The following is a 52,184-nucleotide window of genomic DNA, read 5'->3' as shown; positions in this document are numbered from 1 at the left end:
GTCAGCCTGCCACCCGCGCAGCGCCCCGTGGTGCCGGGCATGGCATCGCCCTGTCCTGGCGTGACCACCGACATCACAGAAGGTGAGCCAGGCCCTGTTCTGGTGAACAGGGCCGACGGGGCGCCCCGGTTCCCGCGCTGGAGTCGCGGTGGCGCGGGTCCGGATCCCTTCCGGGGCGGCTCGGTCGGCCCGGAAGGCTTCCTAGAGCTTCTTGGCGAAGCAGCGGCTCTCCTCGTGGAAACGGTAGTAGCCGAACCGTTCGCACGGCTCGTAGCCGCTGGAGGTGTACAGGGCGATGGCCTCCGGCTGCTTCGTGCCGGTCTCCAGGACCATGCGGAGGCGGCCGGCCGCGCGGGCGTCCTCCTCCAGGGCGGCCAGGATGCGGCGGGCCAGGCCGCGGCCGCGCATCTGCTCGATCACGTACATCCGCTTGAGCTCGGCGTCGCCGTCGAGGTTGCCCTCGCCGTTGGCGTCCTGGGAGCGCCAGCCACCGGAGGCCACGGGGACGTCGTTCTCGTCGTAGGCGATCAGGTAGATGCCGTTCGGGGGCGTGAAGTCCGCCGGGTCCATGGGGGTGGCGTCGCCGCCGTCGCCGTAGCGGACGTGGTACTCGGCCTGGACCTCGGCGTCCAGTTTCACGGCATCGGGGTGGTCGTAGGGGACCCGGCGGATGTTCATGCTGAGCACGGTAAATCAAACCCGGGTGTGATCGGGAGCGTGATCCCGGTCCGGAATTGGACCATGTCCAGTGTGCCGGTATCGTGCCCTGGTGCTCACTGTGACCTCCGTCAACGTCAATGGACTGCGTGCCGCCGCCAAGAAGGGTTTCGTGGAGTGGCTGGCGCAGACCTCCGCCGATGTGCTGTGCCTGCAGGAGGTGCGGGCGGAGCCGCAGCAGTTGCCGGAGCACGTCCGGGAGCCCGAGGGGTGGCACGTGGTGCACGCGCCCGCCGCCGCGAAGGGGCGCGCGGGGGTCTCGCTCTACACCCGGCGCGAACCCGACCGCGTCCGGGTCGGTTTCGGCTCGGCCGAGTTCGACGGCAGCGGACGGTACGTGGAGGCGGACCTGCCCGGCGTCACCGTCGCCTCCCTGTACCTGCCCTCCGGGGAGGTCGGCACGGAGCGGCAGGACGAGAAGGTCCGCTTCATGGGCGAGTTCCTGGCCCACCTCAAGGGGCTGCGCGAGCGGGCCGCCGCCGACGGGCGCGAGGTCGTCGTCTGCGGGGACTGGAACATCGCCCACGACAGGGCCGACCTGAAGAACTGGCGCGGCAACACCAAGAACTCGGGCTTCCTGCCGGAGGAGCGGGAGTGGCTCTCCCGCGTCCTGGACCCGGCCGACGGCGGGTACGTCGACGTGGTGCGGAAGCTGCATCCGGACGTCGACGGACCGTACTCGTGGTGGTCGTACCGGGGGCGGGCCTTCGACAACGACACCGGCTGGCGCATCGACTACCAGATGGCGACCCCGGGCCTCGCGGCCCGCGCGGTCAGGGCACACGTGGAGCGGGCGGCCACGCACGCCGAGCGCTGGTCGGACCACGCGCCGGTGACGGTGGTCTTCGCGTAGACGGCCCGGGACGGGGGAGTCGATGCGGACGTTCAGAGTCCTTCAGTCCTTCTTGCCGTCCTTCTTGTGCAGCCGCCGGTCCAGTGCCAGGGAGAGTTCCGCGTCGACCACGCTGCGGGCCAGGGGGCGCAGGCGGTGGAGGGATTCCTCGGAGGCGTGGCGGAGGATCAGGCCGGCGAAGAGGTCGGCCAGGGCGTCGGCGTGGGCGCGGGCCTCCTTGCCGGCGTGCAGCACCTCCGCGAGCGGGATGCCCTCGCGGACCAGGGCGGACGACACGTCCAGCAGGCGGCGGCTGATGTGGACGATCTCCTCGCCGTCGGTGCCGAGGTAGCCGAGTTCCAGCGCGGCGGCCAGGTTCTCCGGGGTGACCTCGCCGGCGAAGCGGTCGGCGAGTTCCTCGGGGGTGAGGCGGACGGGGACCTCGTCGGTCGGGGTGTCCATGCCGAGGAGTTCGCCGACGTCGCGGCCGTGGTCGAAGGCCTCGGCGAGCTCCGCTATGCCGTTCAGGGTGTGGCCGCGCTCCAGCAGGGCCGTGATCGTGCGCAGGCGGGCCAGGTGGTGGTCGTCGTACCAGGCGATGCGGCCCTCGCGGCGGGGTGGCGGGAGCAGCTTGCGTTCACGGTAGAAGCGCAGGGTGCGCACCGTGATGCCGGCCAGCCGGGCCAGCTCCTCCATGCGGTACTCGCGCCGCTCACCCTCGCGTTCAGCTTCCTCTGCCACGTCAGCAGCCTAGGTCGTACCGGCGGTAACTTTCGCTGCACGCCCCCTACCCATCAGTACGGGGCTGCTCTACCCTCCCCATTGCGCCAGTGTTCACTGGCAGAGTTCTGAGCGATGCGTGGAGGCTTCGGGATGGCCGAGCACGAGCACGAACATGTACGGGTGGCGGTGGTCGGGTCCGGGTTCGGCGGGCTCGGGGCCGCCGTGCGGCTGCGGCGGGAGGGGATCACCGACTTCGTCGTCCTGGAGCGGGCGGGCAGCGTCGGCGGCACCTGGCGGGACAACAGCTACCCCGGGTGCGCGTGCGACGTGCCGTCCCACCTGTACTCGTTCTCCTTCGCGCCCAACCCCGACTGGCCGCGCTCCTTCTCCGGCCAGGAGCACATCCGCGCCTACCTCGAGCACGTCACCGACGCCTTCGGGCTGCGTCCGCACCTCCGCTTCGACTCGGAGGTGAAGCGGATGGTGTGGGACGCCGAGCGGCTGCGCTGGGACATCGAGACCAGCAGCGGCAGCCTCAGCGCGGACGTGGTCGTGTCCGCCACCGGGCCGCTGTCCGACCCGAAGGTCCCCGACATCCCGGGGCTCGACACCTTCCCCGGCAAGGTCTTCCACTCCGCCCGCTGGGACCACGACTACGACCTGCGCGGCAAGCGGGTCGCCATGGTCGGCACGGGCGCCTCGGCGATCCAGATCGTGCCGGCCGTCCAGCCGCTCGTCTCCAGGCTCACCCTCCTCCAGCGCACCCCGGCCTGGGTCCTGCCCCGGGTCGACCGCGCCATCAGCGGCGCCGAGCGCGCCCTGCACCGGGCGCTGCCCTTCACCGCGCAGCTGCGCCGCGGACTGCTGTGGGGCGTGCGGGAGCTGCAGGTCCAGGCGTTCACCAAGCACCCCAAGGAGCTCGGCTTCGTCGAGCAGCTGGCCAAGCGCCACATGGCCCGTGCCGTCAAGGACCCGGCCCTGCGCGCCAAGCTCACCCCGGACTACCGCATCGGCTGCAAGCGGATCCTGCTGTCCAACGCGTACTACCCGGCGCTGGTGCAGCCCAACGTCGACGTCGTCGCCGGCGGGCTGAGCGAGGTGCGCGGGTCGACCGTCGTCGCCGCCGACGGCACCGAGGCCGAGGTCGACGCGATCGTGTTCGGGACCGGGTTCCACGTGACCGACATGCCCATCGCCGAGCGGGTCGTCGGCGCGGAGGGGAAGACCCTCGCCGAGACCTGGACCGGCGGGATGCAGGCGCTGCGCGGCGCCTCGGCCGCCGGCTTCCCCAACTGGATGACGATCATCGGGCCCAACACCGGCCTCGGGAACTCCTCCATGATCCTCATGATCGAGTCCCAGCTGAACTACATGGCCGACTACCTCCGCCAGCTCGACGTCCTCGGCGGCCGGGTCGCCCTCGACGCCCGGCCCAGCGCGGTGCGCGCCTGGAACCACCGGGTGCAGCAGCGGATGAAGCGCACGGTGTGGAACACCGGCGGCTGCACCAGCTGGTACCTGGACGCGAACGGGCGCAACACCACCGTCTGGCCGGGCACGACGACCGAGTTCCGGCGGGCCACCCGGCACGTGGACCTGGCCGAGTACGCCGTCCTGCGGGCACCCGCGGGGAAGACCGCCGTCACCCGGGGCGACGCCGCCGTCCAGGACGACGCCGAGGTGACCGCGTGAGCCGGCCGGCCCATGTGACCTCCGGGCCCTACGCTCCGCCCGCCCCCGCCCACGAGCTGACCGCCGTCTCCGCCGACGGCTCCCGGCTGCACGTCGAGGTGCACGGGCCCGAGCGGGCGCCCGCGGTCGTCCTCGCCCACGGCTGGACCTGCTCGACCGCCTTCTGGGCGGCGCAGATCCGGGACCTGGCCGCCGACCACCGGGTCATCGCCTACGACCAGCGCGGCCACGGACGCACCCCCGCGAGCCCCGCGTGCAGCACCGACGCGCTCGCCGACGACCTTCAGGCCGTGCTGGCCGCCACCCTCGCGCCGGGCGAACGGGCGGTGATCGCGGGGCACTCCATGGGCGGGATGACGGTGATGGCCGCCTCCTCCCGGCCCGTGTTCCGCGAGCACGCGGCGGCCGTCCTGCTGTGCAGCACGGGCAGCGCGCGGCTGGTCGCCGAGTCGACGGTGCTGCCGCTGCGCGCGGGCCGGGTGCGGACCTGGCTGACCCGGCGCGTCCTCGGCTCCCGGGCCCCGCTCGGACCGGTCACGCCGCTCACCCGCCGGATCCTCGCGTACGGGACGATGGGCCCCGCTTCGACCCCGGAGATGGTCGAGGCGTGCGCCCGCATCGTGCACGCCTGCCCGCGCACGGTGCGGCACGCCTGGTCGCACGTGCTCGACCTGCTGGATCTCGACCACGCGGTGCGGGAGTTGAGGGTGCCGACCGAGATCGTCGCCGGTGCCGCGGACCGGCTCACCCCGCCGGTGCACGCCCGGTCGCTGGCCGCCGCGCTGCCGAACTGCCTCGGTGTCACCGAACTGCCCGGCATCGGGCACATGACGCCCGTCGAGGCACCCGGACCGGTCACCGGGAAGATCCGGGCACTGGTCGCCGCCCACGTGGCGGCCCCCCACCACGCCGTACCCGCCGAGGAGAGCGCATGAGCAGGGTCAGTCTCGAAGGACAGGTCGCCGTCGTCACCGGAGCGGCGCGCGGTGTGGGGGAGTTGCTGGCCCGCAAGCTCTCCGCGCGCGGGGTGAGGGTGGCGCTGGTCGGGCTGGAGCCGGACGCGCTGAAGCAGGTCTCCGCGCGGCTGCACAGCGACAGCGACCACTGGTACGCCGACGTCACCGACCACGAGGCGATGGCCCGGGTCGCGCGGGAGGTCGAGGAGCGGTTCGGCAGGGTCGACATCGTGGTCGCCAACGCCGGTGTGGCGACGGGCGGTCCGTTCATCGACTCCGACCCGGAGTCCTGGCGGCGGGTGATCGAGGTGAACCTCATCGGGTCGGCGGTCACCGCCCGGGCGTTCCTGCCGCTGCTCGCCGGGAGCCGCGGCTACCTGCTCCAGATAGCCTCGCTCGCCGCCATCACCCCGGCGCCGATGATGACCGCGTACTGCGCGTCCAAGTCCGGTGTGGAGGCGTACGCGCACAGTCTGCGGGCCGAGGTGGGGTACCGGGGCGTGAAGGTCGGCGTCGGGTACCTGTCGTGGACCGACACCGACATGGTGCGCGGGGCCGATCGGGACGACGTGATGCGGGAGTTGAGGCAGCGGCTGCCGTGGCCGGCCAACAAGACCTATCCGCTGGGTCCCGCGGTGGACCGGATCGTGGACGGGATCGAGCGGCGCGCGAGCCATGTGTACGGGCAGTGGTGGCTGCGCGGGATGCAGGGCGTGCGCGGTTACCTGCCGGGCGTGATCGGGAGCGTGGGGCAGCGGGAGATGCGGCGGTTCGCGGACCGGCTCTCCGGCATCCGCACGGGGCTGGTCGGGGCCGGCGGCAACGCCGACGAGCAGCACAGGACTACGCTGCGTGAGTGATCGACGTGCGCAGGGTGACGGACCGTGTGAATCTGATCGGGCAAGTTCCCCCACCCCACACGGGAGTGAACCCACATGGGTATGAAGGACCAGTTCCAGGAGAAGTCCGAGCAGTTCCAGCAGCAGGCCAAGCAGCGCGCCCAGCAGGGCAAGGAGCAGCTGCAGAACCGCGGCCGCCGTCGGGACGAGGACATGGACAACCCGCAGCGCCGGCGGGAGTCCGAGGAGCGCTTCGACCAGGACCATGACGCCTGACGTCCTGCGCTGACGCCGAAGGGGTGCCCTGACGAAGGGCGCCCCTTCCGGTGTTCCTCCGGCCTTTCCCCGGTCCTTCTCCGACCCTCCTGCGGCCTTCCCTCATCCGCGCGGCGGCAGCTTCGGGCGGGAGCGGTCGGGGACGTCGCGGTAAGTCGGGGGAGCGGCCGGGGGGTTGGTCTCCAGCAGGTCGACGGCCAGCCGCACCGCGTCGTCGAGCTGGGCGTAGCGGCCCTCGGCCCAGTCCAGCGGGGTGCGCAGCGCCTCCAGGTCGGGTTCGACGCCCTTGTTCTCCACCGACCAGCCGTACGCGTCGAACCAGGCCGCGTTCATCGGCACCGTGATCACCGTGCCGTCGCCCAGCTGGTGCCGGCCGGTCATGCCGACCACGCCGCCCCAGGTGCGCTGACCGACCACCGGGCCCAGTTCCAGCAGCTTGAAGGCCGCGGTGATCATGTCGCCGTCGGAGCTGGTCGCCTCGTCCGCGAGCGCCACCACCGGGCCGCGCGGGGCGTCGGAGGCGTACGACACCGGCTGGGCGTCGCGCGTGAGGTCCCAGCCGAGGATGGTGCGGGTCAGCTTCTCGACGACCAGTTCGCTGATGTGACCGCCGGCGTTGCCGCGCACGTCCACGATCAGCGCCGGGCGGGACACCTCCATGCGCACGTCGCGGTTGAACTGGGCCCAGCCCGAGCCGCCCATGTCGGGGATGTGCAGATAGCCGCACCGGCCGTCGCTCAACTCCCGTACCACCGCACGGCGCTTGGTCACCCAGTCCTGGTAGCGCAGCGGCGTCTCGTCGACCAGGGGGACGACGGCGACCCGGCGGGGCGGTCCCTCCCCCTCGGAACCGGAGGGGCCCGAAGGGCCTTCCGCAGAAGGGTGGTGGTGGGCGACGGGCGGGCGGAACGTCAGCTCCACCGTCGTACCGCCCGCACCCGCGAGCAGCGGATAGGGGCCGGTGACCGGGTCCACCGGGCGGCCGTCGACATGGGTGAGGACCGCGCCCTCGCGGATGCCGGTGCCGGCCAGCGGGGAGCGGGCCCGGGAGTCGGAGGAGTCACCGGCCAGGATGCGCTTGACCGTCCAGCCCTCCTCGCGGGGGACGAGGTTGGCGCCGAGCAGGCCCTGGCGGCGCCGGTAGTGCGGCGGGCCCTCGTTGCGGCGGGCGGCGGTGACATAGGCGTGGGAGGTGCCGAGCTCGCCGAGCACCTCGCGCAGCAGGTCCGCGAACTCGTCGGGGGAGGCGACCCGTTCGACCAGCGGGCGGTACTGCTCCAGCACCGCGTCCCAGTCGATGCCGCACATGCCGGGCTCCCAGAAGTAGGCGCGGATCAGCCGCCCGGCCTCCGCGTACGCCTGGCGCCACTCCGCCGCCGGGTCGGCCTCGTGCAGGATGCGGCGGGCGTCGATCCACACCGTGGAGTCGCTGTCGCCGGGTTCGGTGGCGGGGACCGCGCGCAGCTCGCCCTCGTCGACCACGACCAGCCGGGTGCCGTCGCCGCTGACCGCGAAGAAGTCGAGGTGGCCGACGAGTTCGGACTTCTTGGCCTTGGTGACGCTGAAGTGCTCCAGGGTCGGCCGGCCGCTGGTGTCGTCCGGGTTGGCGAAGGTCTCGCCGAGCGCGCCGGAGATCGGCCAGCGCAGCCACACCAGCCCGCCGCCCGCGACCGGACGCAGCGCCGAGTACTTGGAGGCGGCGACCGGGAAGGGGGTGACCCTGCTCTCCAGCCCCTCCGCCTCGACGGTCACCGCACCGCTCTCGCCGCCCTCCCCGGGGTCCTCGTGCTCCACCGGGTCCAGGCCCCCGGCGGCCGGGCGGCCCTCGGGGTTCAGGGCGAACGGGGAGGGGGTCGCCGAGGACAGCGGCACCAGGTAGGGGCGGCAGCCCAGCGGGAAGGACAGGTCGCCGGTGTGCACGTCGTACACCGGGTCGAAGCCGCGCCAGGACAGGAAGGCGAGATAGCGGCCGTCCCGGGTGAAGACCGGGTTCTCGTCCTCGAAGCGGCCGTCGGTGACGTCGATGACCGTCCGGTCCCCCTGTGCCGTTGCGGTGATCCGGGCGAGTTTGATCTGCCGCAGCGACCGCCCGATCCAGGGGTGCGACCACGTCAGCCACGCGCCGTCGGGGGAGAAGGCGAGGTCGCGCACCGGCCCGTTGACGGAGCGGACCAGCTCGGTGACCCCGCCTTCGGAGGGTCCGTTCCCGGAGCCGTCGCCGCCGGAGCCGTTCTCCGCGGGGTCCGTGTCGACCAGCAGCAGCCGCCCGTCGTGCGCGGCGACGGCCAGCCGCTCCCCGTCCGGGTCCGCCACCATCTCCAGCACCCGGCCCAGCTTCCCGGAGGCCAGCCGCCGGGGCGGGCGCTGGCCGCTGGCCCGGGGCAGGGAGGCGATCTCGACGGCGTCCTCGCCCTCCGCGTCCGTCACGTACGCCACCTGTCCGCTCGCGCCGAGCATCTCCGGCAGCCGCACCCGCACGCCCGGGGTGTCGGTGAGGGTGCGCGCGGGGCCGTCGCGGTGGGTGAGCCAGTACAGGCTGCCGCGTACGACGGCGGCGCTCGCCCGGCCGGTCTCGTCGACCGAGATCCCGTCGAGGTGGTGGGCGGCGGGGACCTGGTACCGGCGCCGCCCGGCCCGCGGCCCGCTCAGCCGCACGTCGAGCCGGCGCGGGACGGAGCCGGGGGACAGGTCCTCCACGATCCACAGGTCACCGGCGCACTGGTAGACGACCCGGGTGCCGTCGCCGGCGGCGTGCCGGGCGTAGAAGGCGTCGTGGTCGGTGTGCCGGCGCAGGTCGGAGCCGTCGTACGCGCACGAGTACAGGTTGCCGACGCCCTCGTGGTCGGAGAGGAAGGCGATCCGGCCGCCGACGAACATCGGCGAGTGCAGGTGGCCGCCGAGCCCCTCGAGCAGCCGCTGCCCGTGCAGCCACAGCCTGCCCGTCGCCCCGCCCCGGTAGCGCTTCCAGGAGGCCGGTTCGTGCGGCGGGGTACCGGTGAGCAGCAGCGACTTGCGCTCCCCGTCGAGGTCGGCGACCTGGATGTCGGTCACCGGGCCCCAGGGCAGCTTGCGGCCCGGACTGCCGTCGCAGGCGAGCTTGTAGGCCCAGGTGAAGTACGAGAAGGGCTCGCCGTGCGAGGCGACGGCGAGGATCTCGGCGTTGCCGTCCCCGTCGGGGGGCGCCCAGCCGCAGACCCGGGTGTCGGAGCTGCCCCAGTAGGTCAGCCGGGTGTCCGGCCCGCCGTCCACCGGGACGAGGTGGACCTCGGGATCGAGGCTGCGCCAGCTCGTGTACGCGATGTGGCGGCCGTCGGGCGAGAAGCGGGGGTGGCCGAGCTTGGTGCGGTCGACGGTGAGCCGCCAGGCCCGGCCCGGACCGTCGAGCGGGGCGAGCCAGAGGTCGTCCTCGGCCACGAAGCACAGCAGGTCGCCGTTGAGGTGCGGCAGGCGCAGATAGCTCACCCTTCCCATGCTTTTCCCGGGGGCGGACCGCAGCAACTCGGGCGGACGGGAACCGCGGAGGCGTGATCCAGAGCACGTACGAAACGGTTTCGTTTCTCTAGGAGGTGGGGTACATTCGTGGTGTACGAAACGGTGTCGTTCGGCACGATGGGCCGGACCGCACCGAACCGAGGGAACGGGAAGGTGAGTGGGATGAGCGAAGCCGCGACGGTGCGTCGCAGCCGGATCACCCCCGAGCGCGAGGCCGAGCTGTACCGGGCCGTGCTCGACCTGCTCCGCGAGGTCGGCTACGACGCCCTCACCATGGACGCCGTCGCCGCCCGCACCCGGTCCAGCAAGGCGACCCTCTACCGCCAGTGGGGCGGCAAGGCCGAGCTGGTGGTGAGGGCGATGCGGAGCCAGACACCGGGCAGCATCGCCGGTATCGACACCGGTTCCCTGCGCGGCGACCTGCGCGCCATCGTCGGGCGTGAGGACGACTGCGTCATGGCGCAGAACGCCGCCCTGATGCGGGCGATGGCCATGGCCGTGCACACGAACGACGATCTGCGCCAGGCGTTCAAGGAACTCCTGGTCGAACCGGAGGTCGAGGAGTTCCGGCTGATCGTCCGGCGGGCGGTCGACCGGGGCGAGGTCCGCTCCGACAACCCGGCGCTGGACTACATGGTGCACATGCTCGTCGGCGCGTTCGCCACGCGGACGCTGATCGACGACCTGCCGCCCACCCGGGAGTTCCTCACCTCGTACATCGACGCCGTGGTCCTCCCCGCCCTCGGCGTTCCCACCCCCTGACCGTCCCCAGTCAGCCGCACCTGACGCCACCGCTCACGTCGTCGGGCTGATCCACCCTGCCCCGAAGTACCCACGACCTGACCGGGAGTACGCCCTCGTGGCCACTTTCCTCTACCGACTCGGCCGGTTCGCCTTCCGGCGACGGCACCTCGTAGCCCTGTTCTGGGTGGCGCTGCTGGCGCTCGCGGGCGCCGGCGCGGCCGGTGCCCCGGCGGCCGGCACCACCTCCTTCTCCATCCCCGGCACCGAGGCCCAGAAGGCCTTCGACCTGCTGGAGGAACGCTTCCCCGGCTCCAGTGCCGACGGAGCGACCGCGCGCGTCGTCTTCAAGGCACCCGCCGGCGAGAAGATGACCGACGCCGAGCACAAGGCGACCGTCCAGGAGACCGTCCAGGAGCTGTCCGGCGGCTTTGAGGTCGCCCGCGTCACCGACCCCTACCAGGGCGGCGGCGTCAGCCGGGACGGCACCGTCGCCTACGCCTCGGTGAGCTACAAGGTCTCCGGCATGGAGCTGGAGGACACCTCCCGCGACGCCCTGGAGGGCGCCGCCGAGGACGCCCGCGACGCCGGGCTGACCGTGGAGATCGGCGGTGACGCGCTGCAGACCGTCCCGCACACCGGCACCGCCGAGATCATCGGCATAGGCATCGCCGCGGTCGTCCTCGTCATCACCTTCGGCTCGCTGCTCGCCGCCGGTCTGCCGCTGCTCACCGCGATCATCGGCGTCGGCATCGGCGTCTCGACCATCACCGCGCTGGCCAGCACCCTCGACCTCGGCTCCACCACCTCCATCCTGGCCTCGATGATCGGCCTCGCGGTCGGCATCGACTACGCGCTGTTCGTCGTCTCCCGCTACCGCGCCGAGCTGGCCGAGGGCCGCGAACGGGAGGACGCGGCCGGCCGCGCCGTCGGCACGGCGGGCTCCGCGGTGGTCTTCGCCGGCCTCACGGTCGTGATCGCCCTGGTCGGCCTCTCGGTGGTCAACATCCCGATGCTGACCAAGATGGGCGTCGCCGCCGCCGGCACGGTCGCCATCGCGGTCCTCATCGCCCTCACCATGGTCCCGGCGCTGCTCGGCTACGCGGGCCGCAGGGTCCGCCCGGCCGGTGAGAAGAGCAAGCTGCTCGGCGGCGGCCGCGCCCCGAAGAAGCCGCAGCGCCCCAACATGGGCACCCGCTGGGCGAGCTTCGTCGTGCGCCGTCCCGTGGCGGTCCTGCTCCTCGGTGTCGTCGGCCTGGGCGCCGCGGCCGTCCCGGCGGCCTCCCTGGAACTGGGCCTGCCCGACGACGGCTCGCAGCCGACGTCCACCACCCAGCGCCGCGCCTACGACCTGCTCTCCGAGGGCTTCGGCCCCGGCTTCAACGGCCCGCTGGTGGTCGTGGTCGACGCGAAGGGCAGCGACGACCCGCAGGCCGTCTTCCAGCGGACCGGCGACGGCATCAAGGCCCTCGACAACGTGGTGAACGTGTCCCCGGCGGCCCCCAACAAGGTCGGCGACACGGCGACGATCACCGTCGTCCCGGACTCCAAGCCCTCGTCGGTGACGACCGAGGACCTGGTGCACGACATCCGTGACGCGGGCGCGGACATCAAGGCGGGCACCGGCGCCGACGTCCTGGTGACGGGCTCCACGGCGATGAACATCGACGTGTCCCAGAAGCTCAACGACGCGCTGGTCCCGTACCTGATCCTGGTCGTCGGACTGGCCTTCCTCCTCCTGATCGTGGTCTTCCGCTCGATCCTGGTCCCGCTGAAGGCGGCCCTCGGCTTCCTCCTGTCGGTCCTGGCGGCCCTCGGCGCGGTGGTCGCGGTCTTCCAGTGGGGCTGGCTGTCCGGCCCGATGAACGTGGAGCAGACCGGTCCGGTCATGTCGATGATGCCGATCTTCATGGTCGGCGTGGTCTTCGGACTGGCCATGGACTACGAGGTGTTCCTCGTGACCCGGATGCGGGAGGCCTACGTCCACGGCGAGAAGCCGAGCCAGGCCGTGGTGACCGGCTTCCGGCACGGCGCCCGGGTGGTCACGGCCGCCGCGGTGATCATGATCGCGGTCTTCTCCGGCTTCATCGGCTCCAGCGAGTCGATGGTCAAGATGATCGGCTTCGGCCTCGCGATCGCCGTCCTCTTCGACGCGTTCGTCGTCCGCATGGCGATCGTCCCGGCGGTCCTGGCCCTGCTCGGCACGAAGGCCTGGTGGCTGCCGAAGTGGCTGGACCGCGCCCTGCCCAACGTGGACGTCGAGGGCGAGGGCCTGCGCACGGAGGACGACAGGAAGGACGAGAACCGGGAACTCGTCCGGACCTGACGGCCCGGACGGTCCGGGATCACCCGACCAGCCGGTGAGGGCTCCGTGGGGACGGGGCGCCCTCACCGGCTTTCCCCTCGCCGCCGCGCGCCGCCCGTCCTCCGGGAATGCGCTCGCGTGCCCGCCGCACCGACCGCTAGCGTGCCCCGCATGACGACAGCCGCCACTGACGCCGAGAGCTCCGGAGCCCACCCCCGTTTCGCCGAGGCCCTGCGGGAGATGGGGCTCGCGGAGGTGACCGGGCGGATCCGCCGCTTCCCGGAGGCCACCCGCACCGCCGCCGAGGCCGCCGCCGCGATCGGGTGCGAACTGAGCCAGATCTGCAAGTCGCTGGTCTTCGCCGCGGACGGTGCGCCCGTGCTGGTCCTCATGGACGGGGCCTCGCGGGTGGACGTCGAGCGGGTGCGTCAGGAGCTCGGCGCCGGGAAGGTCACCCGGGCCAAGGCCGACGTCGTGCGGGAGACCACCGGGTACGCCATCGGCGGCGTGCCCCCCTTCGGCCACCGGACGAGGACCCGCGTCCTCGCCGACCGCTCCCTCCTCGACCACGACCTCGTGTGGGCGGCGGCCGGCACCCCGTACACCGTCTTCCCGATGGAACCCAAGACGCTGATCGCCCACGCCGGCGGCACCCTGGTGGACGTGCGCGAGCGCACTCCGTGACCCCACTGGTCACCGCGGCCGTCCTGCTCGCCGCGGTCACCCACGCCGGCTGGAACGCCATCGCGCACAGGATCACCGACAAGCTGGCCGGGTTCGCGCTGATCTCGGGCGGCGGACTGCTGATCGGGCTGGCGACGGCGCCGTTCGTGCCGTTCCCGGCGGCCGGGGCGTGGCCGTACCTGTTCGGCTCGGCCGCCCTTCACATCGCGTACTACGCGCTGCTGATGAAGTCCTTCGAGCTGGGCGACTTCGGCCAGGCCTACCCCCTCGCCCGGGGCAGCGCGCCGCTGATCGTCGCGGTCCTCGCCGCCGTGTTCGCCCACGAGGTGCCGGACGGCTGGGCCGCCGCCGGGATCGCCCTGTCCTGCGCGGGCCTGACCGGCGTCGCCCTGTGGGGGCTGCGCGGGCACCGGCCCGACTGGGCGGCGATCGGCGCGGCGCTGGCGACCGGCCTGACCATCGCGGCGTACACGGTCGTCGACGGGCTCGGCGTCCGCGCCTCCGGCTCCTCCCTCGGCTACATCGCCTGGCTGATGGCGGTCCAGGGCACGGTGATCCCGGCGTACGCGCTGTGGCGCCGGCGGGGGCGGGCGGGCGCCCTGCTCCGGCCGCACGCCGGCCTCGGACTCCTCGGCGCCGCGCTGTCCGTCGCCGCGTACGCGCTCGTCCTGTGGGCCCAGACCCGCGCCGAACTCGCCCCCGTCGCGGCCCTGCGGGAGTCCTCGGTCATCGTCGGAGCGGCGATCGGGGCCCTGTTCTTCAAGGAACGCTTCGGCGCCCCGCGCATCGCCGCGGCCGGGCTGCTGGTCGTCGGGATCGGGCTGATGCTGCGCGCGGGGTAGCCGACGGCGCGCCGGGAGACCGCCCGGTCGTTCACCGGTGGTGGTCGCCCGAGACGACGGAGATCTTCCAGTCGGCCGCCCCGCCGGTCACCCGGATCGCAAGGTGCTGCGGCTTCCTGTCGGTGTGGATCACCCCCACGGTGCCCGCGCCGTCGCAGGCGATCGGACGGGCCTGCCCCTCCCCGTCCCGGTCGACGAGGGCCACCTGCCCCCTGCCGGAACAGTCGGCGTACACGGTGTACGCCTCCTCGGAGGGGGTGAACCCGGGCAGGTCCGCACTGCCGGTGCCGACGGTCTCGGCGACCAGCACCCGTGCGTTCTCGGGGACGTCCAGCTCCGGCAGCGCGGTGGTGGCCTGCCGGCCGGACCTGTCGGCGGAGGGCGTGTTCCGGCTCCCCCGCGCCGGAGGTTCCGTACCGGCGGGGTCGGTGCAGCCACCGGCGAGGAAGAAGGTGGCCGCGACGGTGGCGGCAGCGAGGCAACGGCGCACGCGGGGCCCTTCGGAACGTCGGTGCGGGGAGCCCGGTCCTGACGGGTCGGAACCGGGCCGGAGCCTCAGTACGGGGTGTCCGTGCGCCGCGTCCGGCGGGGCGGGAGCCTCCCCGTACTCGTCGCCTGCCGGCCGGGTGCGTCCGGGCAGGGGAAGGCGCACCCTGGAATGAGAGCTTCCGGAGGTGATCGTCATGGTGCACACCGCAGTGGGATGGCACGTGGAGCTGGAGTTCCAGGAGGACGACCAGCACACGCGCGCGGTCGCGATGGTCCGGCTGCCCGACGGGACCGCGGTGCGGGCGCACGGGCACGCGACCCGGCACCACACCGACGCGAATCAGCCCAGGGTCGGTGAGGAGGTCGCCGGCGCCCGGGCGTTGAACGAACTCGCCATGCGGCTGCTGACCAAGGCGCACGACGAGATCGACGAGGCGTCGGGCCGCATCTCGCACCCGATCCACGTGTAGGGCCCCGCCCCGGCCCTGGGGTCTTTCGTCCGGATCGGACCGGGCTCGCGGGCCCCGGCCCGATCCGGACGTCAGGCCCTACCCCAGCGCCTGGCGCACCGCCCGGATCAGGGCCTGTGCCCGTGGGTCCGCCGTCACGGTCCTGCGGAAGCCGTTGGTGACGTAGCCGAAGGCGATGCCCGTCTCCGGGTCGGCGAAGCCGAGGGAGCCGCCGCGGCCGGGGTGGCCGAAGGAGCCCGGGCCGAGGAAGGGGGAGGCGCTGCCGTGCAGCATGAAGCCGAGGCCGAAGCGGGTGCCGACGACCAGGACGCGGTCCGGGCCCGCCGACTCCTCGGCGCGGGCCAGGTCGACGCCGGCCGGGTCGAGGAGGCGTACGCCGTCGACCGGGCCGATCAGTGACGCGTAGAAGCGGGCCAGCCCGTCCGCCGTCGCGATCCCGCTCGCGGCGGGCAGGGCCGCCGCGCGGAACGCCGGGTCGTTCTGGTCCGGGAAGGGGGTGATCGCGGCGAAGGCCCGGCGGGTGAGGGAGGCCGGGTCGGCGTAGGCGTCGGTGACCGAGCGCTTCGGGCGGGCGCGGAGCACGCCGGACGGCTCCGGGCCCTCGATCCGGCCGACCCTGCCCACCCGGCCGGTCCGCGCGTCCGGCAGCCCCACCCACAGGTCCAGCCCCAGCGGGCCGGCGATCTCCGACGCGATCCACTCGCCGGAGCCCCGGCCGGTCACGCGCCGCACCAGCTCGTCGAGCAGCCAGCCGTAGGTGAGGGCGTGGTAACCGTGGTCCGTGCCCGGCTCCCACACGGGCGGCTGGGCGGCGAGCGCCTCGGCGCTCCGCAGCGGGTCGGCCGCCTCCCGCAGGGTGAGCGGGCGGTCGAGGACCGGGAGCCCGGCGCGGTGGTTCAGCACGTGCCGGACCAGCACCCGCTCCTTGCCGTGCGCCTTGAACTCCGGCCAGTAGTGGCCGACCGGCGCGTCCAGGTCCAGCTCGCCGCGCCGGTGCAGCAGCAACAGGACGGCGGCGGCGACGCCCTTGGTCGCCGAGCGCACGACCTGGGCGGTGTCCCGCTCCCACGGCTCGGTGCCGTCGACGTCCTTCACCCCGGCCCACAGGTCCACGACCTTGCGCCCGTCCCGGTACACGGCGACCGCCGCGCCCCGGTCCCCGAGCGCCTCGAAGTTCCGTGCGAACGCCTGCTCGACCGGCTCGAAGCCCCCGGCCACTGTGCCGTGCACGTCCACGCCCGTGGTCCCTTCCCCTCACCTGTGACAGTGGGTGCAACGGCCGCCGTTCGCCTGTGATTCCTGGGCCGCGCTAGCCGAGCACGATCGTTACGTCGATGTTGCCGCGCGTGGCGTTGGAGTAGGGGCAGACCTCGTGGGCCGCGTCCACCAGCCGGGCGGCGAGGTCGGCGTCGAGAACCGGGAGGGAGACGCTCAGGGCGACGGCGAGACCGTAGCCGCGCTGCCGGTTGGGGCCGATGCCCACCTTCGCGGCGACCGTGGAGCCGGCGAGGTCGTAACCGGCCCGGTTGCCGACCAGGATCAGGGCGTTGTGGAAGCAGGAGCTGAAGCCGGCCGCGAAGAGCTGCTCCGGGTTGGTGCCGTCGCCGTCGCCGCCCAGTTCGGGGGGCATCGCGACCTTCAGGTCGAGCCGGCCGTCGTGACTGGTGACATAGCCGTCCCGGCCGCCGTGCGCGGTGGCCTCGGCGACGTACATGATCTTCGTCGGGCGGGTGTCGGTGGCGACAGCGGTGCCGTCAGTCATGGCTGGCCTTCCCCTGATCAAGGGTGCACAAGTACAACGCGCACAAGGTACTGGGTGGCGGGACGCCCTTGTTACCGGGGGGTAGCAACCGGGGGTAACCCCGGATCAGCGCGCCCGCTCCGCCGCGGCCTCGGCCCGCCGCGCCAGCTGCCACAGCTCTCCGCGCAGCCGCGCGGCCTCCGCGGCCTCCAGCCCGGTCGCCGCGAGCAGCGCGCCCGGCACCCGTGCCGCCCGTTCGCGCAGCTCCTCGGCCGGCCCCGTGGGCGCGATCAGCACCGTGCGCTCGTCGTGCGCCGCGCGCTCCCGGCGGACCAGGCCCGCGCCCTCCAGCCGTTTCAGCAGGGGCGACACCGTGCCGTAGTCCAGACGCAGGGCGGACGCCAGCTCCTTGACCGTCGTCTCGCCGCGCTCCCAGAGCACCAGCAGGACCAGGTACTGCGGGTACGTCAGGCCCAGCTCCTCGAGGAGCGGCCGGTACGCGGCCGTCACCGCGCGCTGGGCGGCGTACAGCGCGAAGCACAGCTGCTCGTCGAGCAGCAGTGAGCCCTCGGTCTCCTCGTTCGTCACGCGCTCATTGTCACGGACGGCCGGGCGCGGCCGGTACCGAGCGCGGGCCGAAGCCGTAGGGCGGCTCCAGGCGGTGCGCGTGCAGCAGGCCGTCGTCGGCGAGCAGGTCGGCGGTCGGGCCGTCCGCCGCGATCGCTCCGTCGCTCAGGATCGGCGAGCGCGGGCACGGTTCGAGGGCGTAGGGCAGGTCGTGCGTGACCATCAGGACGGTGACGTCCAGGGAGCGCAGGATGTCGGCCGGTTCGCGGCGGGAGCCGCAGCCGCTGGAGGCCCAGCGGCAGCTCCCGCAGTTCGGTCGTGGCGGCCAGCAGGACCGAGGCGGCGACGCCCAGGGTGCCCTTGGCCAGCACGTTCCAGGCGCCCCACAGGCCGTTCACGCTCAGGGACAGCCCGAGGACGTCGGCCCGCTCGTCCTCCGCCACGAACGGCAGGAGCACCGCGAAGGCGACGAACGGCACCTCGATGAGCAGCCGCTCGGGCAGGAAACCGGCCGGGACGCGGGCGGCGTACGCGACGAGGCCGAGCAGCACGGCGTACCCCGCGAACGCCCACACCGCCTCGCGCGGGGTGGACACGGCGACCACCGCGAAGGCGAGGACGGCGACGAGCTCGGTGTGCGGCGGCAGGGCGTGCACGGGGGAGTGCCCGTGCCGGCAGAGCCGGTGCGCGTGGCCCGCGCCCATCCCGGACGCTCGTCCCCGTGGTGCTCGACGGCGAGGTGGCGTCGGCCTCCCCGCCGGCCCCCTCCCCGGTACGCCGCCTGCGCACGACCCGGAACACCCCGGTGCCCGCGGCGACCGTGACGCCGACGCCGATCACGCCCGCGAGTCCGCCGGACAGACGGGCGTCGTCGACGTCCTCGACGCCGTAGTCGGCGAGCGGGGAACCGGCCGCCGCGTGCTCCTCGGCCTTCCTGGCAAGAGCGAGCCCCTTGTCTTTGTCTCCTCCGTGCCCGGCCTGTGATGTCCGCCGCGCGGAGGCAGGGATTCCGGAAAGCGTGCACCATGGGACGGGGGGCGGGTACACGGCTTCCACGGCGTGCCATGCCGACCGCGCAGCGTAAGGGGCCCACCGATGTCCGTAATCGAGCAGTACGCGCGAGCACACATCGTCACGGAGGTCCTGGAAGAGGACCGAGGGGCCGTGTCCGTGGTGCTGCGATACGACCCCGAGCAGGACCCCCGCCTCGTCCGCGTGGGGACGCCGGGCGCCGGCGCGCGCGAGTGGGCCGTCGAGCGGGAACTGCTGGAGCGGGGCCTGCGCACCCCGGCGGGAAGCGGCGAGGTGCGCGTGTGGCCGTGCGGCAGGGTGCAGGTCGTGGTCGAGTTCCACTCCGCGCAGGGAGTGTCCATGGTGCAGTTCGAGACCAAGACCCTGGCCCGGTTCCTGCGGCGGACGCACGTCGCCGCCGCCGAACCGGTCCCGCACTGACCCCCTCGGCTCAGCCGCCGCTCTTCAGCAGCGCCGCCACCAGCGGCCCGGCCGTCGAGCCGCCGTGACCGCCCTCCTGGACCACGCCCGCGGCCGCCAGGTCCCCGCGGTACGCGGTGAACCAGCCGTTGGGCTTCTTCTGCCCGTCGACCTCGGCCGACCCGGTCTTGGCGCCGATCTCACCGCTCACCCCGGCCATCGCCTCCGCCGCCGTGCCGGCGGTCGCGGTGTACGCCATCAGCTCCCGCAGCTGCGCCAGCGCGTCGGCGGACAGGGTGCGCGAGGCCGTGGCCAGCTTGCGCCCGTCCACCTCGGGCGAGACCAGGTACGGCTGGTGGAAGACGCCCGCCCTGACCGTCGCCGACACCGACGCCATGTTCAGCGGGTTCATCCGCACCCCGCCCTGGCCGATGAGCGAGGCCGCCATCGGGGCCTTCGACTGCACCGGCACCGCGCCGTCGAAGGTCGGCACGCCGACCTGCCAGTCGTTCCTTCCCAGCCCGAAGACCTGCTGGGCCTGCTCGGTCAGGTCGTCGTCCTCCAGCTCGGGCGCCTGGCTGATGAAGGCCGTGTTGCAGGAGCGGGCGAAGCTCGCCTTGAAGGTGCCGTCCTTGATCTGGAACTTGTCGAGGTTCTGGAACTTCCAGCCGCCGTAGCTGAAGTACTTCGGGCACGGGTGCTTCTCGTCCATGGCGGCGAGGCCCTTCTCGAGCAGCATCGAGGCGGTGACCACCTTCATGGTGGAACCCGGGGCGAGCGAGCCCTGGAACGCCGTGTTGAAACCGTGCGAGGAGTTCGCCACCGCCAGGATCTCGCCGGTCGACGCGCGCAGCGCCACCACCGACGCCCGGGCCTTCCTGGCCACCTGCGCCTCGGCGGCGGCCTGCAGGGACGGGTCCAGCGTGGTCTTCACCGTGCCGGGGGTGCCCTCGCTCAGCTCCAGCAGCGTCTTGTCGGACAGCTTCGCCTTCTCGGACGCCTTGCCGCGCACCACCCGCAGCTCGACGCCCGCCTCGCCGCCCGCCTTCTCGCCGTACTTCTCGCGCAGACCGTCCAGCACCGTCCCCAGGGACGGGTACTTCGCGGTGGTCAGTTCGCCGCCGTTCCGGTCCAGCGCCTTGACCGGCGGTGTGCCCGCCTCCCCGGTGACCAGCCTGTCGCCGTCCTTGAGGTCGGGGTGCACGACGGAGGGCCGCCAGTCGACCCGCGGCGCGCCGTCCCCGGCGCGGCGCACGACGGTCAGCGCGCTGTCGTACGCCAGCGGCTTGCCGAGCCCCTTGTACGACACCGTGCCCTTCACGGAGAAGGGGACCTTGTCGCCGGTGCGGGGGCCGGCGGTGAGGGTGACGTCCTTGACGCGGGCGTCCTTGGCGTAGCCGGTGAGCAGGGCGGTGGCGGCCTTCGGGTCGTCGGTGACGGCGGCGGCCTCGCTCACCTTCCCGGACTGCCAGGCGGCGAGGAAGCGCTCGGCCGTGGCGGTGACCTCGGTGGCGGACAGCGGGCCGGTCCTGACCTCCTCGGCCTGCTGGGCGGAGGCGGTGCGGGTCCCGTCCTCGGCGGCGGCACCGCCGCCGAACAGCGCGTAGGCGCCGAACCCGGCACCGCCGACGACCACGGCGATCGCTCCGCCGAGCACGGCGGGTCTCGTCTTCCGTCGCTCGGCGACGTGCCCTCTGTTGCCCACTGTGTTCCGTTCCTCCGCTGCTCGCCGGGCTCCCGCGGCCCTGGTGGCGCTCCTGGTGCTGGTGGTGCCCCTGACGTTCGGGGCACTTGTTGCGTCGGTGGAGTCCGCTGCGACGGCGGCGCCCCTGTGTGCCGACGACGGCCACCACCCTAAAGTCCCGCCCTGCGCGCGGCGCGCTCAGGAGCCCGCTCGTAGCACGGCTGCGACAATCGGACCGGCCGCGTCGCCGCCGTGGCCGCCCTGCTGTGCCATGGCCGCCGCCGCGACGTCCCCCCGGAAGCCGGTGAACCAGCTGTCCGAGGTGGCGTTGCCGTCCACCTCCGCGGAGCCGGTCTTCGCGCCGATGTCGCCGCCGAGCCCGGCCATGGCCTCGGCGGCGGTGCCCTGGGTGGCGGTGAGCCGCATCATCTGCTTCAGCTGGGCGGCGGTGCTCGCGGGCAGGCCCTTGGCCTGCGCCAGCTGCCGGCCGTCGAGCTCCGGGGAGACGAGGTACGGCTGGCGGAAGGCGCCGGTGATGGCGGTGGCCGTCACCGAGGCCATGTTCAGCGGGTTCATCTGCACCTTGCCCTGGCCGATGGCGTTCGCCGCGCGGTCCGGGCCGCTGACGTCGGGGACGCTGCCGTCGAAGGAGACGATGCCGGTCTTCCAGTCGTCCCGGCCGAGCCCGAACCGCTCCTGGGCCTCCTGGGTGAGGGAGGCGGTGGTGAGCGGTTCCTCGTCGACGAGCTTGATGAAGGCGGTGTTGCAGGAGCGCAGGAAGCTGTGGGCGAGGGTGGCGTTCTCGTTCGGCTGCATGCCGGTGAGGTTCTTGAAGGTCTGGCTCTGCCAGACGGCCGTGGGCGGGCAGGGAGCCGGACCGTTCATCGAGGTCACGCCGTTGTCGATGAGCATGGCCGCGGTGATGATCTTCATGGTGGAACCGGGGGCGACCCGGCCCTGGAAGGCCGCGTTGAACCCGTCCTGACGGTGGTTGGCCACCGCCAGCACCTCACCGGTGCTCGGCTTCACCGCCACCACCGACGACTCGGCGAACCGCTTCACCGCCTTCTCGGCCGCGGCCTGCACGCCGGCGCTGAGCGTCGTGCGCAGCCTGCCCGGCTCGCCCTCGGCGAGGGTCAGCAGCGGGGTGTCGGCGGCGGCCTCGTCCGCGTGCCGGATCACCAGCTCGACACCGGGGGTGCCGCCCGCCTTCTCGCCGTACTTCTCGCGCAGGGTGTCCAGGATCGGCCCGAGGGAGGGGTACTCCTCCTTCGTCAGCACGGTGCCGTCGCGGTCCACGGCCTCGATGGGCGGCTGCGCGGACTCCCCGGTGACCAGGGTGTCGCCGTCCTTCAGCCCGGGGTGGACGACGGACGGCTCCCAGTCGACCAGCGCCCGCCCGGTGGTCTTCCCGCGCACGACGGTCAGCTCGCTCCGGTAGGTCAGCGGCTCGGACTTCCCGTCGTGGGTGACGGTCGCCTTCACGGTGAACGGAACGGTGGCGCCGGTGGCCGTCCCGGGAGTGATCCGCACGTCGCCGATGTGCGCCTCGTCGCCGTACGCCGTCAGCAGCGCCCCGGCGTCCTGCGCGTTGTCCGTGTACGACGCCGCCTCGGCCGCCCGCCCCTCCTCCCAGGCCGCGAAGAACTTCCCGGTCGTCTCCGCGACCTCCTCCTCGTCCGGCGGCCCGGACTTCGGCGCCGACGCACCGGCGCCGCTCCCCCCGTCGCCGCCGACCGCCGACACGAGGTTGTAGGCGCCGTACCCGGCCCCGCCCACCATCACCGCGAACACCCCGCCGATGACGGCGGCCTTGACCCCCTTGCCCATGAGGCCCTCCCTCCCCGCCGGACCCCACGTCTTTCTGAACGTGTTCAGAAAGCCCGACGGTGAGCACCCTAGGCGCAGTGAGCGGCGGCCGGGGCGTCTGTTTCCGTTTGGTGGCCGAACAGAGATCCCCGCGAGGGGCGGAGGGGCTCGAACCGGGGTGCCGGCAGGCGGGACATCCTGCCTAGACCCACGTGTCCAGCCACATCCGCGCCCGCCAGTCGTCGATCGGGATCGCGGTGCCCGTGTAGATCGGCCAGAAGTAGATGAAGTTCCAGGCGATCAGCAGGGTCAGGACGCCGGCCGCCGTCGCGCCCGCGACCCGGCGGGTGTCGGTGGAGCGGGGCGGGCCGACGACCGCGCCCAGGAGCATCGCCACCGCCAGGCACAGGAAGGGCAGGAAGACGATGGCGTAGAAGAAGAAGATCGTGCGCTCCTGGTACAGGAACCACGGGGCGTAGCCGGCCGCGATGCCGCAGGCGACGGCGCCCGCGCGCCAGTCGCGGCGGAAGAACCAGCGCCACAGGACGTAGAGGAGGGCGAAGCAGGCCACCCACCACAGCAGGGGGGTGCCGAGGGCCAGGACCTCGCGGGCGCACTTCTCGCCCGCGTCGGCGGGGCAGCCGTCCGTGCCGGGGGCCGGGGACTCGTAGAAGTAGGAGACCGGGCGGCCGGTGACGATCCAGCTCCACGGGTTGGACTGGTAGGTGTGCGGCGAGGACAGGCCGACGTGGAAGTCGTAGACCTGGGTCTCGTAGTGCCACAGGCTGCGCCACCAGTCGGGGAAGAGCCAGGACCAGCTGCTGTCCCTGCCGTCCTCGGCCGCCCAGTCGCGGTAGTAGCCGCCGGTGCCGTCGGCCGGGGAGAGGATCCAGCCGATCCACGAGGCGAAGTAGGTGAACACCGCCACCGGCACGGTGCACAGGAACGCCCAGCCCAGGTCGCGCTTCAGCACCGCCAGCCGGGGCCGCCGCGCGCCGGCGACCCGGCGGGAGCCGACGTCCCAGAGCACCGCCATCACACAGAACGCGGCCATGATGTACAGGCCGTTCCACTTGGTGCCGATCGCCAGGCCCAGCATCAGGCCCGCCGCCAGCCGCCAGGGACGGAAGCCGATCCGGGTGTTCTCCGCGACGTGCGCGTCCGGCCGGGCCCGGCCGGACGGGTCCACGGGCAGCGCGGCGGCGAGTTTCTCCCGCGCCCGGTCCCGGTCGACCAGCAGGCAGCCGAAGGCCGCGAGCACGAAGAACATCAGCACGCCGTCGAGCAGCGAGGTCCGGCTCATCACGAAGTGCAGCCCGTCCACCGCCATCAGCGCGCCCGCGAGGCAGCCGAGGAACGTGGAGCGGAACAGGCGCCGGCCGATGCGGCACAGCAGCAGGACCGACAGCGTGCCCAGCAGCGCCGTCATGAACCGCCAGCCGAACGGGGTGAACCCGAACATCAGCTCGCCCAGCCCGATGACGTACTTGCCGACCGGCGGGTGCACGACGTACGCCGCGTCCGTCGGGATGGGGACGTTCCCGCCCGTGGAGAGGATCAGGTCGTTGGCGTTCTTCTCCCAGTTGACCTCGAAGCCCCGGTGGACCAGCGCCCACGCGTCCTTGGCGTAGTACGTCTCGTCGAATATCACCGCCTTCGGGCTGCCCAGGTTCCAGAACCGCAGCACCCCCGCCAGCAGCGTGACCAGCAACGGGCCGCCCCACGCCGACCAGCGGGTGATCCGCCCGGCGAGCACCGGCGGCACCCCGAGCGCGGACCAGAGCCGCCCCGACGGTTCCGTGTAGGGCGGTACCAGGCGGTCACGGACGTCGCCTTCGGGCCCCGCCGCCGGATAGCCGAATCGGCGCAGCCGCTGCTGCCACGACGGCCGCTGCTCGTGCGGCGCCTGGTCCTGCCGGATGTCCGTGGAGGACGCGGTACTGGTCACCGCGCCATCGTAGGGAACGGCGCTGTGGGAGTCCCGTGCATGGGCGGTATGCCCCGCCCGTGCTGTCCCGCGGTCCTGGGAGGATGGGGGTGTGACCGGAACCCTCGTACTCGCAGGCACCCCCATCGGCGACGTCTCCGACGCCCCGCCCCGGCTCGCCGAGGAACTGGCCGGCGCCGACGTCGTCGCCGCCGAGGACACCCGGCGGCTGCGCCGGCTGGCCCAGGCGCTCGGCGTCACGCCCGGGGGGCGGGTCGTGTCGTACTTCGAGGGCAACGAGTCCGCCCGTACGCCCGAGCTGGTCGAGGAGCTGGCGGGCGGCGCGCGCGTGCTGCTGGTGACGGACGCCGGGATGCCCTCGGTCTCCGACCCCGGGTACCGGCTGGTCGCGGCGGCCGTCGAGCGGGACATCAGGGTCACCGCGGTGCCCGGACCGTCCGCCGTGCTCACCGCGCTCGCCCTGTCCGGGCTGCCCGTGGACCGGTTCTGCTTCGAGGGGTTCCTGCCCCGCAAGGCCGGGGAGCGGCTGGGACGGCTGCGGGAGGTGGCCGGGGAACGGCGCACCCTCGTCTACTTCGAGTCCCCGCACCGCCTCGACGACACCCTCGCCGCGATGGCCGAGGTGTTCGGGGCGGAGCGCCGGGCCGCCGTCTGCCGGGAGCTGACCAAGACGTACGAGGAGGTCAGGCGGGGCCCGCTGGCCGAGCTCGCCGCGTGGGCGGCCGAGGGGGTGCGCGGCGAGATCACCGTGGTGGTCGAAGGGGCGCCGGAGAAGGGGGCCGAGGAGGTGGACGCCGCCGAGCTGGTGCGCCGGGTGCGGGCGCGCGAGGAGGCCGGGGAGCGGCGCAAGGAGGCGATCGCCGCGGTGGCCGTGGCGGCGGGGGTGCCGAAGCGGGAGGTGTTCGACGCGGTGGTGGCGGCGAAACGCTCCGCGGAGTAGGCCGGCCTCCGGGGACCGCCGTGGGGGAGAGCGGTCCGCCGCGGGCCGGCGGTCGCGGGCCCGGTCGCGCCCACGCGGCGAAGCCGCCCGCCGGTACGGCCCCGCACCCCTCCGGGGCGCCGGCCCGGCCGTCGGCAAAGGGATCGGGACGGTGCGGCGCGCCCCTTCCGTAGGATCGGGGACATGTCTGCGAACGCCCCCGACACGTCCGACAAGAACGCCGCCCCGCCGCTCCCGGAACCCCTGCGGGTGCCGGTCGCGGACTCGCACACCCACCTCGACATGCAGTCCGGCACGGTGGAGGACGCCCTCGCCAAGGCCGCCTCGGTGGGCGTGACGACGGTCGTGCAGGTCGGCTGCGACCTCAAGGGCTCGCACTGGGCGGCGCAGACGGCCGCCGCGTACGACGGCGTCCACGCGACCGTCGCGCTGCACCCCAACGAGGCCCCGCGCATCGTCCACGGGGACCCCGACGGCTGGTCCCGGCAGGGCGCCCGCGCGCCCGGCGGGGACGCGGCGCTGGACGAGGCGCTCGCCGAGATCGACCGGCTGGCCGCGCTGCCCCAGGTCAAGGGCGTCGGCGAGACCGGGCTCGACTACTTCCGCACCGGACCGGAGGGCAAGGAGGCGCAGGAGCGGTCCTTCCGCGCCCACATCGAGATCGCCAAGCGGCACGGCAAGGCCCTGGTGATCCACGACCGCGACGCCCACGCCGACGTCCTGCGCGTCCTGAAGGAGGAGGGCGCCCCCGAGCGGACCGTCTTCCACTGCTACTCGGGGGACGCGGAGATGGCGGAGATCTGCGCCGCCGCCGGGTACTTCATGTCGTTCGCCGGCAACGTCACCTTCAAGAACGCGCAGAACCTGCGCGACGCGCTCGCCGTCGCCCCGCTGGAACTGGTCCTGGTGGAGACCGACGCGCCCTTCCTGACGCCGGCGCCCTACCGCGGGCGGCCCAACGCCCCGTACCTGGTGCCGGTCACGGTGCGCGCCATGGCCGCCGTACGGGGCGTCGACGAGGACACCCTCGCCACGGCCCTCGGGGCGAACACGGCCCGCGCCTTCGGCTACTGACCTGGGCCGCCGTGCCGCCCCGTACCCTTGTCCCGTGACCAGCCCCACCCCCGACGCCCTCCTGGGCCCCGCCGACGTCCGCGAACTGGCGGCCGCCCTCGGCGTACGGCCCACCAAGCAGCGCGGCCAGAACTTCGTCATCGACGCGAACACGGTCCGCCGGATCGTCCGCACCGCCGAGGTCCGCCCCGACGACGTGGTCGTCGAGGTCGGCCCGGGGCTCGGCTCGCTCACACTGGCGCTGCTGGAGGTCGCCGACCGGGTCACCGCCGTCGAGATCGACGACGTCCTGGCCGCCGCGCTGCCCGCCACCATCGCGGCCCGCATGCCCGGGCGCGCCGACCGGTTCGCGCTGGTCCACTCCGACGCGATGCACGTCACCGAGCTGCCCGGCCCCGCCCCGACCGCGCTGGTCGCGAACCTCCCCTACAACGTGGCCGTGCCCGTCCTGCTGCACATGCTCGACACCTTCCCGAGCATCGAGCGCACCCTCGTCATGGTCCAGTCGGAGGTCGCCGACCGGCTCGCCGCCGCACCCGGTTCGAAGGTGTACGGCGTGCCCTCGGTCAAGGCCAACTGGTACGCCGAGGTCAAGCGGGCCGGCGCCATCGGGCGGAACGTCTTCTGGCCGGCGCCCAACGTCGACAGCGGGCTGGTCTCCCTGGTCCGCCGGGCCGAGCCGCTGAAGACCACCGCCTCCCGGCGCGAGGTCTTCGCCGTCGTCGACGCCGCCTTCGCCCAGCGCCGCAAGACCCTGCGGGCCGCGCTCGCCGGCTGGGCCGGTTCGGCGGCCGCCGCGGAGGCCGCCCTGGTCGCCGCCGGGGTGTCGCCGCAGGCCCGGGGGGAGTCCCTGACCGTCGAGGAGTTCGCGCGCATCGCCGAACACAAGGAGCCCGCCGCGTGAGCGTCACCGTCCGCGTCCCCGCCAAGGTCAACGTCCAGCTCGCGGTCGGCGCCGCCCGCCCCGACGGCTTCCACGACCTGGCCAACGTCTTCCTCGCGGTCGGCCTCCACGACGAGGTCACCGCGACCCCCTCCGCCGACGGGCTCCGGATCACCTGTGCGGGTCCGGACGCCGGCCAGGTCCCCCTGGACCGCACGAACCTCGCGGCGCGCGCCGCCCTCGCGCTCGCCGAGCGGTACGGCCGCGACGCCGACGTGCACCTCCACATCGCCAAGGACATCCCCGTCGCCGGCGGCATGGCGGGCGGCAGCGCCGACGGTGCGGGCGCGCTGCTGGCCTGCGACGCGCTGTGGGGGACGGGCGCCTCGCGGGAGGAACTGCTCGACATCTGCGCCGAGCTGGGCAGCGACGTGCCGTTCAGCCTGGTGGGAGGTGCGGCACTGGGCACCGGGCGCGGTGAGAAGCTGACGGAGCTGGAGGTGGGCGGCACCTTCCACTGGGTGTTCGCGATGGCCGGCCGCGGGCTGTCCACCCCGGCGGTCTTCCGCGAGTTCGACCGGCTGGCGGAGGGGCGGGAGATTCCCGAGCCGGTGGCCTCGCAGGAACTGCTCGACGCCCTGGCCAAGGGCGACCCCGACGCGCTCGCCGCCGCCGTCTCCAACGACCTCCAGCCCGCGGCGCTGTCGCTGTTCCCGGAGCTCGCCGACACCCTCGCGGCGGGACGCGCGGCGGGGGCGCTGGCCCCGCTGGTCTCGGGCTCGGGGCCGACCACGGCGTTCCTCGCCCGGGACGCGGAGGCGGCGGACGCGATCGCCGACGCCCTGCGGGTCTCCGGGACCTGCCGCACGGTGCGCACGGCGGCGGGGCCGGTGCCGGGGGCGACGGTCGTCTGAGGGGCTCCGGGGCAGAGCTCGTCGACGGCGGCGAGGTCGATGTCGATCGTGCAGGGCTTGTCGACCTCGATCCGATCGCGGTGCATGCCCATGTGCACGTACGAGCGGGTGAGCGGGTCCGGCTCGTCCACGTGGACGAGCGGCCTGCGGTCGGTTCCGTCCCGCTCGGCCCGCCGGAAACGAGGGAGGCCGGCGGTGCCGTACTCGTACGGCTCGGCCGTACGGTCACGGGACTCCGCGTCCGGGGACACGACCTCGATGGCCGGTACCACGTCCTGAGCCCGGTAGCTCGTCCGGTCCGGGCCGCGGACCGCATCGGCGAAGACGACGCTCACCTCGGGCTCCGGTCCGTTGCGCCGGTCCAGGACGACGGTCATCTCCCGTCCCACCCCGTACTTCTTCGGCACACTGCGCCGCAGGCCACCGACCAGCAGGCCGATCACGTCTGCGTGGAGATTGCGCTGCGGACTCACGGTGACGGGACTCCCGTCGATCAGCTCGGTGTGCGGCGGGAGACCAGGCAGTGCGAACAGGTCGTCCACGGTGTAGCCGTCCGGGGGCGGCACCGGCCAGGGGCGTCGGTGCTCGACGGACTCGGCGGTCGTGGTTCCTCCCATGGGCGGGATCCTGCTGCCTGCCCTCCACGGCAGCCGCCCGTTCCCGTTCCCGATCACGCCGTCACAATGAGTGACGATCTCCGGGCGTGTCGACCGCCGGCCGGGAGGCCCTACGCTTGAAAGCTGATCGATCCCCCGGGCAGGAGAGAAATGGCCGTCAACCTGGTCAATGTCGAGAACGTCAGCAAGGTGTACGGCACCCGTGCCCTCCTCGACGGCGTGTCCCTCGGCGTCTCCGAGGGCGACCGCATCGGTGTCGTCGGCCGCAACGGCGACGGCAAGACCACCCTCATCCGGATGCTGGCCCGGCTGGAGGAGGCCGACACCGGGCGGGTCACCCACTCCGGCGGGCTGCGGCTCGGGGTGCTCACCCAGCACGACTCGCTCGACCCCGAGGCCACCGTCCGGCACGAGGTCATCGGGGACATGGCCGACCACGAGTGGGCCGGGAACGCCAAGGTCCGGGACGTACTGACCGGGCTGTTCGGCGGGCTGGACCTGCCCGGGTTCCCCAAGGGCCTCGACACCGTCATCGGGCCGCTGTCCGGCGGCGAGCGGCGCCGGATCGCGCTCGCCAAGCTGCTCATCGAGGAGCAGGACCTGATCGTCCTCGACGAGCCGACCAACCACCTCGACGTCGAGGGCATCGCCTGGCTCGCCCAGCACCTGCGGGCCCGCCGGTCCGCGCTCGTCTGCGTCACCCACGACCGGTGGTTCCTCGACCAGGTCTGCACCCGCATGTGGGACGTGCAGCGCGGCGACGTCTTCGAGTACGAGGGCGGCTACTCCGACTACGTCTTCGCCCGCGCGGAGCGCGAACGCATCGCCGCCACCGAGGAGGCCAAGCGGCAGAACCTGGTCCGCAAGGAGCTGGCCTGGCTGCGCCGCGGGGCGCCCGCGCGGACGTCCAAGCCGCGCTTCCGCGTCGAGGCCGCCAACGAGCTCATCAAGGACGTCCCGCCGCCCCGCGACAGCAGCGAGCTGATGAAGTTCGCCTCCTCGCGGCTCGGCAAGACGGTGTTCGACCTCGAGGACGTCACCGTCCAGGCCGGCCCGAAGGTGCTGCTCAAGCACGTCACCTGGCAGCTCGGCCCCGGCGACCGCATCGGCCTGGTCGGCGTCAACGGCGCCGGCAAGACGTCCCTGCTGCGGGCACTCGCCGAGGCCGCCCGCACCGAGGGCGAGGCACAGCCCGCGGGCGGGCGGATCCGCGTCGGCAAGACGGTCAAGCTCGCCTACCTCTCCCAGGAGGTCGCCGAACTCGACCCCACCTGGCGGGTGCTCCAGGCCGTGCAGCAGGTGCGCGAGCGCGTCGACCTCGGCAAGGGGCGCGAGATGACCGCCGGGCAGCTGTGCGAGACGTTCGGGTTCAGCAAGGAGAAGCAGTGGACGCCGGTCGGCGACCTGTCCGGCGGTGAGCGGCGCAGGCTCCAGCTGCTGCGCCTGCTCATGGACGAGCCCAACGTCCTCTTCCTCGACGAGCCCACCAACGACCTCGACATCGAGACCCTCACCCAGCTCGAGGACCTCCTCGACGGCTGGCCCGGCTCGATGATCGTCATCTCCCACGACCGGTTCTTCATCGAGCGCACCACCGACCGGGTGTTCGCCCTCCTCGGCGACGGCACCCTGCGGATGCTGCCGCGCGGCATCGACGAGTACCTGGAGCGCCGCAAGCGGATGGAGGAGGCCGCCGCGGCCCCGGTCCCGGCACCCGCCGCCGCCCGCACCGAGCAGGCCGCCCCCGAGAAGAGCGCCGCCGACCTGCGCGCCGCCAAGAAGGAACTGCAGAAGATCGAGCGGCAGCTGGACAAGGTCTCGGAGCAGGAGGCCAAGCTGCACGCCGCCATCGCCGAGCACGCCACCGACTTCGCGAAGGTCGCCGAACTCGACGCCGAACTGCGGGAACTGGCCGGCCGGCGGGAGGAACTGGAGCTGCGCTGGCTGGAACTGGCGGAGGACGCCTGACCCGCGCGCGGACCCGTCCGCGCGCCTGCGCACGGGGGGCGCGCGGCGCGTGAAGAGCGCGTGAAGGCACGTAACGGGCACATCACGGGCCGGTCCTCCCTTGGGAACAGGGGCGGACGCGGCCCGGTGGGCCGTCGGTGCCGGGTGATAGAAAGGGCCGACCGAGAACCGTCTGAATACGACTCTGGGTCCATCACGTGCCTCAGGGCGTGGCTAAAAATCAGTGAGTAAGGGGGAACGCGCTGATGACTCAGCCGCCCAACCAGCCGCCTCAAGGCGGCTTCGGAGCGCCGCAGGATCCGCCGCCGGGCGGTGGCTTCGGGGCCCCGCAGCAGCCGCCGCCTCCGCAGGGCCCGCCGTCCGGCGCCCCGCAGCCCGGGTACGGCTATCCGCAGCAGCCGGGGCCGTACAACTCCGGGCCGTACGCCTCCGGCCCCTACGGGCAGCCGCAGCAGCCGGGCCCGTACGGGCAGCCCGGTTACGGCTACCCGCCGCAGCCGCAGTTCCCCGGGGCGCCCGGCACGCCGCCCCCCGGATCCGGCTCCCGCAACCCCTTCAAGGGCAAGCCGGCCGTCGTCATCGGCGCCGCGGTGGCGGCGCTGCTGGTCGTCGGCGGCACCGTGTGGGCGGTCTCCGGCGGCGACGACGGCAAGAAGGACAAGAAGCCGGTCGCCGGGAAGAGCGACGACCCCGAGCCCGGCGCCTCCGGCGCCCCGGTCAACCCCGGCGACGGCAGCGGTGACGGCGGCACGGACCCGGAGGACCTCAACGAGGGCCGCCAGGCCGGCGAGTCCAAGGTGCTCTGGTACAAGGAGGCGCCCGACGCGCCCGGTTCCGGCGCCGACGCCCCCGGCATGTGGATCACCGACAAGACGGCGGTGAAGGCGGCCTACAAGCAGCTGTCCGCGTACGACGTCGCCGACGGCAAGCCCACCTGGGAGCCGATCCTCTTCCCGCACAAGATCTGCGCGGTCACCCCGGAGAAGACGGCCGACGACAAGATCGTCGTCGCCCACATGAGCGGCGACAGCGACCGCGCCAAGTGCAACCGGCTCCAGCTCGTCGACCTCAACACCGGCGAGAAGGGCTGGACCGAGGAGGTCGCCGACGGCGAGCTGTTCGACTCCGCGATCTCCATCGAGCTGTCCCTCACCGGCAACACGCTGATGGTGGGCCGCTCGATGTCCGGCACGGCGTACGACGTGACGAGCGGCAAGAAGCTCTTCGACGCCAAGAAGTACGGCGACTCGTGCTTCCCCGGCGGGTTCGCCGGCGGCGAGCGACTGCTCCAGGTCGCCTCCTGCGGCGCCGGCGGCGACAACGAGCACGACGAGCTCCGCGAGCTCGACCCGAAGACCGGCAAGGTGAAGTGGACCCAGAAGTTCGACAAGGGCTGGCGCGTCGCGAACGCCTACTCCCTCGACCCGGTGGTCATCTACAGCACCAACGAGGACAAGAAGGCCTGGAACATCTCCACCTTCACCTCCGGCGGCAAGTTCCGGTCCCAGGTCGGCTTCGACGAGGACTTCGCCCCCGAGTGCGGCTGGGGCATCCTCTCGCGTGACCTCCAGGGCTGCGAGGGCGTCGCCGTCGACGCCGACACCCTGTACCTGCCCACCAAGGCGACCACCGGGGCCAACGAGATCGTCGCGATCGACCTCGCCAACGGCAAGGAGAAGTGGCGGGTCGAGTCCCCGGTGGAGGCGTCGATGCTGCCCATGAAGGTCGAGGGCGGCAAGCTCATCGCCTATGTGAGGCCCTCCTACGACTCGGGCGGCCGGATCGTGGCCGTCCCGACCACCGGCAGCGACCACAAGCCGGTGGAGCTGATGCGGAACCCGCAGAGCATCGCGGAGATCGAGAACAGCTTCTACAGCAGGTCGGTCGACTGGGTCGACGGACGTTTCTACCTCTCGACCACCCGGCTGACCGGCAATGACGAGGCGAAGGAGAAGTTGATGCTCGCCTACGGCAAGTGAGGCGCGTGACGACCGCGAGGCGCGCCGGCCCCCGACGGCCGGCGCCCTCGCTCCGTCCGGTCACTCATCCGTCGCCGCCCGTCCCCTTCCCCGAGGTACTCACGTCATGACCCAGCCGCCTCAACCGCCCCAGCAGCCCTCGCAGCAGCCGGGCTTCGGACCGCCGCAGCCCCCGGCGCAGCCGCCCGCTCAGCCCGGGCAGCCTCCGCAGCAGCAGCCCGCTCCGGGCGGGCCCGGCCTCGACAAGGCCCCCGAGCCCGGGTACGGGTACCCGCAGACCCCGCAGTCACCTCCGGCCGCCGCGCCGACGCCTCCCCCGTCCGCCCCGCAGGGGCCCGGGTACGGCTACCCGCAGCAGCCCCCGGCCGGGTACGGCTACCCGCAGCAGCCCCCGGCCGGGTACGGCTACCCGCAGCAGCCCCCGGCCGGGTACGGCTACCCCGGGCAGCAGCCGGGGCCGTACGGTCAGCCCCAGCAGCCGGGGCCGTACGGTCAGCCCGGATACGGCTATCCCCAGGCGACCGTGCCGATGCAGCTGCAGCCGGGGCAGCCGGGCGGCGGCGGGCGGAAGCCCAACGCGCAGATGGCCATCATCGTCGCCGCGGTCGTGGCCATCGCCCTGATCGTCGGCGGCGGCGTCTGGTACGCGTCCTCCGGCAAGGACGACGACAAGAACAACTCCGCGGACTCCGGCGGCGGCACCGGCGGCAAGGACGCCAAGAACGGCGGCGGCGAGGGCGGCACCTCCGCCGGCGGCAAGGAGAAGGCCCCGGCCGACCCCGGCTCCAAGGTCCTCTTCCAGGTGCCGGCGCCCAAGGTCCCCAAGGGCAGCACGACCATCGTCACCTCGGGTTCCTGGGTGACCGACACGGTGTACGCCAAGAGCGGCATCGCCGAGGTCGTCGGGTACGACCGCGACAAGGGCACCGAGCAGTGGACGATCGACCTGCCCGGTCCCGTGTGCGAGGCCAGTGACCACGTCACCGAGGACAACAAGACGGCGATCGTCCACAAGCCCGCCATGCCGACCAAGGACGAACCGCAGTCCTGCACGGAGGTCGCGCTGATCGACCTGGAGGCGGGCAGGACGGTGTGGACCAAGACGGCCAAGACCGGCACCATGCCGATCAGCTTCAACAACGTCACCCTCAGCGGGGGCACCGTCGCCGCGGGCAGCACCAGCGGCGGCGCCGCCTGGGAGATCGCCTCCGGCAAGCAGCTGTGGGCCCCCAAGACGTCCGACTCCTGCTACGACGCCGGGTACGGCGGCGGCGCGAAGATGGTCGCGGTGCGCAAGTGCGGTTCGTACGACGAGCGCCAGCTGCACATCCAGACCATCGACCCGAAGTCCGGGAAGGTGATCTCGGAGTACAAGATGGACGAGGGCATCGAGTACGCCGGCATCGTGTCCACCGACCCGCTCGTCGTGGCCGCCGACGTCGGCGACTCCGCGGGTGACGGCAGCGGCATCTCGGACTTCTTCTCCGTCGACAACAAGACCGGCAAGCTGCGGACGCGCATCTCCGCGCCGGGCGAGGAGTTCGCGGCCACCTGCGACATCATCACCAAGATCGAGCAGTGCTCCGGACTGGCGGTCGGCAACGACCGGCTGTACATCCCGACCGAGGAGCACGAGAACACGGGCGAGTACGGCGAGACCAACGAGGTCGTGACCTTCGACCTGGCGACCGGCAAGCAGACCGGTCAGCGCGCCGACGCGGGGGACGGTTACACGATCACCCCGCTGCGGATGGACGGCGGCAACGTCCTGGCGTACAAGCGCGGGCCGTACGACAAGGGCGGTCAGGTCGTGAGCATCGACGGGGGGACCTTCAAGCAGACGACGCTGATGGAGAACCCGGCGACGGAGTCCGTGCGGGAGGTGGAGCGGAGCATGCTGCCGGAGTACGCCGAGATCCTGTTCTCGCAGGGGCGGCTGTACATGTCGAGCGTGTTCGCCAGTGACTTCTCGGGATCGGACAAGGAGTACCTGGCGATCGCCTTCGGTACGGGCTGATCGTCCGTACGGTTCCCCTGAGCGGTTTCGCTTCGCGGCCCCGCCCCTGTCCGCAGGGGCGGGGCCGCGCGCGTACCGCCCATCGCCGTCGAAGGCGAGAATTTCGGTGATCCGGGGCGATTCTCGCCGGTAGGGGAGCGGAACGCCGAACGAGCGTGTAGCTTCCGGGGGCATCCACGGGGACCCACCGGGGATTCACCGGGGGGCCGGGCGGGGCGGCGGCGCACGGGGGTGCGCGCGGTAGGGGGGTTGGTTGTTCGATGGGAGTGCGGCTGGTGGTGGTCGACGACCACCGATTGCTCGCGGAGGCGTTGGCCTCGGCGTTGAAGCTGCGGGGACACCGGGTGCTGGCCGCGACGGCGCCGGCGGCGGGGGCGGCGGACCTGGTGATCAGCCGGGCGCCGGAGGTGTGCCTGCTGGGGACGGCGGTGCCGGCGGAGCCGGGGATCTTCGACCCGGTGGTGAAGATCAAGCGGGAACGGCCGCAGGTGGCGGTCCTGGTGCTGGGGCCGGTGCCGAGCCCGCGCGGGATCGCGGCGGCGTTCGCGGCGGGGGCGTCGGGATACGTGCGGCACGACGAGCGCATCGAGGGCGTCGAGCGGGCGATCATGAAGGCGCGGGCGGGGGAGGCGGCGGTGGCGCCTCAGCTGCTGCAGGGGGCGTTCCACGAGCTGCTGAACCCGGCGGCGCAGCCGGACGACGAGGGGCAGCGGCTGCTGCAGATGCTGACGCCGAGGGAGGTGGAGGTGCTGGTGCGGGTGGCCGACGGTGAGGACACCCGTCTGATCGCGGCGGGCATGGGCATCGCCCCCTCGACGGCCCGCACCCATGTCCAGCGGGTGCTGATGAAACTGGGCGTGGGGTCACGCCTGGAGGCGGCCGCACTGGCGGCGAGAACGGGCCTGCTGGACCGGGCGGGCCCGGTGCGGGGGCTGACGTCCGCGGAGGACTGACCCGCCGCCGGGGGCGCGGGCAGCGGCTACGGCTGCGGGCGGGGCGGAGGAGCCCGCTCGACCGCGGGCATTCGTGCCTCCCCGAGCCCCTCCGAGCAGGGGGTGCCCCCAGGGGGCGCGGCGGCACCCCGTGGCGCCGGGCCGCGCTCCCCGCCCTCACCCGCACCGGCCCCGGGCGACCGGTCAACGCCGTGCGCTCACCCGGCCCGGTCGACGTCCCGCCCGTCCGGCAGGACGTCCGGCGGTGGCGGAGCCGTCGGCCGCAGCTTCAGCCACAGCAGGAACAGCAGGCCGAGGGCCAGCATCCCCAGCCCCGTCCACAGGTTGATGTTGACGCCCTCGGCCTTGTCGAGGTCCGCGTCGGACGCGGTGAAGCCCGCGATCGTGACGATGACGCCGTACACGACGAACAGGCCGCCGATGATGCGCCGGATGTCGAAGAGGCGGGCAGCGGTCGTGGACCTGGTCTCCAGCTCGGTGATCTCCCGCTGGAGGTCACGCTCGGAGTAGTGCTCGGACATGGTCTCTCCATCTTCCCGGTCGGAGCGTGGTCAGAACGAGAACGGGATGTAGCAGGCGGCGGCCAGGATCACCGCGCTCCAGCCGAGCAGCGCCGGCTTGCGGTACCAGGCGTCGTCGCCCGCCGCGGGCGGCTCGGCCATGCCGGGGGACGTGGTGCCGTAGACCAGGCCCTGGAGCTCCTCGGTCGGCTTGGGGGCGGTGAAGAGGGACACCGCCACCATGACGACGGCGCCGGCGACGAAGCCCGCGATCGCGGAGACGAAGTTGGCGCCCTGGTCGGTGGGGATGTCGATGATGCCCTGCTTGTAGATGACGAAGTAGTTGACCATCGCGGCGGTGGTGCCGGCGAGCAGGCCCCAGAAGCCCGACTTCATCGACGCGCGCTTCCAGAACATGCCGATGATGAACACCACGAACATCGGCACGTTGAAGAAGGAGAACAGCGTCTGGAGGTAGCTCATGATGTTGGAGAACGAGGAGGCCAGGAACGCCGTGCCGATCGAGGCGAGGACGCCGATCGCGGTGATCAGGCGGCCGAAGCGGACGTAGTACTCGTCCTCGCGGTGCTTCACCACGTACTTCGCCCAGATGTCGCTGGTGAAGACGGTGTTGAAGGACGAGATGTTGGCCGCCATGCCCGCCATGAACGCGGCCAGCAGGCCGGTCACGGCGATGCCCAGCACGCCGTTGGGCAGGAACTGCTCCATCAGGTACGGGATCGCGTCGTTGTACTGGAGGTCGGAGTCGGGCGTGCCGATGGCGGGCACGAGGACCGCCGCGACCAGGCCCGGGATCATCACCAGGAACACGATGAAGATCTTCGGGAAGGCGGCGATGAGCGGGGTGCGCTGGGCCGCCGAGAGGTTCTTCGCGGACAGGGCGCGCTGCACCTCGGCGAAGTTGGTCGTCCAGTAGCCGAAGGACAGGACGAACCCGAGGCCGAGGACGATGGTCAGCCAGTTGGCGCCGAGCGGGTTGTCGCTGCCGATGCCGGTGCCGCCCCAGGAGGTCATGAAGTCGCCGCCGCGCGACTCGGTGAGGGAGTCGGACAGACCGCCCCAGCCGCCGACGCTCTTCAGGCCGAGCACCGTGATCGGGATGAGCGCGGCGAGGATGACGAAGAACTGCAGGACCTCGTTGTAGATCGCCGAGGACAGGCCGCCGAGGGTGATGTAGGCCAGGACGAAGAAGCCGGCGACGACGATCGCCACCCACTGCGGCCAGCCCAGCAGTGCCTCGACCACGATCGCGAGGGCGTAGAGGTTCACGCCGGCGATCAGGATGGCGGCGGCGGCGAACAGCCCCGAGCTGAGCAGGTGGGCGGCCCTGTCGAAGCGGAGCAGCAGGAACTCGGGGACCGAACGGACCTTGGAGCCGTAGTAGAACGGCATCATCACCAGGCCCAGGAAGACCATGGCCGGGATGGCGCCGATCCAGTACCAGTGCGTGGTGTAGACGCCGTACTGCGCGCTGTTCGCGGCCATGCCCAGGATCTCGGTGGCGCCCAGGTTGGCGGCGATGAACGCCAGGCCGGTCACCCAGGCGGGCAGGGAGCGGCCCGAGAGGAAGAAGTCGAGGCTGGTCTTCACCGAGCGGCGGGCGGCGAAGCCGATGCCCAGGACGACGACGAAGTAGATCCCGAGGATCGTGTAGTCGAGCCAGTTGGTCGGCAGCCGCAGTTCGGCCGCCAGCTGGGTGGGGGGAATGAGGTGTGGGGGGGTCTGCATGAGTACTCGCTTCGTTGCGCGAACCGATACCTCGCGGAACCTACGCCTCCGCGTTCAGTGGTCGAACAGTTCCGGTGATGTTTTTTGTTGGGTGGTGAGCGGTGATGGCCTTGGTGGGTTGTGTTTTGGTATGTTGGGTTCTGTTGGAAGAATGTGCAGTGTGTGTGGAGCGCCGCGATGAGCGGCCCGAATGGAGCGTCCGGCGTGAAGAAGACCTCGACCCGGCTGGCCGACGGTCGCGAGCTCATCTATTACGACCTCAGTGACGACATCGTGCGCGACGCGGCCGACCGCCGCCCGCTGGACGCCACCGTCACCACGTCCGAGATCCGCCGTGACCCGCTGCTGGGCGACAGCGTCGCCGTCGCCTCGCACCGCCAGGGCCGCACCTACCACCCGCCGGCCGACGAGTGCCCCCTGTGCCCCTCCGAGGGCGAGCGGCTGAGCGAGATCCCCGACGCGTCGTACGACGTGGTCGTCTTCGAGAACCGGTTCCCCTCGCTGGCCGGGGACTCGGGCCGGTGCGAGGTCGTCTGCTTCACCTCCGACCACGACGCCTCCTTCGCCGATCTGAGCGAACGCCAGGCGCGGCTGGTCCTGGAGGCGTGGACGGACCGGACGTCCGAGCTGTCGCATCTTCCCTCCGTCGACCAGGTGTTCTGCTTCGAGAACCGGGGCGCCGAGATCGGCGTCACCCTCCAGCACCCGCACGGGCAGATCTACGCCTACCCCTTCACCACCCCCCGCACCGCCCTGATGCTGCGCCAAGTGGCCGCGCACAAGGAGGCGACCGGCGGGGAGAACCTCTTCGACGCCGTGCTGGAGCGGGAACTCGCCGAGGAGCGGGTCGTCCTTGAGGGTGAACACTGGGCCGCCTTCGTGCCCTACGCGGCGCACTGGCCGTACGAGGTCCACCTGTACCCGAAGCGCCGGGTGCCCGATCTGCTCGGGCTCGACGAGGCGGCCCGCACAGAGTTCCCCCAGGTCTATCTGGAACTGTTGAGGCGCTTCGACCGGATCTTCGGGGAAGGGGAGCCTCCGACGCCGTACATCGCGGCCTGGCACCAGGCGCCGTTCGGCGCGCTGGAGGAGTTCGACGGCGTCACGCGTGACGACTTCGCGCTCCACCTGGAGCTTTTCACCATCCGCCGCACGTCCGGCAAGCTGAAGTTCCTCGCGGGCTCCGAGTCCGGCATGAACGTGTTCATCAACGACGTGCCGCCGGAGCGCGCGGCCGAGCGACTGCGGGAGGTAGCCAGTTCATGAGCGGGAAGTACCTGGTGACGGGCGGTGCCGGTTACGTCGGCAGCGTCGTCGCCCAGCATCTGCTGGAGGCCGGACACGAGGTCGTCGTGCTCGACAACCTCTCCACCGGCTTCCGCGAGGGCGTTCCCGCGGGCGCCTCCTTCATCGAGGGCGACATCCGGGATGCCGCCGCATGGCTGGACCCCTCGTACGACGGCGTCCTGCACTTCGCCGCGTCCTCGCAGGTCGGCGAGTCGGTCGTGAAGCCGGAGAAGTACTGGGACAACAACGTCGGCGGCACCATGGCACTGCTGGCGGCCATGCGCTCGGCGGGCGTGCGCCGGCTGGTGTTCTCCTCCACCGCGGCGACCTACGGCGAGCCGGAGCAGGTCCCCATCGTCGAGTCCGCCCCGACCCGGCCCACGAATCCGTACGGGGCCTCGAAGCTCGCCGTCGACCACATGATCACCGGTGAGGCGGCGGCGCACGGGCTGGGCGCGGTCTCCCTGCGCTACTTCAACGTGGCCGGCGCGTACGGCGCGTTCGGCGAGCGCCACGACCCCGAGTCGCACCTGATCCCGCTCGTGCTGCAGGTGGCGCAGGGCGGGCGGGACGCGATCTCCGTCTACGGCGACGACTACCCGACGCCGGACGGCACCTGCGTGCGCGACTACATCCACGTCGCCGACCTGGCCGAGGCCCACCTGCTGGCCCTGGAGGCCGCCACCCCCGGCGAGCACCTGATCTGCAACCTCGGCAACGGCAGCGGCTTCTCCGTCCGGGAGGTCGTCGAGACGGTCCGCCGGGTCACCGGCCACCCGATCCCCGAGGTCGTGGCACCGCGCCGGGGCGGCGACCCGGCGGTCCTGGTGGCGTCGGCCGCCACGGCCCGCGAGAAGCTGGGCTGGAAGCCGTCGCGCACGGACCTCGCGGGGATCGTCGCCGACGCGTGGGAGTTCGCGCGCCGGCGCGCCGAGGAGAACGTGACGAAGGGGCAGGGGGCCAGGGCATGAGCGGGTCCAGCGAGACCGTCGCGCGGTCCGTCGCCGAGCGGTTCGAGCAGCTGTACGGTGCCGCACCGGACGGGGTGTGGGCGGCGCCGGGCCGGGTCAACCTCATCGGCGAGCACACCGACTACAACGACGGCTTCGTCATGCCGTTCGCCCTGCCGCACACCGCGGTCGCCGCGGTCGCGCGCCGCGACGACGGCGTGCTGCGCCTGCACTCGGCCGACGTCGAGGGCCCGGTGGTGGAGCTGAGGACGGACGCCCTCGCCCCCGGCTCCGACAAGCGGTGGACCGCCTACCCGGCGGGCGTGCTCTGGGCCCTGCGCGAGGCCGGCCACGCGGTGACCGGCGCGGACATCCACCTCGCCTCGACGGTCCCGGCGGGCGCGGGCCTGTCGTCGTCGGCCGCCCTGGAGGTCGTCGTGGCGCTCGCGCTGAACGACCTGTTCGGCCTGGGCCTGCGCGGCTGGCAACTGGCCCGCCTGTGCCAGCGCGCGGAGAACGTCTACGTCGGCGCCCCCGTCGGCATCATGGACCAGACGGCCTCGGCCTGCTGCGAGGCCGGCCACGCCCTGTTCCTCGACACCCGTGACCTCTCCCAGCGGCAGATCCCCTTCGACCTGGCCGCCGAGGGCATGCGCCTGCTCGTCGTCGACACCCGGGTCAAGCACAGCCACAGCGAGGGCGAGTACGGCAAGCGCCGCGCCGGCTGCGAGAAGGGCGCGGCCCTGCTGGGCGTCGACGCGCTCAGGGACGTGCGGTACGAGGAACTGGACGCGGCACTGCGGCGGCTGGGCGACGAGGAGGAGGTCCGCCGCCTGGTCCGGCACGTGGTCACGGAGGACGAGCGCGTCGAACGGGTCGTCGCGCTCCTGGAGTCGGGCGACACCCGGGCCATCGGTCCCGTCCTGGTCGAGGGCCACGCCTCCCTGCGCGACGACTTCCGCATCTCCTGCCCGGAACTCGACCTGGTCGTCGACACGGCGCTGGGCGCGGGCGCGCTGGGCGCCCGCATGACCGGCGGCGGCTTCGGCGGCTCGGCCATCGTCCTCGCCGAGGAGACCGACGTCCCGGCGATCACCAAGGCGGTGGAGGAGGCGTTCGCGGCGGCCGGCTTCAAGGCCCCCCGCGTCTTCGAGGCGGTCCCGGGGGCGGGGGCGCGGCGGCTGAGGTAGCGGACGGGGCCGGCCGGGGCCCGGCCGGCCCCGCCGAGGAGGTCCGGCTGGGTCAGTCCAGTCGCTTCGTCAGTGTGTACTCCGTGATGCCCGGCGGATAGTCGGGGATCACGCAGACCACGTCGTAGCCCTGCTTCCGGTAGAACTCCGGGGCCTGGAAGTCCCAGGTCTCCACGCGGGAGGCCGTGCAGCCGCGCTCCCGGGCGGCGATGCGTTCCGCCTCCGTCAGGAGGCGGGAGCCCAGGCCCGCTCCCCGGTGGCGGCCGTCGACCCAGAGGTAGGTCACGTGCAGCCAGGTCGTCCAGGTGTGGCCGACCAGGCCGCCCGCGAGATCGCCGTTCTCGTCCAACGCCCACACGTGCAAAGCCGATTCGCGTTCGTCCGGCGTTCCGCGCAGGGCGCGCAGCACCGGGGAGGCCGCCGTGTTGGTGTCCCGCAGGCGCCTGCGGAGCAGATCACGTCGGGCCCTGTCGACTTCTGTCTCAAGACGGAACATGCGGCTCACCATAAACGCGCAGAGGCGCCAGTTCTGCAAATAACCTTCCGCTCCCGGTCCCCGCCCGTACCCTGATGAACAGTGCCGGTGGGGGCCGGCGCCGATCAGGGGGCGAGGGAAGCCGGGTACGGCGTCCGGGGCGGGGTGGCGGTCGGCGTGCGGTCGCGGCGGCCCGTCCCCTGTCCGGTGCGTTCGTGACAGGGGCTTCGGCGTCGTACCCGCGTCGGTGTCGTCCTTTCGACGAGGGGGTGATCCCCTGCTCCGCACAGAGCCCGGGGAAGGGGGTTTCGTGGTTCGCATCCGAGTCCTGGTCGTCGACGACCATCGCATCTTCGCCGAGTCACTGGCCGCGGCACTGGCCGCAGAGCCCGACGTCGACGTGTCCGCGGCGGGCAGCGGCCCGGCCGCGCTGCGCTGCCTGGAGCGGGCGGCCGCCGAGGGGCGGCGGTTCGACGTCCTGCTCGTCGACGCCGACCTGGGCGGCAAGGTGCCGGACGGACGGCCGGCCGTGCCGGTGCGCGGCGGCGACGAGGACGGACTCGTCGACGGGATATCGCTGGTCACGGGGGTGCGCTCCGCGCAGCCGCAGGTGCGGACCGTCGTCCTCGCCGAGAAGGACGACCCGCGCCGGGCCGCGCTCGCCCTGCAGGCGGGAGCCTCCGGGTGGGTGGCCAAGGACTGCTCGCTGAACCGGCTGCTCACCGTCATCCGCGGGGTGCTGCGCGACGAGACACATCTGCCGCCCGCCCTGCTCACCGGCGTCCTGCGCGAACTGACCGCCGCCCGCAGGCACCGCACCGAGAGCGAACGGCTCGTGGAGTCCCTGACTCCGAGGGAACGGGAAGTGCTGCGGTGCATGGTGGCGGGACTGGGGCGCAAAGCGGTCGCCGAGCGCCTGTTCCTGTCCCCGCACACCGTGCGGACGCACATGCAGAACGTCCTCGGCAAACTGGGGGTGCACTCCACCCTCGCCGCCGTCGCCCTCGCCCGCCGGGCGGGCGTCGGACCCGTCGACCTGGACCGGCCGTCAACCGGGGATGTTGTCGAACGGGGCGGTCAACTGGCGTAGCAGTGCCGCCAGCTCACTGCGCTGTGCGTGGGAGAGCTCCGCGAGGATGGCCCGCTCCTGCGCCAGCAGCCCGGCCAGTGCCTGGTCGGCGCGGTCACGGCCCTCGTCCGTGAGCCGGACCAGGACACCGCGCCGGTCGCTGGGGTCGGGCAGCCGCTCCACCAGCCCCTTCTTGGCGAGGCGGTCGATGCGGTTGGTCATCGTGCCGGACGTGACCAGGGTCTGGGTGAGGAGCTGCCCCGGCGAGAGCTGGTACGGGGTGCCCGCGCGGCGCAGCGCGGTCAGGACGTCGAACTCCCAGGTCTCCAGACCGTGTTCGGCGAAGGCGAGCCGGCGCGCCCGGTCCAGGTGCCGGGCCAGTCTGCTCACCCGGCTGAGCACCTCGAGCGGTTCCACGTCGAGGTCCGGGCGCTCCCGGCGCCACGCTGCGACCAGCCGATCGACCTCGTCCTCCATGCGGATCAGTGTAGTGGTTGTGTCGACGTGAAGTCTCTTGATGTCGAGTATATTGAGTCAAAGATTCTTGACATCGAGCTAACGCGGGCGGGAGGCTGGGCCCCGCCCGGTCCGTCGTCGTCAGGAGACCCCATGCCCGCAGCCGCCACCCCCGCCTGGGACCCCGCCCAGTACCTGCGCCACGCCGGTCATCGCACCCGGCCCTTCACCGACCTCCTCGCCCGCGTCCCGGACCTCCCCGGGCACCCGCCCCGCATCGCCGACCTGGGCTGCGGCGCCGGCAACGTCACCGCCCTGCTCACCGGCCGCTGGCCCACCGCCCGCGTCACCGGCTACGACAACTCGCCCGAGATGCTCGAGGCGGCCCGCGCCGGCCACGGGGGCCCCACCCCCGGGGGCGGCCGGATCGACTTCGCCCACGCCGACGTCCGCACCTGGACGCCCGACCGGCCGTACGACCTGATCGTCAGCAACGCCACGCTCCAGTGGGTCCCCGGACACGCGGAGCGGTTCGACGACTGGACCGCCGCCCTCGCCCCCGGCGGCACCTTCGCCCTCCAGGTGCCCGGCAACTTCGACGCCCCCAGCCACACCCTGATGCGCGACCTCGCCGCCTCCCCGCGATGGCGCGCCCGCCTCGACGGCGTCCTGCGCCACACCGGGGCCGTGCTCCGGCCCGAGGAGTACCTGGAGCGGCTGACCGGCCTCGGCTGCACCGCCGACGTGTGGGAGACGACGTACGTCCACCTGCTGACGGGCGAGGACCCCGTCCTCGACTGGGTCAAGGGCACCGGCCTGAGGCCCGTCCTCACCGCCCTCGCCGACGACCCGGAGGGGCGGGAGGAGTTCCTCACCGAGTACCGCACCGCGCTGCGGGCCGCCTACCCGGCCGGGGCGCACGGCACCCCGTTCCCCTTCCGGCGGATCTTCGCCGTGGCCCGCAAGGGAAGCCGACTCAGGGCGTGCGGCCCGGGTGAGTGACGAGGGCGAGGACGACGGCGTCCTCGACGACGTACGGCACGCGGTAGCCGCGGACCGGGTCGCCGAGCCGGGCACGGGCTGCACCGACCGGGATCTCAGCCATGCGCACACGACGGCGCGAGGTCAATCGCACAAGGCCCATCCTGTGCACCCCTGGTTCAGCTCTTCCGGTGCCCTATCAGCCGGGGCTTCGGCTCCAGCCCGTCCAGGCCGTGCCAGGCCAGGTTCACCAGGTGGGCCGCCACCTCCGCCTTCTTCGGCTTGCGCACGTCCAGCCACCACTGGCCGGTCAGGGCGACCATCCCGACCAGGGCCTGCGCGTACAGCGGGGCCAGCTTGGGGTCGAAGCCCCGGCTCTTGAACTCGCGGCCCAGGATGTCCTCCACCTGGGTGGCGATGTCCGAGATCAGCGAGGCGAAGGAACCCGTCGACTGCGGGATGGGGGAGTCACGGACCAGGATGCGGAAACCGTCCGTGTACTCCTCGATGTAGTCCAGCAGCGCGAACGCCGCCTGCTCGCACAGCTCCCGCGGGTGACCCGCGGTCAGGGAGCTGGTCACCATGTCCAGCAGGCGCCGCATCTCGCGGTCCACCACCACCGCGTACAGGCCCTCCTTGCCGCCGAAGTGCTCGTACACCACCGGCTTGGAGACCCCGGCCTTCGCCGCGATCTCCTCCACCGACGTGCCCTCGAAACCCTTCGCGGCGAACAGCGTGCGGCCGATCTCCAGCAGCTGCTGCCGGCGCTCGGCACCGGTCATCCGGGTGCGGCGCGTGCGCCGCGGCTTGTCGTTGCTCGGGGTGCTGCTGGAGTCGGTCGCCACGCCGACCATCATGCCGCCTTGACGGTCTCCTCCCCGCGCCGGGAGCCGCCTTCCCCGACGTTGCGACGCGAATCGATACGCGAGCGTGACGGCCACCGCACGTCGTACGCCCAGCCCAGCTGCTCGAACCAGCGAATCAGACGGGCGCTCGAGTCGAGCTGTCCCCGCTCCACCCCGTGCCGCGCCGAGGTCGGGTCGGCGTGGTGCAGGTTGTGCCAGGACTCGCCGCAGGACAGGATCGCCAGCCACCACACGTTGCCCGAACGGTCCCGCGACTTGAACGGGCGCTTGCCGACCGCGTGGCAGATCGAGTTGATCGACCACGTCACGTGGTGCAGCAGCGCCACCCGGACGAGCGAGCCCCAGAAGAAGCCCGTGAACGCGCCCCACCACGACATCGTGACCAGGCCGCCGATCACCGCCGGCAGCGCCAGCGACACGACCGTCCACAGCACGAACTGGCGGGAGATCGCCCTGAGCGTCCGGTCCTTGATCAGATCCGGCGCGTACTTGTCCTGCGGCGTCTGCTCCTCGTCGAACATCCAGCCGATGTGCGCCCACCACAGGCCCTTGATCAGCGCCGGGACCGTCTCCCCGTACCGCCACGGCGAATGCGGGTCGCCCTCGGCGTCGGAGAACTTGTGGTGCTTGCGGTGGTCGGCCACCCAGCGCACCAGCGGACCCTCGACCGCCATGGAGCCGGCGATGGCCAGCGCGATCTTCAGCGGACGCTTGGCCTTGAACGACCCGTGGGTGAAGTGGCGGTGGAAGCCGATGGTGATGCCGTGGCACCCCAGGAAGTAGAAGAAGACCAGCAGGCCCAGGTCCAGCCAGCTCACTCCCCAGCCCCACGCCAGCGGGACCGCCGCCAGCAGTGCCAGGAACGGGACGGTGATGAAGAGCAGCAGCGTGATCTGCTCGACCGAACGCTTCTGCTCCCCGCCCAGCGTGGCGGAGGGCAGCGCCGCACCCCCGGACCGGTCCTCGTGCGGGTCCTTGTGTGGATTTTCGTTGATCACATCGGAGCTTGAGGTCATGCGTGTCCCCTGTGGGGTATGTGGGATGAGGTGATGTGCCCGGGCTGCGGGAAGCCGCTCATCCTTCCTACGGTTCCGTAACCTACGGCGTCGTAAGTATGGCAGTGCGTCGCCCGGCGGCAAGAGCCCGTCGGCCTGGGCGTCCGGGCCGGCACCTATCCTGGAAGTCGGTCGGACAGCGCGGTCCGCTCTGATTTCTTCCCGGACGTCCGGCCCGTATGCGGCGCCCGCCGCGCGAGACGCCGTCCGGGTTCCCTCCCAGACGAGCTTCAACACTGCAAGGAGCCGCACCTGTGAGCAGTGCCGACGACCAGACCACGACGACGAGCAGCGAGCTGCGCGCCGACATCCGCCGACTGGGTGATCTCCTCGGGGAGACCCTCGTGCGGCAGGAGGGCCCCGAGCTGCTGGAGCTCGTCGAGAAGGTCCGCCGACTCACCCGTGAGGACGGCGAGGCCGCCGCCGAGCTGCTGCGCGGCACCGAACTGCAGACCGCGGCCAAGCTGGTCCGCGCCTTCTCCACCTACTTCCACCTGGCCAACGTCACCGAACAGGTCCACCGCGGCCGCGAACTGCGCGCCCGGCGCGCCGCCGAGGGCGGACTGCTCTCCCGCACCGCCGACCGGCTCAAGGACGCCGACCCCGAGCACCTGCGCGAGACGGTGCGGCACCTCAACGTCCGCCCCGTCTTCACCGCCCACCCCACCGAGGCCGCCCGCCGCTCCGTCCTCAACAAGCTCCGCCGGATCGCCGCCCTCCTCGACACCCCGGTCATCGAATCCGACCGGCGCCGCCTCGACACCCGGCTCGCCGAGAACATCGACCTCGTCTGGCAGACCGACGAACTGCGCGTGGTCCGCCCCGAACCCGCCGACGAGGCCCGCAACGCCATCTACTACCTCGACGAACTGCACGCCGGCGCGGTCGGCGACGTCCTCGAGGACCTCACCGCGGAACTGGAGCGCGTCGGCGTCCACCTCCCCGACGACACCCGCCCGCTGACCTTCGGCACCTGGATCGGCGGCGACCGCGACGGCAACCCCAACGTCACCCCCCAGGTCACCTGGGACGTCCTCATCCTCCAGCACGAACACGGCATCAACGACGCCCTGGAGACGATCGACGAACTGCGCGGCCTCCTCTCCAACTCCATCCGCTACGCCGGCGCCACCGAGGACCTGCTGACCTCCCTGAGGGCCGACCTCGACAACCTCCCCGAGATCAGCCCCCGCTACAAGCGCCTCAACGCCGAGGAGCCCTACCGGCTCAAGGCCACCTGTATCCGGCAGAAGCTGGAGAACACCAAGCTCCGTCTCGCCAAGGGCACCCCGCACGAACCCGGCCGCGACTACCTCGGCACCGGCGAACTCCTCGCCGACCTGCGCCTCATCCAGACCTCCCTGCGCGAACACCGCGGCGGCCTGTTCGCCGACGGCCGCCTCGCCCGCACCATCCGCACCCTCGCCGCCTTCGGCCTCCAGCTCGCCACCATGGACGTCCGCGAACACGCCGACGCCCACCACCACGCCCTCGGCCAGCTGTTCGACCGGCTCGGCGAGGAATCCTGGCGCTACGCCGACATGCCCCGCGACTACCGCGCCAAGCTCCTCGCCAAGGAACTGCGGTCGAGAAGGCCGCTCGCCCCGACCCCGGCGCCCGTGGACGCGGCCGGCGAGAAGACCCTCGGCGTGTTCCGGACCGTCAAGCGCGCCCTGGAGGTCTTCGGACCCGAGGTCATCGAGTCCTACATCATCTCCATGTGCCAGGGCGCCGACGACGTCTTCGCCGCCGCCGTCCTGGCCCGCGAGGCCGGACTGATCGACCTGCACGCCGGCTGGGCCAAGATCGGCATCGTGCCGCTGCTGGAGACGACGGACGAGCTGAAGGCCGCCGACACCATCCTGGAGAACATGCTCGCCGACCCCTCCTACCGGCGCCTCGTCGCCCTGCGCGGCGACGTCCAGGAGGTCATGCTCGGCTACTCCGACTCCTCCAAGTTCGGCGGCATCACCACCAGCCAGTGGGAGATCCACCGCGCCCAGCGCCGCCTGCGCGACGTCGCCCACCGCTACGGCGTACGGCTGCGCCTCTTCCACGGCCGCGGCGGCACCGTCGGCCGCGGCGGCGGCCCCACCCACGACGCCATCCTCGCCCAGCCCTGGGGCACCCTCGAAGGCGAGATCAAGGTCACCGAACAGGGCGAGGTCATCTCCGACAAGTACCTCATCCCGTCCCTCGCCCGGGAGAACCTGGAACTGACCGTCGCCGCCACCCTCCAGGCCTCCGCCCTGCACACCGCCCCCCGCCAGTCCGACGAGGCCCTCGCCCGCTGGGACGCCGCCATGGACGTCGTCTCCGACGCCGCCCACGCCGCCTACCGCAGGCTCGTCGAGGACCCCGACCTGCCCGCCTACTTCTTCGCCTCCACCCCCGTCGACCAGCTCGCCGACCTGCACCTCGGCTCCCGGCCTTCGCGAAGGCCCGACTCCGGCGCCGGCCTGGACGGACTGCGGGCCATCCCCTGGGTGTTCGGCTGGACCCAGTCCCGGCAGATCGTCCCCGGCTGGTTCGGCGTCGGATCCGGCCTGAAGGCCCTGCGCGAGGCCGGCCTGGACACCGTGCTCGACGAGATGCACGAGCAGTGGCACTTCTTCCGCAACTTCATCTCCAACGTCGAGATGACCCTCGCCAAGACCGACCTGCGCATCGCCCGGCACTACGTCGACACCCTCGTCCCCGACGAGCTCAAGCACGTGTTCGCCACCATCGAGGCCGAACACGAGCTGACCGTCGCCGAGGTGCTGCGCATCACCGGCGAACAGGAACTCCTGGACGCCGCCCCGGTCCTCAAGCAGACCTTCGCCATCCGCGACGCCTACCTGGACCCGATCTCCTACCTCCAGGTCGCCCTCCTCAAGCGCCAGCGCGACGCCGCCGCCGCGGGAGAGCAGCCCGACCCGCTGCTCTCCCGGGCCCTGCTGCTGACCGTCAACGGCGTGGCCGCCGGCCTGCGCAACACCGGCTGACCCCGGCCCCGGACAGGGCGGTGCCCCCGAGCCCCGTGACAGGGCCCGGGGGCACCGTTCGTTCAGACGGCCGGTCCGGCCGGGCAGCCGGGCGCCGGGCGACTCAGACCGCCAGGAAAGCCGCCGTGAGCAGCGCCGTCCCCGACAGCGCCAGCGCCCACGCGGCCCGCGTCCGCAGCAGCCCGCCCGCCACCACCACCGACGCCAGCAGCAGCGCCCCGCCCAGCGGAACCCACGCGTACAGGATCCCGGCGGGGCCGGAACGGACCGCCTGCTCGCCGCCCGGCTTCAGCACCACCGTGTAGGTCCCACCCCTGTCCACGGCCACCGAGTTCTCCAGCACGACCTCCGCCCGCGGCTGCGACCCCTGCGACAACGGCGCGTACGGCCCCGCGCACGTCCTCGCACCGCACCGCGCCACCTCGACCGTGCCGCGCTCGCGCCCCTTCGTCAGCATCACGTGCTGCGCCGTCCCCCACGACGCCCACACGCCGGCGATCAGGATCAGCGCCGCGACCGTGCCCATCGCCGCGAACCGGCACAGCCGCAGCACGGCGGAAAAGCCCCGGGAGGAGAGAACCGCAGAAGGCATGGCCGCGATCCTTGGCCATGACCTCGCGGTCGGTCAACTCCGGTGGGGGGCAAACGGAGGACGCCCGAAGGACAAGTCAACAGATGTGCGCACCGACGACTCAGGAGCCGTCCGCGCACCTCACGAGTCCTCCGCACACCTCACGAGTTGTACGCGCTCTGCGCCCGCTCCAACCCCTCGATCACCAGGCACTCCACCGCGTCCGCCGCCCGGTCCACGAGGTAGTCCAGCTCCTTGCGCTCCGCCGACGAGAAATCCCGCAGCACGAAATCCGCCACCTGCATCCGCCCCGGCGGACGCCCGATCCCGAACCGCACCCGGTGGTAGTCCCGCCCGAACGCCTTCGTGAGCGACTTCAGCCCGTTGTGACCGTTGTCCCCGCCACCCAGCTTCAGCCGCAGCACGCCGTAATCGATGTCCAACTCGTCATGAACCGCGACCACATGCGCCACCGGCACCTTGTAGAACTCCCGCAGCGCGTTCACCGGCCCGCCCGACAGATTCATGTACGACATCGGCTTCGCCAGGACCACCCGCCGATTCGCCGGCCCCGGCGGCCCGATCCGCCCCTCCACCACCTGCGCCTGAGCCTTCCCGGCCCGCTTGAACCGGCCCCCCACCCGCTCCGCCAGCAGATCCGCCACCATGAACCCCACGTTGTGCCGGTTCATCGCGTACTCCGGCCCCGGGTTTCCCAGACCCACGATCAACCACGGGGCACCGGCATCGGTCGTCACCTGCATGTCTCCCTCGATACGCGCCAGCCGCTGCCCCCGACGGGAAACAGCGGCTGACGAATACGGCGTCGGTACGGATCAGGCCTCGGTGGCCTCGCCGGACTCCTCGCCCTCCGTGCCCTCCTCCGCCTGCGCGGCCAGCACCTGGATGACGACCGCGTCCCCGTCGACGGCCAGCTTGGCGCCCTTCGGAAGGGTGATGTCCTTGGCGTGGATGGAGGCACCGGCCTCCAGGCCCTCGACGGACACCGTGACGGACTCGGGGATGTGGGTCGCCTCGGCCTCGACCGGCAGCGTGCCCAGCACGTGCTCCAGCAGGTTGCCGCCCGGGGCCAGCTCACCCTCGGTGTGGACCGGGATCTCCACCGTCACGGTCTCGCCGCGCTGGACCAGCTGCAGGTCGACGTGCTCCAGGAAACCCTTCAGCGGGTCACGCTGCACGGCCTTCGGAATCGCCAGCTCACTGGTCTTGCCGTCGATGTCCAGCGAGATCAGCACGTTCGGCGTACGCAGCGCCAGCAGCAGCTCGTGGCCCGGGAACGTCAGGTGCAGCGGGTCCGAACCGTGCCCGTACAGCACACCCGGAACCTTGTTGTCACGACGGATACGGCGCGCGGCACCCTTGCCGAACTCGGTGCGCGTCGCGGCGGAGATCTTCACCTCGGACATGATCACTCCTCGAAGTCAGAAAACGGACGTGGTCACCCGGCCACGAACGGCCTGCTACGAAGAGCGCGTCGATAACGGACCGCCGCACCCGCCCCATACGAAGCGGAACGGCCTCCCTCGCCGAGCAACTGCAGCAGTCTACTCGGACCGGGAGGCCGCACCCAAAACGATCACCGGACGACGCCGGCCACCGGAAACGGTCGCAGAACCCTTACTGCTCGTCGAACAGGCTCGTCACCGAACCGTCCTCGAACACCTCACGCACCGCACGCGCGATCGTCGGCGCGATCGACAGCACCGTGATCTTGTCCAGCGACTCGCTCAGCTCGGTCGGCGTCGGCAACGTGTTCGTGAACACGAACTCACTGACCTTCGAGTTCTTCAGCCGGTCCGCCGCCGGACCCGACAGCACACCGTGCGTCGCCGTCACGATGACGTCCTCCGCACCGTGCGCGAACAGCGCGTCCGCCGCCGCGCAGATCGTGCCACCGGTGTCGATCATGTCGTCCACCAGCACGCAGACGCGGCCCTTCACCTCACCGACCACCTCGTGGACGGTCACCTGGTTCGCCACGTCCTTGTCCCGCCGCTTGTGCACGATCGCCAGCGGCGCACCCAACCGGTCGCACCAACGGTCCGCCACCCGCACACGGCCCGCGTCCGGCGACACCACCGTCAGCTTCTCCCGGTCCACCTTCGCCCCCACGTAGTCCGCCAGCAGCGGCAACGCGAAGAGGTGGTCGACAGGACCGTCGAAGAACCCCTGGATCTGATCCGTGTGCAGATCCACCGTGAGGAGCCGATCGGCACCCGCCGTCTTCATCAGATCCGCGATCAGACGCGCCGAAATCGGTTCACGACCCCGGTGCTTCTTGTCCTGCCGCGCGTAACCGTAGAACGGCACGATCACCGTGATGGACCTGGCCGACGCACGCTTCAACGCATCGATCATGATCAACTGCTCCATGATCCACTTGTTGATCGGAGCAGTGTGGCTCTGGATCAGGAAACAGTCGGCACCACGAGCCGACTCCTGAT

46 protein-coding genes and 4 pseudogenes are annotated in these 52,184 nt (G+C 72.4%); 25 read left to right on the top strand and 25 right to left on the bottom strand.

Annotated elements, in window-relative coordinates; genetic code table 11:
* Positions 1-201: 201 nt before the first annotated feature.
* A complete protein-coding gene (locus RIM90_RS01455) occupies positions 202-678 on the bottom strand; it encodes a GNAT family N-acetyltransferase (RefSeq protein WP_309058640.1) in 477 nt (158 codons plus the stop codon).
* 91 nt (positions 679-769) lie between these two features.
* Here RIM90_RS01455 and RIM90_RS01450 point away from each other — a divergent pair, with 91 nt between their 5' ends.
* Positions 770-1,570, top strand: coding sequence for an exodeoxyribonuclease III (locus RIM90_RS01450; protein WP_309058639.1), 801 nt, complete (start codon positions 770-772; stop codon positions 1,568-1,570).
* Positions 1,571-1,612: 42 nt separating this feature from the next.
* On the opposite strand, the gene RIM90_RS01445 is transcribed toward RIM90_RS01450, so the two are convergent.
* The gene (locus RIM90_RS01445) at positions 1,613-2,245 is read right to left on the bottom strand and encodes a MerR family transcriptional regulator (protein WP_309058679.1); all 633 of its coding nucleotides are present in this window, start codon (positions 2,243-2,245) and stop codon (positions 1,613-1,615) included.
* Between the two features lie 177 nt (positions 2,246-2,422).
* Here RIM90_RS01445 and RIM90_RS01440 point away from each other — a divergent pair, with 177 nt between their 5' ends.
* The 4 genes from RIM90_RS01440 (at position 2,423) to RIM90_RS01425 (ending at position 6,035) form a co-directional block, all read left to right on the top strand.
* Entirely contained in the window at positions 2,423-3,964 is a 1,542-nt protein-coding gene (locus tag RIM90_RS01440; protein ID WP_309058638.1) for an NAD(P)/FAD-dependent oxidoreductase, read from the top strand.
* On the top strand, positions 3,961-4,899 hold the full coding sequence (locus tag RIM90_RS01435; protein ID WP_309058637.1) for an alpha/beta hydrolase: 939 nt from the start codon (positions 3,961-3,963) through the stop codon (positions 4,897-4,899). The genes RIM90_RS01440 and RIM90_RS01435 overlap by 4 nt, the downstream gene beginning before the upstream one ends.
* Positions 4,896-5,780 carry an SDR family oxidoreductase gene (locus RIM90_RS01430; RefSeq protein WP_309058636.1) on the top strand — a complete coding sequence of 295 codons (885 nt, stop codon included), beginning with the start codon at positions 4,896-4,898 and terminating at the stop codon, positions 5,778-5,780. Before RIM90_RS01435 ends, RIM90_RS01430 begins: the two co-directional genes overlap by 4 nt.
* Positions 5,781-5,855: 75 nt before the next feature.
* Positions 5,856-6,035, top strand: coding sequence for a hypothetical protein (locus RIM90_RS01425; RefSeq protein ID WP_309058635.1), 180 nt, complete (start codon positions 5,856-5,858; stop codon positions 6,033-6,035).
* Positions 6,036-6,137: 102 nt separating this feature from the next.
* Here the strand turns inward: RIM90_RS01425 and RIM90_RS01420 are convergent, their stop codons facing one another.
* Positions 6,138-9,497 (bottom strand): S41 family peptidase, encoded by a 3,360-nt coding sequence (locus RIM90_RS01420; RefSeq protein ID WP_309058634.1) that lies wholly within the window; start codon positions 9,495-9,497, stop codon positions 6,138-6,140.
* Between the two features lie 192 nt (positions 9,498-9,689).
* Between RIM90_RS01420 and RIM90_RS01415 the strand changes: the two genes are divergently transcribed.
* The 4 genes from RIM90_RS01415 to RIM90_RS01400 all read left to right on the top strand — a co-directional run bounded on the left by RIM90_RS01415 (position 9,690) and on the right by RIM90_RS01400 (position 14,099).
* Complete coding sequence (locus tag RIM90_RS01415) at positions 9,690-10,289, top strand: TetR/AcrR family transcriptional regulator (RefSeq protein WP_309058633.1); 600 nt, start codon at positions 9,690-9,692, stop codon at positions 10,287-10,289.
* Positions 10,290-10,386: 97 nt separating this feature from the next.
* Positions 10,387-12,594, top strand: a complete 2,208-nt coding sequence (locus tag RIM90_RS01410; protein ID WP_309058632.1) for an MMPL family transporter — start codon at positions 10,387-10,389, stop codon at positions 12,592-12,594.
* A gap of 150 nt (positions 12,595-12,744) precedes the next feature.
* Positions 12,745-13,257, top strand: coding sequence for a YbaK/EbsC family protein (locus RIM90_RS01405; protein ID WP_309058631.1), 513 nt, complete (start codon positions 12,745-12,747; stop codon positions 13,255-13,257).
* Entirely contained in the window at positions 13,254-14,099 is an 846-nt protein-coding gene (locus tag RIM90_RS01400) for an EamA family transporter (protein ID WP_309058630.1), read from the top strand. The genes RIM90_RS01405 and RIM90_RS01400 overlap by 4 nt, the downstream gene beginning before the upstream one ends.
* 31 nt (positions 14,100-14,130) lie before the next feature.
* Here the strand turns inward: RIM90_RS01400 and RIM90_RS01395 are convergent, their stop codons facing one another.
* The gene (locus RIM90_RS01395) at positions 14,131-14,589 is read right to left on the bottom strand and encodes a hypothetical protein (RefSeq protein WP_309058629.1); all 459 of its coding nucleotides are present in this window, start codon (positions 14,587-14,589) and stop codon (positions 14,131-14,133) included.
* Between the two features lie 193 nt (positions 14,590-14,782).
* On the opposite strand from RIM90_RS01395, the gene RIM90_RS01390 reads away from it, so the two are divergent.
* Entirely contained in the window at positions 14,783-15,058 is a 276-nt protein-coding gene (locus RIM90_RS01390) for a DUF1876 domain-containing protein (protein WP_309058628.1), read from the top strand.
* 78 nt (positions 15,059-15,136) lie between these two features.
* Here the strand turns inward: RIM90_RS01390 and RIM90_RS01385 are convergent, their stop codons facing one another.
* The 6 genes and pseudogenes from RIM90_RS01385 to RIM90_RS31500 all read right to left on the bottom strand — a co-directional run.
* Entirely contained in the window at positions 15,137-16,294 is a 1,158-nt protein-coding gene (locus RIM90_RS01385) for a serine hydrolase domain-containing protein (RefSeq protein WP_309058627.1), read from the bottom strand.
* Between the two features lie 73 nt (positions 16,295-16,367).
* Positions 16,368-16,820 carry an organic hydroperoxide resistance protein gene (locus RIM90_RS01380; protein ID WP_309058626.1) on the bottom strand — a complete coding sequence of 151 codons (453 nt, stop codon included), beginning with the start codon at positions 16,818-16,820 and terminating at the stop codon, positions 16,368-16,370.
* Between the two features lie 105 nt (positions 16,821-16,925).
* Positions 16,926-17,387, bottom strand: a complete 462-nt coding sequence (locus RIM90_RS01375; RefSeq protein WP_309058625.1) for a MarR family transcriptional regulator — start codon at positions 17,385-17,387, stop codon at positions 16,926-16,928.
* Positions 17,388-17,397: 10 nt separating this feature from the next.
* A pseudogene (locus RIM90_RS01370) lies at positions 17,398-17,640 on the bottom strand (cobalt ABC transporter ATP-binding protein); the annotation flags it as partial.
* Positions 17,633-18,070, bottom strand: a pseudogene (locus RIM90_RS01365) (CbiQ family ECF transporter T component); the annotation flags it as partial. The pseudogenes RIM90_RS01370 and RIM90_RS01365, both read right to left, overlap by 8 nt.
* 19 nt (positions 18,071-18,089) lie before the next feature.
* Positions 18,090-18,413: pseudogene (locus RIM90_RS31500) on the bottom strand (PDGLE domain-containing protein); the annotation flags it as partial.
* 48 nt (positions 18,414-18,461) lie between these two features.
* Here RIM90_RS31500 and RIM90_RS01355 point away from each other — a divergent pair.
* Positions 18,462-18,818 (top strand): SsgA family sporulation/cell division regulator, encoded by a 357-nt coding sequence (locus RIM90_RS01355; protein ID WP_309058624.1) that lies wholly within the window; start codon positions 18,462-18,464, stop codon positions 18,816-18,818.
* Between the two features lie 10 nt (positions 18,819-18,828).
* Here the strand turns inward: RIM90_RS01355 and RIM90_RS01350 are convergent, their stop codons facing one another.
* The 3 genes from RIM90_RS01350 to RIM90_RS01340 form a co-directional block, all read right to left on the bottom strand.
* Complete coding sequence (locus RIM90_RS01350; RefSeq protein WP_309058623.1) at positions 18,829-20,502, bottom strand: penicillin-binding transpeptidase domain-containing protein; 1,674 nt, start codon at positions 20,500-20,502, stop codon at positions 18,829-18,831.
* 177 nt (positions 20,503-20,679) lie between these two features.
* Positions 20,680-22,311: a penicillin-binding transpeptidase domain-containing protein gene (locus RIM90_RS01345; RefSeq protein ID WP_309058622.1), complete on the bottom strand. Its 1,632-nt coding sequence runs from the start codon at positions 22,309-22,311 to the stop codon at positions 20,680-20,682.
* 181 nt (positions 22,312-22,492) lie between these two features.
* Positions 22,493-24,238: a phospholipid carrier-dependent glycosyltransferase gene (locus tag RIM90_RS01340; RefSeq protein ID WP_309058621.1), complete on the bottom strand. Its 1,746-nt coding sequence runs from the start codon at positions 24,236-24,238 to the stop codon at positions 22,493-22,495.
* Between the two features lie 91 nt (positions 24,239-24,329).
* On the opposite strand from RIM90_RS01340, the gene rsmI reads away from it, so the two are divergent.
* The 4 genes from rsmI (at position 24,330) to RIM90_RS01320 (ending at position 28,049) form a co-directional block, all read left to right on the top strand.
* The gene (gene rsmI / locus RIM90_RS01335; protein ID WP_309058620.1) at positions 24,330-25,178 is read left to right on the top strand and encodes a 16S rRNA (cytidine(1402)-2'-O)-methyltransferase; all 849 of its coding nucleotides are present in this window, start codon (positions 24,330-24,332) and stop codon (positions 25,176-25,178) included.
* Between the two features lie 183 nt (positions 25,179-25,361).
* Positions 25,362-26,252 (top strand): TatD family hydrolase, encoded by an 891-nt coding sequence (locus tag RIM90_RS01330; RefSeq protein WP_309058619.1) that lies wholly within the window; start codon positions 25,362-25,364, stop codon positions 26,250-26,252.
* Positions 26,253-26,286: 34 nt separating this feature from the next.
* Positions 26,287-27,156, top strand: a complete 870-nt coding sequence (gene rsmA / locus RIM90_RS01325; protein ID WP_309058618.1) for a 16S rRNA (adenine(1518)-N(6)/adenine(1519)-N(6))-dimethyltransferase RsmA — start codon at positions 26,287-26,289, stop codon at positions 27,154-27,156.
* The gene (locus RIM90_RS01320; RefSeq protein WP_309058617.1) at positions 27,153-28,049 is read left to right on the top strand and encodes a 4-(cytidine 5'-diphospho)-2-C-methyl-D-erythritol kinase; all 897 of its coding nucleotides are present in this window, start codon (positions 27,153-27,155) and stop codon (positions 28,047-28,049) included. The genes rsmA and RIM90_RS01320 overlap by 4 nt, the downstream gene beginning before the upstream one ends.
* Positions 28,050-28,069: 20 nt before the next feature.
* On the opposite strand, the pseudogene RIM90_RS01315 reads toward RIM90_RS01320, so the two are convergent.
* Positions 28,070-28,666 (bottom strand): annotated as a pseudogene (locus RIM90_RS01315) (Uma2 family endonuclease); the annotation flags it as partial.
* A 150-nt stretch (positions 28,667-28,816) separates the two neighbouring features.
* Here RIM90_RS01315 and RIM90_RS01310 point away from each other — a divergent pair.
* The 4 genes from RIM90_RS01310 (at position 28,817) to RIM90_RS01295 (ending at position 35,583) form a co-directional block, all read left to right on the top strand.
* The gene (locus RIM90_RS01310) at positions 28,817-30,634 is read left to right on the top strand and encodes an ABC-F family ATP-binding cassette domain-containing protein (RefSeq protein ID WP_309058616.1); all 1,818 of its coding nucleotides are present in this window, start codon (positions 28,817-28,819) and stop codon (positions 30,632-30,634) included.
* A 245-nt stretch (positions 30,635-30,879) separates the two neighbouring features.
* The gene (locus RIM90_RS01305; protein ID WP_309058615.1) at positions 30,880-32,613 is read left to right on the top strand and encodes a PQQ-binding-like beta-propeller repeat protein; all 1,734 of its coding nucleotides are present in this window, start codon (positions 30,880-30,882) and stop codon (positions 32,611-32,613) included.
* A 106-nt stretch (positions 32,614-32,719) separates the two neighbouring features.
* The gene (locus RIM90_RS01300) at positions 32,720-34,630 is read left to right on the top strand and encodes a PQQ-binding-like beta-propeller repeat protein (RefSeq protein WP_309058614.1); all 1,911 of its coding nucleotides are present in this window, start codon (positions 32,720-32,722) and stop codon (positions 34,628-34,630) included.
* Positions 34,631-34,890: 260 nt separating this feature from the next.
* A complete protein-coding gene (locus RIM90_RS01295; protein ID WP_309058613.1) occupies positions 34,891-35,583 on the top strand; it encodes a LuxR C-terminal-related transcriptional regulator in 693 nt (230 codons plus the stop codon).
* Positions 35,584-35,780: 197 nt separating this feature from the next.
* Here the strand turns inward: RIM90_RS01295 and RIM90_RS01290 are convergent, their stop codons facing one another.
* A complete protein-coding gene (locus RIM90_RS01290; RefSeq protein WP_309058612.1) occupies positions 35,781-36,104 on the bottom strand; it encodes a hypothetical protein in 324 nt (107 codons plus the stop codon).
* Between the two features lie 30 nt (positions 36,105-36,134).
* Positions 36,135-37,832: a sodium:solute symporter family protein gene (locus RIM90_RS01285; RefSeq protein ID WP_309058611.1), complete on the bottom strand. Its 1,698-nt coding sequence runs from the start codon at positions 37,830-37,832 to the stop codon at positions 36,135-36,137.
* Positions 37,833-38,036: 204 nt separating this feature from the next.
* On the opposite strand from RIM90_RS01285, the gene galT reads away from it, so the two are divergent.
* From galT to galK, 3 genes are read left to right on the top strand one after another with little or no spacing between them, the layout of a single operon-like run.
* The gene (gene galT, locus RIM90_RS01280) at positions 38,037-39,098 is read left to right on the top strand and encodes a galactose-1-phosphate uridylyltransferase (protein WP_309058610.1); all 1,062 of its coding nucleotides are present in this window, start codon (positions 38,037-38,039) and stop codon (positions 39,096-39,098) included.
* On the top strand, positions 39,095-40,090 hold the full coding sequence (galE, locus tag RIM90_RS01275; RefSeq protein ID WP_309058609.1) for a UDP-glucose 4-epimerase GalE: 996 nt from the start codon (positions 39,095-39,097) through the stop codon (positions 40,088-40,090). Before galT ends, galE begins: the two co-directional genes overlap by 4 nt.
* Positions 40,087-41,259: a galactokinase gene (gene galK, locus RIM90_RS01270; RefSeq protein ID WP_309058608.1), complete on the top strand. Its 1,173-nt coding sequence runs from the start codon at positions 40,087-40,089 to the stop codon at positions 41,257-41,259. The genes galE and galK overlap by 4 nt, the downstream gene beginning before the upstream one ends.
* 52 nt (positions 41,260-41,311) lie before the next feature.
* On the opposite strand, the gene RIM90_RS01265 is transcribed toward galK, so the two are convergent.
* Entirely contained in the window at positions 41,312-41,767 is a 456-nt protein-coding gene (locus RIM90_RS01265) for a GNAT family N-acetyltransferase (protein ID WP_309058607.1), read from the bottom strand.
* A gap of 277 nt (positions 41,768-42,044) precedes the next feature.
* Between RIM90_RS01265 and RIM90_RS01260 the strand changes: the two genes are divergently transcribed.
* Positions 42,045-42,824 (top strand): response regulator transcription factor, encoded by a 780-nt coding sequence (locus RIM90_RS01260; protein WP_309058606.1) that lies wholly within the window; start codon positions 42,045-42,047, stop codon positions 42,822-42,824.
* Here the strand turns inward: RIM90_RS01260 and tamR are convergent.
* Positions 42,783-43,280, bottom strand: a complete 498-nt coding sequence (gene tamR / locus RIM90_RS01255) for a MarR family transcriptional regulator TamR (RefSeq protein ID WP_309058605.1) — start codon at positions 43,278-43,280, stop codon at positions 42,783-42,785. The genes RIM90_RS01260 and tamR overlap by 42 nt on opposite strands.
* 132 nt (positions 43,281-43,412) lie before the next feature.
* On the opposite strand from tamR, the gene RIM90_RS01250 reads away from it, so the two are divergent.
* The gene (locus RIM90_RS01250) at positions 43,413-44,261 is read left to right on the top strand and encodes a trans-aconitate 2-methyltransferase (protein ID WP_309058604.1); all 849 of its coding nucleotides are present in this window, start codon (positions 43,413-43,415) and stop codon (positions 44,259-44,261) included.
* Here RIM90_RS01250 and RIM90_RS01245 read toward each other — a convergent pair.
* From RIM90_RS01245 to RIM90_RS01235, 3 genes are read right to left on the bottom strand one after another with little or no spacing between them, the layout of a single operon-like run.
* Entirely contained in the window at positions 44,236-44,364 is a 129-nt protein-coding gene (locus tag RIM90_RS01245) for a hypothetical protein (protein ID WP_309058603.1), read from the bottom strand. The two genes, RIM90_RS01250 and RIM90_RS01245, sit on opposite strands and share 26 nt — an antisense overlap.
* Positions 44,365-44,419: 55 nt before the next feature.
* Positions 44,420-45,097, bottom strand: a complete 678-nt coding sequence (locus RIM90_RS01240) for a TetR/AcrR family transcriptional regulator (protein WP_309058602.1) — start codon at positions 45,095-45,097, stop codon at positions 44,420-44,422.
* Positions 45,094-46,122 (bottom strand): acyl-CoA desaturase, encoded by a 1,029-nt coding sequence (locus tag RIM90_RS01235; RefSeq protein ID WP_309058601.1) that lies wholly within the window; start codon positions 46,120-46,122, stop codon positions 45,094-45,096. The genes RIM90_RS01240 and RIM90_RS01235 overlap by 4 nt, the downstream gene beginning before the upstream one ends.
* A gap of 293 nt (positions 46,123-46,415) precedes the next feature.
* Between RIM90_RS01235 and ppc the strand changes: the two genes are divergently transcribed.
* Positions 46,416-49,148: a phosphoenolpyruvate carboxylase gene (gene ppc / locus RIM90_RS01230; RefSeq protein WP_309058600.1), complete on the top strand. Its 2,733-nt coding sequence runs from the start codon at positions 46,416-46,418 to the stop codon at positions 49,146-49,148.
* A gap of 103 nt (positions 49,149-49,251) precedes the next feature.
* Here ppc and RIM90_RS01225 read toward each other — a convergent pair whose 3' ends face one another.
* From RIM90_RS01225 to RIM90_RS01210, 4 genes are all read right to left on the bottom strand, one after another.
* Positions 49,252-49,740, bottom strand: coding sequence for a hypothetical protein (locus RIM90_RS01225; RefSeq protein WP_309058599.1), 489 nt, complete (start codon positions 49,738-49,740; stop codon positions 49,252-49,254).
* 140 nt (positions 49,741-49,880) lie between these two features.
* On the bottom strand, positions 49,881-50,483 hold the full coding sequence (gene pth, locus RIM90_RS01220; RefSeq protein WP_309058598.1) for an aminoacyl-tRNA hydrolase: 603 nt from the start codon (positions 50,481-50,483) through the stop codon (positions 49,881-49,883).
* A 72-nt stretch (positions 50,484-50,555) separates the two neighbouring features.
* A complete protein-coding gene (locus tag RIM90_RS01215; protein WP_309058597.1) occupies positions 50,556-51,146 on the bottom strand; it encodes a 50S ribosomal protein L25/general stress protein Ctc in 591 nt (196 codons plus the stop codon).
* Positions 51,147-51,357: 211 nt separating this feature from the next.
* Positions 51,358-52,184: ribose-phosphate diphosphokinase (locus tag RIM90_RS01210; protein WP_309058596.1), on the bottom strand; the 827-nt coding region annotated here is incomplete at its 5' end.

Origin of the sequence: Streptomyces sp., assembly GCF_031181555.1 — a bacterium.
Taxonomy (GTDB): Bacteria; Actinomycetota; Actinomycetes; order Streptomycetales; family Streptomycetaceae; genus Streptomyces; species Streptomyces fimbriatus.
This window is presented reverse-complemented; position numbering and strand designations above follow the sequence as displayed.

Coding starts and splice junctions, on each gene's coding strand:
- RIM90_RS01240 (WP_309058602.1), bottom strand. CDS start 45,097: ATGATGGTCGGCGTGGCGACCGACTCCAGCAGCACCCCGAGCAACGAC.
- RIM90_RS01305 (WP_309058615.1), top strand. CDS start 30,880: ATGACTCAGCCGCCCAACCAGCCGCCTCAAGGCGGCTTCGGAGCGCCG.
- RIM90_RS01245 (WP_309058603.1), bottom strand. CDS start 44,364: ATGGCTGAGATCCCGGTCGGTGCAGCCCGTGCCCGGCTCGGCGACCCG.
- RIM90_RS01430 (WP_309058636.1), top strand. CDS start 4,896: ATGAGCAGGGTCAGTCTCGAAGGACAGGTCGCCGTCGTCACCGGAGCG.
- RIM90_RS01300 (WP_309058614.1), top strand. CDS start 32,720: ATGACCCAGCCGCCTCAACCGCCCCAGCAGCCCTCGCAGCAGCCGGGC.
- RIM90_RS01250 (WP_309058604.1), top strand. CDS start 43,413: ATGCCCGCAGCCGCCACCCCCGCCTGGGACCCCGCCCAGTACCTGCGC.
- RIM90_RS01445 (WP_309058679.1), bottom strand. CDS start 2,245: ATGGAGGAGCTGGCCCGGCTGGCCGGCATCACGGTGCGCACCCTGCGC.
- RIM90_RS01330 (WP_309058619.1), top strand. CDS start 25,362: ATGTCTGCGAACGCCCCCGACACGTCCGACAAGAACGCCGCCCCGCCG.
- RIM90_RS01295 (WP_309058613.1), top strand. CDS start 34,891: ATGGGAGTGCGGCTGGTGGTGGTCGACGACCACCGATTGCTCGCGGAG.
- RIM90_RS01285 (WP_309058611.1), bottom strand. CDS start 37,832: ATGCAGACCCCCCCACACCTCATTCCCCCCACCCAGCTGGCGGCCGAA.
- RIM90_RS01405 (WP_309058631.1), top strand. CDS start 12,745: ATGACGACAGCCGCCACTGACGCCGAGAGCTCCGGAGCCCACCCCCGT.
- RIM90_RS01390 (WP_309058628.1), top strand. CDS start 14,783: ATGGTGCACACCGCAGTGGGATGGCACGTGGAGCTGGAGTTCCAGGAG.
- RIM90_RS01310 (WP_309058616.1), top strand. CDS start 28,817: ATGGCCGTCAACCTGGTCAATGTCGAGAACGTCAGCAAGGTGTACGGC.
- galE (WP_309058609.1), top strand. CDS start 39,095: ATGAGCGGGAAGTACCTGGTGACGGGCGGTGCCGGTTACGTCGGCAGC.
- RIM90_RS01235 (WP_309058601.1), bottom strand. CDS start 46,122: ATGACCTCAAGCTCCGATGTGATCAACGAAAATCCACACAAGGACCCG.
- RIM90_RS01290 (WP_309058612.1), bottom strand. CDS start 36,104: ATGTCCGAGCACTACTCCGAGCGTGACCTCCAGCGGGAGATCACCGAG.
- RIM90_RS01415 (WP_309058633.1), top strand. CDS start 9,690: ATGAGCGAAGCCGCGACGGTGCGTCGCAGCCGGATCACCCCCGAGCGC.
- pth (WP_309058598.1), bottom strand. CDS start 50,483: ATGCAGGTGACGACCGATGCCGGTGCCCCGTGGTTGATCGTGGGTCTG.
- RIM90_RS01425 (WP_309058635.1), top strand. CDS start 5,856: ATGGGTATGAAGGACCAGTTCCAGGAGAAGTCCGAGCAGTTCCAGCAG.
- RIM90_RS01440 (WP_309058638.1), top strand. CDS start 2,423: ATGGCCGAGCACGAGCACGAACATGTACGGGTGGCGGTGGTCGGGTCC.
- RIM90_RS01265 (WP_309058607.1), bottom strand. CDS start 41,767: ATGGTGAGCCGCATGTTCCGTCTTGAGACAGAAGTCGACAGGGCCCGA.
- tamR (WP_309058605.1), bottom strand. CDS start 43,280: ATGGAGGACGAGGTCGATCGGCTGGTCGCAGCGTGGCGCCGGGAGCGC.
- RIM90_RS01380 (WP_309058626.1), bottom strand. CDS start 16,820: ATGACTGACGGCACCGCTGTCGCCACCGACACCCGCCCGACGAAGATC.
- galK (WP_309058608.1), top strand. CDS start 40,087: ATGAGCGGGTCCAGCGAGACCGTCGCGCGGTCCGTCGCCGAGCGGTTC.
- RIM90_RS01225 (WP_309058599.1), bottom strand. CDS start 49,740: ATGCCTTCTGCGGTTCTCTCCTCCCGGGGCTTTTCCGCCGTGCTGCGG.
- RIM90_RS01355 (WP_309058624.1), top strand. CDS start 18,462: ATGTCCGTAATCGAGCAGTACGCGCGAGCACACATCGTCACGGAGGTC.
- RIM90_RS01345 (WP_309058622.1), bottom strand. CDS start 22,311: ATGGGCAAGGGGGTCAAGGCCGCCGTCATCGGCGGGGTGTTCGCGGTG.
- RIM90_RS01215 (WP_309058597.1), bottom strand. CDS start 51,146: ATGTCCGAGGTGAAGATCTCCGCCGCGACGCGCACCGAGTTCGGCAAG.
- RIM90_RS01455 (WP_309058640.1), bottom strand. CDS start 678: ATGAACATCCGCCGGGTCCCCTACGACCACCCCGATGCCGTGAAACTG.